The sequence below is a fragment of the Paenibacillus sp. PastF-3 genome, assembly GCF_029893135.1.
GTDB classification, from domain to species: domain Bacteria; phylum Bacillota; class Bacilli; order Paenibacillales; family Paenibacillaceae; genus Paenibacillus_AQ; species Paenibacillus_AQ nitricinens.
The window spans coordinates 1-57671 of record NZ_JARXWM010000030.1; the positions used below are offsets into that span (position 1 = coordinate 1).

Sequence of the window (57671 nt, forward strand, 5' to 3'; positions counted from 1 at the left end):
TCCACGCGTACCCATCCCGAACACGACCGTTAAGCCCTCCAGCGCCGATGGTACTTGGACCGAAGGGTCCTGGGAGAGTAGGACGTTGCCAAGCAGATTAAGCCATTGTTGATAATATCAGCAGTGGCTTTTTTTCTTTTTTTATTATGCAAGTATTTAAGGATAGTAATAACATTAGTATAGGTTACTGTGGAATGACATTTTTGTTACCGACGCTGCGGTGGATACAAGTATAATAGAAAAGTGCTAATAGTTAGCAGATCTTTAATACGAAGGAACTACTCATAAATTCTAACTTTGAATTTTCTTGTGTCTTTAGATGCATTGTAGAGGTAGGGAGGATTTAAGGCATGAAACAATTAAAAATATTTAAGTTAATAATGATTTCTTGTATTTTAACTTTAATACTGGCAAGCTGCGGGACTAAAGAACCTAAGTGGGATACTTTTGAGAGTGCACTCATTGAGAAAAGCTTTCCTGTCCCGCATGAAGCAAACTCACCAGACCAGACTACTACTAACGTTGCTATGGATTATGTACGTTATTCTTTACCTGGATTAAAGGAGAAGAATGGTATTCCGGATCCTTATTTGGAAGCTATTAAAGCCTGGGGATGGACAGAACAGGAAGATGATGATAGTGATTCTTCGGGTGTTTTTCTGAAGGATGGGTTAACGGTTCATTTAACAGTGCATGATGATTATTTTGTAGTGATGATTCCTAAAGAAAAGAAGACCTCCATTAAAGGCCTTAAGACAAAATAAAGAATCGCCATCCCTAAGGATGGCGGTTTATTTTTTAATAAGTGAAAATAATATGAGCTGTACTGATGCACTTTATTGAGAGTAATAGGATACATCGGTCGGATTGAATTTTAGCATACCTCCCTGATCCTGTCGATTCAGTCTGAACAGGGTGTAAAGACGAGGCAGTAGGAGCCATAAGTGGCAAGTGATCAGTGATACTGTAAATGCTGGCGGTGACCAGAAAATAAAGAGTGCTGCAATACAAAGGCCGATATAGAAATTATGTAGCTGTACTTTACGGAATATACGGTAGCTAATGTGTTGATCAGGCATAAACCCTAACCAAGGCAGTTTAAATGAGACAGACCATCTTTTTGAAATGGGGTGTCCTGAGATTAAAAGAACTGAGCGTGAAATGACATATTGAACCCAGAAGGCTACAGGCGCTGCTATGATTATGTAGAGAATGCTCCACCAGGAAAGAAATACGGTTTCGAGCACAAGGACTAATAAGGGAAGCATAATATAAATAGGCAGCAGGCGTACCGTTAGATTGACTTTTTTAATTAGTTTATATTGATAGAATGTAGCTGCACCTTTGGTAGTGGGTTCCATAGATTATAGTCTAACCTCCTCGTGAATTCGTATGTTCTTAATATCGGCGATTGGATGTATTTTATTAAACTGCGGCGGAAATTCACCGATATAACTGCAACGGAATATATATAATGCACGATACAAAGGATATGAAAAAACTATGAAAAGGTTTAAAATGATAGAAGGTGTATCATACTGTTCTTAAAAGAGTCAAGGTGGGATGGTTATGGAACAGCAAACCGGGCAAGCTTGTATCATTTGTGGACAGGTAAAAGAGGAAGGTATTGTGATTGTCTCGCATTTTATTTGCGAGGAATGTGAGGCAGAGATGATACGTACCGAGGCTGAAGATGCCAAGTATCGTTTTTTTATCGGCCGGATGAAGAAGATCGGATTGCAAAAGAATGCTTAAGTAGAGTAACTCTGTTAAATGATGCAATTAAGAGAGCGGTCTGGATGAAAGATACGAAGGCTGCATTAGTAATATTCAATACACGGCTTCCTCGTTCTTCAGGCGGGAGGAGCCGTTTTGTTGTCCAAAGGGCTGCTTTTACACTGAAGCGTAGGCGTTTTCGAATATTTACGTTAAAATAGAAGGAACCCTATGGGAAGGAATTTAATATGAATAAATTACAACGTTGTAGGGCGCCTATATACGAAATGCTGGAACAATATAGAATGATGGGTAATAGATCATATCATGTGCCAGGTCATAAGAATGGAGAGGCATATGATGGCGTTGAAGGCGCTGGCTTTTTAGATGAGGTAATGAAGTATGATGTTACGGAAATTTCCGGAACGGATGATCTTCATCATCCTGAGGGAGTTATCAAGGAAGCGCAAGAGTTAGCCGCAGATTGCTTTGGAGCAGAGGAAAGCTTTTTTCTGGTTGGAGGGAGTACAGCAGGCAATCTGGCTCTTATTCTAACCGCTTGTCCCGAGCCTGGAATGATTATGATTCTTCAACGCAATGTGCATAAGTCAGTCATTCATGGACTGATGTTGGCCGGAGTGCGTGCTGTTTTTCTGGAACCGCAGATAGACCCGTTTAGCGGTTTGGCAGTTGCGCCGGCGGCAGAAGCTGTTAAGGCTGCACTTGCAGCCTATCCTGAAGCCGCAGCTGTGCTTGTTACCATGCCGAATTATTATGGCATGGGTAGTGATCTTGCGTCCCTGGCGCGTATTTGTCACGACAGCGGTGTACCGCTGCTTGTGGATGAGGCGCACGGGGCGCATTATGGGCAGCACCCGGCGCTGCCAGCCGGGGCACTTGCTTGTGGCGCGGACGGCGTCGTGCAGTCCACGCACAAGATGCTCACAGCGATGACCATGGGCGCTATGCTGCATGTTCAGGGGCCGCGGCTCGACCGCGCCCTGCTCCGGCAGCGGCTCGCTATGGTGCAGAGCTCCAGCCCATCATATCCTATGATGGCGTCGCTGGATCTTGCCCGGCGGCTGTTGCACAGCCGGGGCAGTGATGCCTTCACGGCGGGGCTGGCCGCCGTGGACGTCCTGAGGCGCGGGCTCGCGGAGCTGCCGCGCTACGGACTAGTGCAGCCGGCAAAGCCGCTGCACCCGAATACGCCGCCTGATTCTTTGGCGGCGTACGTGACACAGGACCCCTTTAAAGTCGTCATTTATGACGCCACCGGGGTCCTGAGCGGCTTCGAGCTGCAGCACAAGCTCGAAGCAAAGGGCTGCGTGCCGGAGATGAGCGACGAACGGCACGTAGTGCTGTTGTTCAGCCTTGGATCAAAGGCTGGAGACGCAGATCAACTGCTGCAGACGCTGCGAGAAATAGATTCGGAGGAACCTTACGAATCACTGAACGCTCCCGACTTATCAGGTTCTCGCAATATTTCCACGTGGAACAATTTCCATTCTTTGCAAATTTCAAATCCTGTCCCCTTCTCATTGAAGCCGGTGTCAGCGAATGAGATTGAAAGCATTGATCTTAAACAATGTGTGGATAGAGTGGCGGCAGAGATGGTTATTCCCTATCCACCAGGCATCCCAATATTATATCCGGGTGAAGTGATCACAGATCTGATCCAAAGAAGGCTGGCAAGTTTAGCTAAAGGAGGCGCCAAATTTCAGGCTTGTGCTGATCCGGTCTTGCAGCGTATTGAGGTATATAACATTAAGAAGGGCGGAGAAGCATAAGTGGGAAAAGAAGGTTTCTTTATAACATTAGAAGGGGGCGAAGGCTCCGGAAAAACAACGGTACTAGGTAGAGTAGCAGCCTATTTACAGAACCGGTCCATGCCTTATCGAATTACACGTGAGCCGGGTGGCGTTGAGATTGCTGAGAAGATTCGCTCCATTATTCTTGATCCTTCCCATACAGCTATGGATGCGCGTACAGAGGCATTGCTATACGCTGCAGCAAGAAGCCAACATCTCGCTGAAGTCGTTGAACCGGCTCTTAGAGAAGGGCTTACTGTGCTCTGTGACCGCTTTGTAGACAGCAGCCTTGTTTATCAAGGGCATGCGAGAGGGCTCGGAGTGGATGAGGTATGGAGTATTAATCGTTTTGCGATTGGGAACCGGATGCCGGATCTAACCTTTTATCTGGATGTAGATCCAGAGATAGGGTTGTCACGAATTGCAGCGAATGAAGAACGGGAAATCAATCGCCTGGATCTGGAAAGTCTTTCTTTTCATCAAAAGGTTCGTGAAGGCTATCAATTATTAATCCAGGACAATCCGGACAGAATAGTAGTTCTGGATGCTAATCGCCCGATCCATATGGTAGAACAAGATATTGTGAGAACTCTTGAAGAGAGAGTATTAAAGGGTTTTTAGGGTGTTTTGTCTAATATACTAAGAGAAGTGACATATAATTAGGCATGTGCTTATGATGTAAGGGTTACTACGAGAGGGCTTTCAGTAGTAATACACCATAAAATTATTGGGAGGGAATGCGAAGATGAAGTTGATCATTGCAATTATCCAGGATAAAGACAGTAACCGGTTGTCCAGCGAGCTAGTCAAAGCCAATTTCCGTGCTACTAAACTTGCAAGTACAGGTGGATTTCTACGGGCAGGGAATACGACATTTATGATCGGGGTAGAAGACAGTCAGATTGAATCTGTATTAACCGTAATCCGAAACAGCTGTAAAGTCCGTGAGCAATTAGTTACTCCGGTAACACCGATGAGTGGAACAACGGATTCGTATTTGCCACTTCCTGTCGAAGTACAAGTCGGTGGAGCTACTGTATTCGTACTTCCTGTAGATCGTTTTGAACATTATTAAGTATAATATAGAGTAGCAAGTCATTTACAAAAAGGGCGGTAGATAACCTTTGAAGATCAATCCGGGGTATAGGCCCTTGAAGAGTGAAATGACAAATGCAGAAGGGGCTAATAAACCCGTTCAGCAAAAAACATTCTCTGATGTTTTTCAGCAGCAAAGTGAACAGAAAACCAAAGACGAACTAAATCGCCAGATCAAAGAGATACAGTCTCAAGGGGATCGTTTATCTAAGTCCATGACGATTCGTGAACTCACTATATACCGGATGATGATCAAAAGGTTTCTGGAAGAAACGGCTCGAAGAGGCGTTACTCTGAAAGAAACACGCGGATGGGATCGGCGTGGCCGTGGCAAGCGTTACAAGCTGCTTGAGGAAATTGATTCGGCTTTGCTATCTATGGCAGATGATTTGCTGAATAGCGAGCAGGGCCGGATAGATTTGTTGGGACGTGTTGGAGAAATCCGCGGGTTGTTAATCAACCTTTCTTTTTAAATTATAAGAAAGTATATGCTTTACACTATACTTTATCCTTATATTTCTTGATTAAACACTTACCGTCCTTATAAGGGCGCCGAAGGCGTTTATGTTTGAAAGTTTTGGGAGGAAATTATGCCTTTTCATGATATAGTAGGCCAGGAGAACGCCACGCGGCTACTCCAAAATGCCTTGCGCAAAGAAGCTGTGAGTCATGCTTATTTATTTACAGGGCCAGCAGGCAGTGGACAAATGAAAACGGCGCTGATGTTTGCCCAAGCTATATTTTGTACCCAGAGCAAGGACGATGCCTGTGGGGAATGCCTGGAGTGCCGCAAAGTAGAGCATGGAAACCACCCTGATTTGTCACTGCTGCAGCCAGATGGGGCAAGTATTAAAATAGATCAAATCCGTGAGCTGCAGCGCGTCTTTTCCTATCGGTCAGAGGGTGTGAATCCGAAAGTATATATTATAGATGGAGCAGACAAAATGACGGTACAAGCTGCCAATAGTCTGCTGAAATTTCTGGAGGAACCACCAGCTCCGGCTGTTGGAATCTTAATTTCTGATAATAGCCGTTCCTTATTGCCAACCATTCAGTCGCGGACCCAGCGGATTCCATTTATTCCGTTAAACCCGGATATTATGCTCCAAGCTCTGGCAAGTGAGGGCGTTCCCATACCCTTAGCTCGATGTGCAGTATCACTTAGTTCAGGATTTGATGGTTGCAGGAAACTTTTGGAACAGAATTGGTTTGCAGAAATGAGAAATGTAATGTTACAATTAGCTAAGGAGTCCTTAGGCAAGGGCAGCTCCGCTGTAGCAACTGCTGGGCAGAAGCTGTTCAAGACCGGACTCGCTGAACATTTGGATATCTTCTTCAGCATGTTCCATCTGTGGTTTAAAGATATGCTTTACTTCCTGTATCGTAAGCATGAGAGTATCGTTTTCATAGATCAGTTAGACTTTATTTCCAGGCATGCCCGTGAGCGGAGTGCGGAACAATGGGTGGCTTATATGGGATTTGCTGCAGAGAGTTCGAAGAAGCTGCGATCCAATGCCAATGCCCAGTTGTGTCTGGAGCAGTTTTTAATCCGACTGGAAAGTTAAAGGATTAGTTATGATATATCCTCCGGATGTCGCTTTACCTGGAAATATCGTTTTAACAGACGAGGAAGGACAAGCATGGATCATCAGGGAGCGGACATGCCCATAGGTTCCTTTTACCGGCAAACAAGGGGGTTAATTTTTGTACAGCGTAGTAGGTGTCCGTTTTAAAAAAGCGGGTAAAATATATTATTTTGATCCACTTGATTTTCCGATTGAACGGGATCAATATGTTATTGTGGAGACAGCACGTGGGGTTGAATACGGTAAAGTTGTCGTAGGTAAAAAAGAGGTGGAAGAATCCGACGTAGTTTTGCCCCTCAAAAAAGTGATGCGTATTGCCGGAGAAACCGACGCACGCGTAGTTGAAGAGAACAAAGGGGCCGCTAAAGAGGCTTTTACCACCTGTTTAAATAAAATACGCGACCATGGTCTCAAAATGAAGCTCGTCGATGTAGAGTTTACTTTTGACCGTAATAAGATTATATTTTACTTTACGGCCGAAGGACGGGTCGACTTTAGAGAATTGGTTAAAGATCTAGCAAGTATTTTCCGGACCCGCATTGAGCTACGGCAAATTGGGGTGCGTGATGAGGCTAAAATGCTAGGTGGACTTGGACCTTGTGGGCGAGTACTTTGTTGTTCATCTTGGTTAGGGGATTTTGAACCCGTATCCATTAAAATGGCGAAGGATCAGAACCTGTCACTTAATCCGACGAAGATTTCAGGACTTTGTGGACGTCTGATGTGTTGTTTGAAATTTGAGCATGACAATTATGAGAGTGTGAAGGAAGAAATGCCAGCGGTCGGCAAGATTGTCGTGACCTCATTGGGTGATGGCAAAGTAGTAGGACTTAATGCCGGAAGCCGTACGGTTCATGTACAGTTGTTTGAAGTGGGCAAAGTTAAGGAACTTCCAATGGATGATGTTGTCGTCAAGTAAACCATTATAAGGTTACTTTCGGGGTGGAAACTTGGAGAAGAAAAATATATTTGCACACATGCAGGATATGGAAGCACAGATGGAAACGATGCGCGCCAATCTTGGAGAATGGAAACAGACGGTAAAAGAACTGATGGAAGCGAATCAGAGGTTAACTCTGGAAAATGAACAGCTTCGCAAAATTTTAAAGCGGGATGCACCTTTGGATCCTACCGTAGATTCTGCGGAGGCGGAAGCTCTTTTAGCTGCCGGAGAGGGAACAGAAGAGGTTGTCGGGGAAGGTTATGACAACTTGGCCCGGCTTTACCATGAAGGCTTTCACATCTGTAATGTTTATTTTGGACATTTACGCACGGAAGGTGATTGTCTGTTCTGTCTTTCTTTTCTTAATAAATGAGGATATCCAGCCGTAGGAGATTGATCCTACGGTTTTTTTTGAATTTCAGCTGAATGAAGATAGTCTTGTTTCGATGATTATGCACAGAGATTTTAGCTCAACAAAAATTTTAGGAGATTACTACATGACAAATTCTTTTAACGATATATCTGTTCCTTTGCTGCCGACGGAGCGGGTGGATGATTTATTAACGCATGACTTGCGAATTATTCAAAGTGATGAAGTATTCAGCTTTTCTATGGATGCTGTACTGCTTGCCCGTTTCGCCAGCGTTCCGCCCCGTGGGAGAGTCCTGGATCTTTGTACTGGAAATGGTGTAATTCCTATTTTGATGACGACCCGAACTAAAGCTTCTATAGAAGGGATTGAAATTCAGCCCCGTTTAGCGGATATGGCTCGACGTAGCGTGGCTCTAAATGGGCTACAGGATCAGGTTGTGATCCATGAAGGCGATTTACGTGAGTTATATAAAGTAGCAGGACATGGCGTATATGATGCAATAACAGTCAATCCTCCTTATATGCCGCTTAACGGCAGTGACCTCAAGCTGAACACTCATCAGGCTATGGCTCGTCATGAAATCGGATGTACACTGGAGGAGGTTATTCAAGCCTGTGTGAGACTGGTTCGCACCGGAGGAAAGGTAAGTATGGTTCACAAGCCACAACGATTGGTCGATATTATTAGTTTGATGAGAAAATATAGGCTCGAGCCCAAAATTATCCGCTTTGTACATCCACGTGCGCATCTGGAGGCTAACATGGTATTAATCGAAGCAATACGTGATGGTAAGCCGGAGGTTCGTTTACATCCACCACTCATTGTATATAATGAGGACAATCAATACTGTCCAGAAATTATGGACATCTACTATGGTGCTAAAGAGGGTAAATCATGACGATATCATGCCAAAGCAGTTTTCAGAACAATAACAATACACATAAGCAGGAATCAACCGGTTCACTCTTTTTGGTGGCAACACCCATCGGTAATTTAGAGGATATGACTTATCGTGCTGTTCGTACTTTGCAGGAATGCGATATTATTGCAGCTGAGGATACAAGACAAACCCGGAAATTGTTGAGTCATTTTGAAATTACACCCTCTATGCTGTTCAGTTATCATGAGCATAATAAGGCTGCCAGTGGACCTGAACTTATCCGCTATATAATAGAAGGAAAAAATTTGGCACTCGTCAGCGATGCCGGTTTACCAGCCATTTCCGACCCTGGTGCAGACCTTGTAGGCCTTGCCATAAGTCACGGTATACCAGTAATTCCTATACCTGGAGCTAACGCAGCTTTGTCAGCATTAATTGCCTCTGGTCTGCCTACGACTACTTTCACCTTTATCGGCTTCTTACCTCGAGAACGTAAAGATATCCGTGCGGTTTTAAGCCCACTTCGTTCGGCGCAAGGGACTATACTGTTCTACGAATCTCCACATCGCGTGGTGAAGACACTGGCTCATCTCCATGAAGCATTTGGTAATCGGCGAATTGTGCTTGCTCGTGAACTGACGAAGAGATATGAGGAGTTTCTACGGGGGACGATCGAGGAATGTACGGATTGGCTCGCTGAACATCCACCGCTTGGTGAGTATGTTATCGTCGTTGAAGGCGAGAGCAAGGAAGATGCTGAAATGGCGGAATCGGCTTGGTGGCGCCAGTTAAGTATTGAAGAACATGTTGCTCATTACGAAGCAGCAGATATGCCGCGTAAAGAAGCTATGAAAAAAGCAGCCTCTGATCGTGGTGTGTCAAAGCGGGATATTTATAACGCACTTCTGGATAAAGCGGAGCAGCAGTAAGTGTTATTGACGGATTCTAATTCTAAGAGGTTAACAAGGTGCGGAGGGGTATTACGAAGCTGACGAGATTCTAGCCTGAGGGTGGTTCCCAAAAGGAAGCCCAATATAGACCAGATCATGGTAAAAACTCGTTTTACTTCATGCTCTCACCGTATTACCCATCGTTAATAGGTGTCATGGGGGGAGTAAATCCTTTAGACACCTTTTGGGGCGGGAAACACAGGTAATTGCAGAAAAAAAATACCTCCCGCGGTCACGGGAGGTCAAGGAGATATGAAAAGGTTAGAATTAACAATTTGATTAGTTCTATTATATACTATTTATTTTAGTTTGTCACAGGGGTAGGGATAGTAGAAATGCATTCATGACAAACTATTTTTCCTTTGAAGTAAGTTACGTTCTCAGCGTTGCCGCAGAAAATGCAGGCAGGCTCATATTTTTTAAGCATAATGCGTTCACCATCAACGTAAATTTCAAGTGCGTCTTTTTCACCAATGCCAAGAGTACGGCGCAATTCGATGGGAATAACTACCCGTCCAAGTTCGTCTACTTTTCTTACAATTCCTGTTGATTTCATCATACCAATCGTTACTCCTCTCAATGTTCCAAAAACGTCATTATTCGACATTGTTCACTGTTTTATGATATTCATAATACCAACGATTCCCAAAACAGTCAACCTTTTTTCATAGGTTGAATTAAGAACTTTTTCACTAAAACTTTGAATTGCCTATACCAATTGCGAATTCTAAAAAAAAAGTAAAAATAAACTTTGTCGATTTACCAAGACTAAAAACGTCATCATTCGACAAAGTACGACATAATTACTTATTATATACTTATATTGGTTAAAATCATATTAAATTTAATAAAGGAGTTGATCTCATGAAGCAGCCGCTCACAGAAGAAAAGGTTTTCAAAGATCCGGTTCACAATTATATCCACGTGCAGGATACTATTATTTGGCGACTAATAAATACAAAGGAATTTCAGCGTTTACGCCGAATTCGCCAGCTGGGTACCTCGTATCTCACCTTTCATGGCGCAGAGCATAGTCGGTTTTCTCATTCTCTAGGGGTATACGAAATTACACGTAGAATTATTTCGCAATTTGAACGAAGCGGTTATAAGGATTGGATTCCTGAAGAAAGTCTGCTCACCTTGTGTGCGGCTTTGCTGCACGATCTGGGGCATGGTCCATTTTCCCATTCTATAGAAGAAGCTTTTGAAATGAATCATGAGGATTGGACTTGTCGAATTATTCTGGAGGACACAGAGATTACTGAGATCTTGCGTGATGTGGAGGAGGATTTTCCTCGTAAAGTAGCCTCAGTAATCGCTAAAACTTATGAGCATGAAATTGTTGTAAATCTGGTTTCAAGTCCGCTAGATGCTGATCGCATGGATTATTTGCTGCGTGATGCGTACTATACAGGTGTAAACTATGGAACGATCGACATTGATCGGATTTTAAGAATGCTGCGTCCTTATAATGGTCGAGTTGTTGTAAAAGAATCGGGAATGCATGCCATTGAAGATTATTTAATGTCGCGTTATCAAATGTACTGGCAAGTGTATTTTCATCCGGTGACACGTAGCTCAGAGATTATTTTGCGACAAATTTTCCGTAGAGCCAAGGAGCTTTTCCAAGAGGGGTACAATTTTAGTTTCATGATTAATCCGCTGGAGGATTTATTCCGTGGTGAGGTGACAGTAAAGCAATATTTAATGCTGGATGAAGCACTGGTACAGACGGCTTTTATGCAGTGGACGCTTGAAAAAGATGAGCTACTAAGCGACTTGTGCACCCGTTTTATTCATCGTAAACTGTATAAATACGTTGAGATGGAGAATCTCGATACAGATATGATTACTGAAATTCGCAGCAGTTTTGCGGCAGCGGGTCTTCACCCAGAATATGATTTGGAGATTGATTTTCCGACAGATCTGCCCTATGATGTGTTCCGTCCGGGAGAAGCTTTTGACAATAAACAAATTCTGCTGCTTGATCGGCATGATCATCTGCGGGAAATTTCAGAGGTATCCGATATTGTACGTTCTATTAGCGGCATTCACCGTGGCAGATATCATCTTTATTTTCCTCAGGATAAGTTGAGAAAAGTGCTTACACGATTGCCTTCTTCTATTGCAGAGATTTTTGCAAAATAATACAAAAAAATATAGCATTTTTGACAAGGAGTGAAGGTTAAAATGTATCTGTTTGACACACATACGCATCTGGATGCGCCTCAATTCGACGAGGATCGCGAAGAAGTTATCGCTCGTGCTGTAGAAGCAGGAGTCAGCAAGATGATTAATATCGGATTTAATCGGGAGACGATTCCCTCAACGATGAAGCTGGCGGAATCTTACGATTATATTTATGCGGCAGTGGGTTGGCATCCTCAGGATGCGATTGATATGAAAGATGGAGATCTCGATTGGATCGCTTCTCTATGCAGTCATAAGAAAGTGGTGGCGATCGGTGAAATCGGACTGGATTATTACTGGGATACTTCTCCCAAGGATGTGCAGCATGAAGTTTTTCGCAAGCAAATTGGACTAGCCCGCGAACTGAATATGCCGATTTGTATTCATGATCGTGATGCCCATGAGGATGTTGTACGGATTTTACGGGAGGAAAAAGCAAATGAGGTTGGAGGCGTAATGCACTCGTTCTCTGGAAGCTGGGAAACAGCTAAGATGTGCTTGAATCTTGGTTTTCATTTATCCTTTGGAGGACCTATTACGTTCAAAAATGCAAGAGTGCCAAAAGAAGTACTTGCGCAGACCCCTCTAGACCGATTATTGATCGAAACCGATGCTCCATATTTGACTCCGCACCCCTTCCGCGGAAAGCGAAATGAGAGCGCTCATGTGAAGCTGGTAGCAGAGGCAGCAGCTGAAATTAAAGGGTTAACATGGGAAGAATTGGCTAAAATAACGTATGCGAACGCACTGGAACGATTTGGGATTGAGTGAAAACGGGAGAAAAACAGGCGAAAAATAGAGAATGGCCGATATATTAAACTTTTTTAATATAAAAACGGCTGAATATTACAATATTTTAACCATATTTTTGCTTAAACGTGGTTGAATCGTCCTTTACAACATGCATCAAAACAGGATATCATCTTTTCAGTGATGTGAGCTGTGTTACAGTGACAGCCATATATTCATGGATCGTCTCGCTGAGTCTCCGTATGGAGAACGGGGGAACCAATATTGACCTGCCGCATGCCTGTATTTAAAATACGGTTTAGACGTGCCGTAGGACAGTATTTGATTTCTTCACGTGGTCTTTGGGGTGAATTTAAGGGCAACCGCCATGAGCGGGTGACCTGAAATAGGGCGTCTCTCTTTCGTCCGAACCCGACAGCTAACCCCGTAAGCGCAAGTAAGAGAGGCAACCTCGTGCACAAGCATTCTCTATTCTGATATTGGAGAAGCCACGAAAGAGTCCTCAGTTGAACTCTTTTTAGGCTTTTTTATTTTTGAATAAATAGAATGTTACCCACATACTGTTATATAACAGGGGTGGGAGTAGCTGTGCCGAGCAGGCGATCCATGAGCAGGAGACGCTAAGTTATTACGTGCGTGTCCTGTGACAATCTCAAATAGTTTCGTCAAAGGAATTCAGTCCTCATGATATACAATTGACGACGGGGCTATGTAAGGAGGATGGAGAGAATGGGCGTATTCCAACCAGAAGTATCCCATGATTCGCAGTCATCCAGCAGGTCTTTCGCATTACGGTGGGAGCAAGTAAATACTCGCGTACTTTTACTTGCAGGCGTGATTTCAGTCGTTATCGCGTTACTTATTCTGCTGTACGTACACGGTCAAAGTAACAAACAATTATTTTTAGTAATAGACGGGCAAACACAGACGCTTGAAACGCGGGAAGCGCTTCTTGGTGATGTGTTGGAGAAAGAGCAAATTTCGCTACAGCCGCATGATGAACTATCTTTAGGTCTGAGTGATGAAATAAAAGACGGTGACCGTGTCGTTATCAATCGTGCGCAGAAAATTAGTCTTACTGCGGATGGAGCAACAAAAACGTTATATACGACCGAGGATACAATTGGTAAAGCAATTGAGAAAATGGGCATTACCCTAGAAGGTCATGATAAGATTTTCCCTTCGTTAGACACCACCATTTCTGCAAACATGGAGGTTAAGATTGTTCGCATCAACAAACAGACCGTACAGCGAACAACTAACTTACCCTTCAGAGTCATCAAGACAGCAGACCCCTCCCTTACTGTGGGAACAGTTAGAGTGGCACAGGCAGGCAAACCAGGCGTCATGATTCAGCATATTGAAAAGATCTACCAAGACGGAGAACTGGCCTCTATGCGCATGATTGGTAAGGAAGTACAAACGGTAACGAAAGATAAGATTATTGCCGTTGGTACCAAAGCACTTCCTAAGCCGGCTGTAGCTAAGACTACAACAACTTCCAAATCAAACACCACTTCAAAAACGGCTAAAGTTAGCGCCAAGACTAATAACGTCACAAGCAAGGCTGGCGTAGACTTTGAGTACAAGAAGATGATTAAGAATGTCTCCATGACAGCTTATTCGTCAGAAGAGGCAGGTATAGGTACCAAAACGGCTTCCGGAACACGCGTAACGGAAGGTCGCACAATTGCTGTAGACCCGAATGTAATTCCTATTGGCTGGTGGGTATATATCGAGGGACTTGGATTCCGCCGAGCAGAAGATACTGGCGGTGCCATTAAGGGCAATAAAGTAGATGTCTACTACGATTCACTGAGCCATGTTCGTAATTTCGGTCGTAAATCGCGAACCGTTTATGTGATTGGACCTGTGAAGCCGGAGTTAAACTAGGCTGAAGCTTTTGCAAATTATTCTTTGATAAGCTATAGTGATGATAACCGTTAAGGAACGCCAGATGATCATTTCGTTGATCGCAGAGCAACCGCTCATCACTTATACATTCTTTAACCAAAAGAAGAGGAGCGAAACCTCTTCTTTTTTGCTTTTTTTGGAAGGAGTCAGAGATATGATTAAGGAACTAATTGTCGTCGAAGGTAAGAGTGATACCGTCGCTGTTAAACGCGCTGTAGAAGCAGATACGATCGAAACAGGGGGCTCGGCTGTAGACCGGACCGTAATTGCGAAGATCGCGCTTGCTATGGAGCGTAGAGGGGTGATTATTCTTACGGACCCGGATCACGCCGGAGAACGAATCCGCAAGATTGTGTCTGCAAAGGTGCCGGGCTGCAAGCATGCCTTCATTCCGGAGAAGGACGCAACCCGCAAAGGAGATATCGGTGTGGAGAACGCTTCTCCAGAGGCGATTCGTCATGCGCTGCGGAATGTACATACCTCTTTTGAAGGAGCACCTGCTTTAATCGGACTTGATGATCTAATGGCCGCTGGAATGCTTGTACACCCTCGGGCAGCTGAAAGACGTATGGCACTTGGTAATTTGCTTGGAATCGGATATTGTAATGGCAAGCAGCTGTACAAGCGGCTGGCGATGTTTGGAATTACGCGGGAGGAATTTGCCGGAGCTCTCGCCCAAATTGATCAGGGGGGCATTACTTCATGAGTGGTAGAGAGGAAATTTCAACTCCAAAACGGACGAAAGAAATTATTCAACGTTATGGATTCAAGTTCAAGAAGAGCTTAGGACAGAATTTTTTGATTGATCAAAATATATTGGACAAGATTGTAGACGCTGCCGGGCTAGATAGCGGCTCTGGGGCATTGGAGATCGGTCCCGGCATTGGGGCGCTGACAGAACGTTTGGCGCTAACATCTGGAGCGGTAACCGCTGTGGAGATCGACCGTAGATTGATTCCTATTTTAAGAGACGTACTTTCCCCTTATCCGCATGTTAAGGTTCGTAATGATGATGTTCTGAATGTAAATCTGCAGGAGTTGTTCAAAGAAGATTTTGCATCCGTGAACAAGGTAAGCGTAGTTGCCAATCTGCCGTATTATGTGACTACTCCGATTCTGATGAAGCTGCTCGAAGAGAAGCTTCCACTTGATAACATCGTTGTAATGATTCAGAAAGAGGTTGCGGAGCGTATGGCTGCTTCTCCGGGAGGAAAGGAATATGGGAGCCTTAGCATTGCCGTGCAGTACTACAGCGAGCCTGAGCTCGTCTGCATTGTGCCGCGTACGGTGTTCATTCCTCAACCTAATGTGGAGTCCGCTGTAATCCGTCTAAAGGTAAGAGAGCGTCCACCGGTAGAAGTTGAGAGTGAGAAGCACTTCTTTGAGGTCGTCCAAGCTTCTTTCACACAGCGCCGTAAGACGATTGCTAACAATCTCAAGGCTCGTTACTTCCCTGGAGAGGGACGTGAGCGTCTGGAGGCTTTACTCGCAGAAGCTGGGATTGAACCAACCCGTCGTGGAGAAACGTTAAGTCTAGAAGAATACGCCCGATTGAGCGGTGTTCTGTTGGCTGCTGGAATTGAATAAGCTAAAAACATAGCTAGTTATGAACCAACTGAGACCTTTGCCCATACGATGGGGTAGAGGTGGTGGTTGTAATGAATTTAGGAGACTTGGTCGTTCGTAAATCTTATGGCGGAGATTTGACTTTTCGTGTAGATCATATTGTGCAGGACAGAGCGGTCATCAAAGGCACAGATTTCCGTCTGTTGGCGGATTCTCCTCTGAATGACTTGGTTCAAGTGCCTCCTACCCGGATTACGGAACGAGGACAGCAGGCACAGATTAAAGCGAATGAATCACTGACACAGCTGCGGAAAGACCGACAGGAGCAAAGTCAGCGGAGCGGGAGCGCTCTATCAGAAGGCGCATGGGCTCCATCGCCTAAGGAAGCTGCTTATTTTGAAGTACCGGGGAAAGTACTGCATCTGGATGGCGATCCAGCGTATTTGAATAAGAGCCTTAGCTTATACGAACAATTGCGGATCCCTGCTGAAGGTCATCATGTTCATGAGTCCGCAATGGCTGACACTTTATACCGGCTGCTGCCCCGCGTGCGTCCAGACATTGTGGTGATTACCGGTCATGACGGGGTGCTGAAGCAACAGCATACTTACGATCTTCACAGTTTGAGCAGCTATAAAAATTCGCAAAACTTCGTAGCTGCTATTAGGGTGGCTAGGGACTATGAGCGAAATTTTGATGCGTTGACGATTGTTGCAGGTGCTTGTCAGTCACATTTTGAAGCACTGCTGGGGGCAGGGGCCAATTTCGCCAGTTCTCCTGGACGGATATTGATCCATGCCTTAGACCCAGTTTATGTAGCGGCAAAATCGTCGTTCACGCCCATTAGGGATACGGTGAATCTGAGTGAGGTTTTGAACAACACCATTAGTGGTAATCAGGGAATCGGCGGTATTGAGACCCGTGGCAGCTTCCGTATTGGGATGCCGCGTCTGCAGAACCTGTCAGAACTAAAAGTGACACCTTCCGCAATTTAATCGACATGCACTGATCATATTTTTCAAAGCTAATAGGTAATTTGGAGTGGCCGAATAGAGTAACGCGAAGAAAGGGTGAGCGATGAGCTTAACCCTTTTTTTGCGTGAAATGGTAGTTATCTTTAAAAATCTACAATGTTATTTTTCTTGCTTTGTGCTGAACCTATTACAGATAACAAGGATATTAGTTCGCCTCTGATTCTCCGTAAAAAAATTCCGTTGACAACCAAATATTCATCATCTATAATTATTTATTTGCTTTGACAAACACCTGGGGAAGTTGTATAATGGACAAGAAAAGAGGTGGTCGTCAGGCAATGGCTAATAACGCGCTGTTGGAAATCAAACGCAGTCTCGAAGCTCACGTCGGTCATAAGATCACGTTGCGTGCAAACGGAGGTCGTCGTAAAACCGTAGAACGCACCGGTGTCCTGGAAGAAACGTACCCTTCTGTATTTATTGTCAAACTGGATCAGGAGCAGCAAACATTCAAGCGAGTCTCCTATAGCTATGCCGATATCCTTACTGAATCTGTGGAAATTACAGTATGTGAAGATGATGGGCAGATGCGGATTATGTATATTAAAGCTTAATGTTTCACGGGCAGCTTCCTTTGGGGGCTGTTTTTTATTTGCAGATAAACATTCAGTGAATGATCCTTGTTCTTAGCAAGCATACTAATTGAGCAATCGGTTTATCATTATCTTTCATAAGGGAGGAATTCCGTAATGAGCCGCAGAAAACGAGGCATGATGTCGGAAGAACTAAAGACAGAGTTAGCCAAGGAGCTTGGTTTTTACGAAACTGTGGAACGTGAAGGCTGGGGAGGAATACGGGCGAAGGATGCCGGCAATATGGTAAAAAGAGCGATTCAGCTCGCTGAAGAGGCCGCGCGGAAATCTTAATCTTTAGCGTGTGAACAATTATTTAACGAAAAAGGGTGCGTCCAACTGGCGACACCCTTTTATTATTGGACTTCATTAGAAGTTTTTCATATAATATGTTAAGTTGTTTTTACGGGAAAAGCTGAAGGTGGGTGAACGCCTTGAAAATGTATGAGAAGGCACCAGCTAAAATCAATTTGATGCTGGATGTGCTGCACAAGCGTGCTGACGGTTTTCATGAGGTGGAGATGATTATGACCATGGTAGATCTAGCAGACCGTTTAGAGCTGTCTGAGCTGCCAAGGGATACTATTATAATATCAAGTCAAGCGGGTTATATTCCTCTAGATGAGAAGAACCTGGCCTTTCAAGCGGCTAGGCTTATTAAAGAGCGTTATAACGTGAAGAGTGGTGTACATATCCATCTGGATAAAAGAATACCGGTTGCAGCTGGCCTGGCTGGCGGCAGCAGCGATGCAGCGGCTACGTTACGTGGCCTGAACCGACTGTGGCGCCTAGGAATACCTGCGCAGGAGCTGCAGGAGCTTGGCGCTGAGCTTGGCTCAGATGTGCCTTTCTGTGTTACAGGTGGTACTGCCTTGGCAACAGGTCGTGGCGAGAAGCTGACGCCGATTAAGAACCCTCCGCAATGCTGGGTAGTTTTGGCTAAGCCACCTATCAATGTATCGACAGCGGAAGTATACGGACGTGTTCGGAGCAATAATATAGCTGTGCATCCTTCGGCTAGAAGGATGCAGGATGCGATCGAAGCTGGAGATTTTGGGGGCGTATGTAATCATTTAGGCAATGTGCTTGAGGATGTTACCCTAAAGCTACATCCAGAGGTCCAGCAGCTCAAAGAGGCGATGGTTAAGCTCGGAGCAGACGGAGTGTTAATGTCCGGCAGCGGACCTACTGTATTCGGTTTAGTGTCCAAGCAGTCTAAAGTAGCAAGAATTTATAATGGACTGCGTGGGTTCTGCAAGGAAGTCTATGCAGTGAGATCACTCAATTAGTATGCTTCTCTTGTGTAAACCCGTACAAAAGTGATATATTTTTCATAAAATATTCGGTTTTGGCGAGGAGCATTCCGTGAAGAAATTAAAAAGAAGCCAACGTTTGGTAGACATGACTCAGTTTTTACTTGAGCGGCCACATGACCTACTGCCGCTGTCTATATTTGCCGATCGGTATGGAGCGGCTAAGTCCTCCATCAGTGAAGATTTGGCGATCATAAAAGAAGTATTTGAAGGTGAGGGCATTGGTGAGCTTCAGACCTTGGCCGGTGCAGCAGGTGGAGTACGTTATATTCCTGTGATGCCTAAAGAAATGGCGCTCTCTTTTGTTAAACGTTTATGTGTGCAGTTGGAACAGACAGATCGGATACTGCCTGGTGGTTACTTGTATATGTCGGACCTGCTTGGACTGCCATCTTTGATGGAGCAAGCGGGGAAGATCATCGCAACGGCCTTTTATGGATCGGAAATCGATGTGGTGATGACAGTAGAAACTAAAGGGATTCCGCTAGCCTATGCAACGGCAGCGCAGCTCGGCTTGCCAGTAGTGCTGGTACGACGTGACCATCAGGTTACAGAAGGTTCAGCAGTAAGCATTAATTATGTATCTGGATCACATAAGAGTATACACACCATGTCTCTTTCTAGACGAGCACTCAAGGAGAAATCGCGGGTACTCATTGTAGATGACTTCATGAAGGCAGGCGGAACCGTTCGAGGGATGGTTGATTTACTCGGTGAGTTCAATGCCGAAGTTGCTGGAGTGGGTGTATTGGTCGAATCTGGCGCAGTAGAGACGGAAGAGCGTCTGTTGCATGACTATGTTTCTTTAGTGAAGCTCAGCGAGGTAGACTCGAAAGAGCGGCGGATTTCCGCGCATCCGGGCAACTACTTTTCCTCTTGATAGATTGGTATTTCTTTGTTTTCAAAAAGCGTGGAAATTGTCGAAAACGTAAGAGATATTAAGAAAATGACCCGATGCGTGTCGAAAACAACGAATCCTAAAAAATATATTTCTTTTTTAGGTATTTTATGGAATCAAAAAGAAGGAATTCGCTTTGCTGTGTGGAATTATACACCAAGTCTCTGATGGAAAAAGGTGGTGAACACACACATGCAAATTACGGATGTCAGACTCCGCCGCGTTAACTCTGAGGGGAGAATGAAAGCAATCGCATCCATTACAATCGATAACGAGTTTGTTGTTCATGACATTCGCGTCATCGATGGTAATAACGGGATGTTTGTTGCAATGCCCAGCAAGCGTACACCGGATGGCGAATTCCGCGATATCGCTCACCCGATCTCTTCGGGAACACGCGAGAAGATTCAATCCGCGGTTCTAGCCGAGTACGATCGCGCCGCTACTGAAGAAGAAGAAGAAGTTATTGAAGAGGGAGCTTAGGCTACCTCGGAAGACGGCTACCTTTTGGGTGGCGTAGGATCCGCCGTTTTTGATAAGATCATACCGAATATACTTCATGACTTAAGCAGCTTGATCTTGCAAGAAAAGCTAGCGCTAGTGAAGGATTTGACGACATCTTCGAAAGGCAGCGATAAATGCTTTTCTAACATGGGGTTTATAGAAAAGAGAACCATGACTTCATGGTTCTCTTTTCTTTTTGCCCGGAATGAGATATATTCAGTAGTGAGTTCAAGAGTAGGAGGTTGGCATTCTTGAAAAGAATGGCTGTAGTTCTTGCCGCAGGTCAAGGCAAGCGAATGAAATCTAAATTATATAAGGTGCTGCACCCCGTTTGCGGTAAGCCAATGGTAGGGCACGTGCTTGATACAGTAGAAGCGACCGGATGCCAGCGCACCGTTGTTGTTGTTGGGCATGGCGCAGAGAAGGTTAAGGCCTATGTAGGGCAAAGTGCGGAATACGTGCTGCAGGAAACTCAGCTCGGTACGGGTCACGCTGTCAAACAAGCTAAGGATTTGCTCGGTGGCGAAGAAGGAACGACGATTGTTGCTTATGGTGACACTCCGCTTATTACATCGGAGACGCTGATAGGATTGATGGCTCTGCATGAGGAGCGTCAGGCAGCAGCGACTGTATTAACTGCAGTAATGGATGATCCATCTGGATTAGGACGAATTATACGTAGTGAAGATGGCGGCTTAATGAAGATCGTCGAACAGAAAGATTGTAATGCCGAACAGGCAGCTATTCATGAAATCAACACAGGAATTTATTGCTTTGATAACATCAAGTTATTTTCAGCTTTAGAGAAGGTTACTAACAGCAATAATCAACAGGAATATTATTTGACAGATGTTATCAGTATTCTGCGTGAGCAAGGTGATCTTGTTCTAGCATTCCAGACTGAGGATGCTAACGAGTCTATTGGTGTTAATGACCGTCTAGCTTTATCTGATGCGGAAGGTATTATGCGTCAACGTATTAACCGCAAACATATGCTGGGTGGCGTAACCATAATCGATCCTGCCTCGACATATATCGGAGCAGATGTAGTCATTGGGTCAGATACAACGATTTATCCAGGAACCATCTTGAAGGGTAAAACTGTAATCGGTGAGAACTGTGTGATCGGACCGGCAAGTGAAATCGAAGATTGTCAGATCATGGATGACGCAACGATTAAGCAGTCCGTATTGAATCAAGCACAAGTTGGCGCACGGACTACCGTTGGGCCTTTTGCCTATTTGCGTCCAGGTTCTATACTTGGAGAAGAAGTGAAGGTTGGCGATTTCGTCGAGATCAAGAATGCTACGATAGGTGACGGTTCTAAGGTGTCGCATCTTAGCTATATTGGCGACGCATCTGTGGGTAAGAATGTAAACGTCGGTTGCGGTGCGATTACTGTTAACTACGACGGGTATAATAAATTTACGACAACAATTGAAGACGATGCCTTTATTGGCAGTAACGTTAACCTTATCGCACCGGTTTCTGTGGGCAAGGGGGCTTTTGTTGTAGCTGGTTCGACAATTACACGTTCCGTTTCAGAGAACGATCTGGCTGTTGCCAGAGTACGGCAGGAGAATAAACCGGGATATGCAGAGAAGATCCGTTCCCGTGCAAAAGCGAAGAAAGACCACTCGAGTCCATCGTAAAGCGTTGCTAAGAAGCGCCGGACGGACTTATATTTCCGCGCCGGCGCCTTTGGAAAGCTAAATTCCGTCACGGAGGGTTTAAATTTTATGACTTATTGTGATTCCAAATTAAAGATTTTCACCTGTAACTCCAACCCAAAGCTTGCTAGTCAAATCGCTGATTACATCGGAATTCCGATGGGTGAATCGCATACTACAAGTTTTAGCGATGGAGAAATCCAGGTCAAGCTGTCAGAGAGCGTTCGGGGTTGTCATGTGTATATTGTTCAATCCACCTGCGGCCCAGTTAATGACAACCTAATGGAGCTTTTAGTTATGGTGGATGCACTCAAACGCGCCTCCGCAAAAAGCATCAATGTGGTTATCCCTTACTATGGTTACGCTCGTCAAGATCGGAAAGCTCGTTCCCGTGACCCTATTACGGCCAAGCTGGTAGCAAATTTGATTGAAAAAGCCGGCGCTCACCGTGTAATTACGATGGACCTCCATGCTATGCAGATTCAGGGATTCTTTGATATTCCAGTGGATCACTTGCTGGGTGTTCCCATCCTGGCTCAGTATTTCCGTTCCAAACAAATCGAGAACCCAGTTGTCGTATCGCCAGATCACGGCGGTGTAGTACGTGCAAGAAAGCTTGCTGACTTCCTGAACGCTCCGCTTGCAATTATAGACAAGCGTCGTCCAGAGCCGAATGTCAGCGAAGTCATGAACATTATCGGTAATATTGAAGGTAAAACAGCCATTCTGATCGATGATATTATCGATACTGCCGGAACTATTGTACTTGGTGCTAATGCTTTGATGGAAGGCGGCGTGAAAGAAGTATACGCTTGCTGTACACACCCGGTATTGTCTGGTCCTGCACATGAACGTCTGGAGAATTCTCCAATTAAAGAGATTATCGTGACAGATACGATTCCAATTCGCAGCGCGAACCCAACTTCTAAACTCAAAGTGTTGTCCGTGGCTCCACTTATGGGTGAGGCAATTATCCGCGTTCATGAAGAGTTGTCGATTAGTAAATTGTTTGAAATTGAATAAATATAATCAATAAATACAAGCATAAATGCTCTACCGTCCTTATAAGGTCGGTAAGCGTTTAAGCGAGAAATATAAGACATATAGTATAATGTGAAGCTTATACTTTCTTATATTTGTAAAAAAGGGTTACACCTCCGTTCTCGGAGATGTAACCCTTATCGGCGTGATGCAGGTAGAAGCGCTGGCTTCAATACCCGGCGCGGGAGACGAAGGTGAATATGCTGCGGTTATAGAGTGTCCCTTGCAGCTCCACGAATCCTTCGTCCACTGCTGTCAATACACCAATGTCAATGTGCACGTCGCCTCTGTATATTTCCACAGGCACAGCATATTGGATATGGTACTGAAAATCGCGCTGATGTGTTAAGATTCCACCTTGATGTTGCATAGGTTATCACCTGTCTTCGGAGTATAATTTCGCTCTGGTTGCTTAAGAGTATGCAGATAAGATCTATTGTACCAAAAACGGACTTCTCTTGCCGGAGAGCCCGCATGGAAAGGAAAGGTTCGATAATGAAATGGATTGTCGGATTGGGAAATCCGGGAACACAATACGCGAAAACCAGGCATAATGTTGGTTTTATGGCATTGGATGAGCTTGCGGCTCAGAACGGGATTTCTTTCAACCAAAGCAAATGTAAATCTGTGATCGGTGAAGGCGTTATCGGGGGAGTCAAAACCGTATTGATTAAACCGATGACCTTTATGAATTTGTCCGGTGAGGCTGTTCGAGCTTATATGGATTATTACAAAGTTAAACTAGAAGATATGATCGTCGTCTACGATGATCTGGATACCGAAATTGGGGAAATTCGCTTGCGTTATCAAGGTAGTGCTGGTGGACATAACGGAATTAAATCGATCATTCAGCATGTAGGTACACAAAGCTTTAATCGGGTACGAATGGGTATTTCTCGTCCTGAACCGGGTTTTGCAATAGTGGATTATGTTCTCTCTTCTTTTCCTAAAAAAGAAGGGGATCCTCTGAAGCAGATGATCCTTAATACTTGTGATGCACTGGAGTTTAGCTTAAAGAATTCATTCGAACAGACGATGGCAAAATTCAATGGTTGATCTGTAAACTCTGTTGTTATGAGGCTAAAGATGAAGCTCCCCGGACATACTGAAGGTATATAGTACCTTCAGGAGGCATATAGATGGCAATAAACTATGTATGTAGGCACTGCAAGACATCTCTAGGCAGCATTAATAGAAGTGATGTTACAGAAATGCAGTTGGGCCTTCATTCCTTGACCCCTGCGGAGCGCAGAGATATAATAGCGTATAATTCAGAAGGTGAGATCACGATAAAGGTGACTTGCGACTATTGCAAGGAGGCTTTAGAGCATAATCCGGAGCTTAGCCTGCTGACGAGTCCGCTTCAGTAGGTGATAGCGCCTGTCTCTATCGTCATCCGCAAGCCTTGGCGTTACAGCTGAGGCTTCTTTTCGATTCCAATCATAATAGGTGACGGTCGCTTTGACTTCCGTTAGCCTGTTTAGTAAGAGAGGTGCGCCTGTTGTTACAAGGTATTATAGAAGCTTTTTCCAAGGATCCCGATTTCCAGTCTATCACCCAGGGTGTAGCTGCAGGTATGAAAGAGCAGCTCATATCGGGGCTTACAGGTTCAGCTAGACAGATCATGCTTGCAGCACTGCATGAAGAGACAGCTCGTCCCTTGCTTGTGGTGACTCATAATATGTTTTCGGCTCAGAAAATGGCCGATGATTTACAGGAAGCGCTTTCCCCGGAACGAGTTCTGCTCTATCCTGCTAATGAACTTGTGGCTGCGGAAGCTGCTGTCTCAAGTCCAGAGACATTAGCCCAGCGTATTGATGTACTGACCAAATGTGCTCAGGGCTTTCGAGGTATTGTTGTAGTTCCCTACTCGGGAGTGCGCAGACTGCTCCCTGCACCAGAGGTTATGGCAGAGGCGCAGGTTACGGTTTCTCAGGATGGAACGCTTGCTCTGGACGAATTCTTGATGTCCATGATCGAAATGGGTTATGAAAGAGTAGAGCGGGTTGAGAATCGCGGTGAACTGAGCGTTAGAGGTGGAATTATTGATTTTTATCCAATGACTTCTCCTTTGGCATATCGTGTTGAGTTGTTTGATGATGAAGTTGATTCCATCAGAACTTTTGATCCAGTGGATCAGCGTTCTATTGATAAAGTACGAAGTGTGAAGATTACACCGGCTAAAGAGATCATTGCGAGCAGGTTTCGCCAGGAATCCGCTTCTGCTGAAGCATCTGTTATGCTGGAACGACAGCTTGAGAAAATGGCGGATCGGCAGGCTAAGTTGCGTCTAAAAGAAGAAATTGGACGCGAGCTAGAAATGCTGCGCGAAGGAACCTATTTTCCTGAAATCTATAAATATATCAGTCTTTTATACCCTGAACGCTCTCATTTATTTGATTACATGGCCCAGGATACGATCCTTATTCTCGATGAGCCGACAAGACTGCTTGAAACGGCAAAACAGCTCGAAAGAGATGAATCGGAGTGGAACCTCCATCTGATGCAAAACGGCAAAACATTGCCGGATCTGGATCTCTCTGTCGAGACAGATGTTGTGATGTACAAACGTCCGTTCCAAAGCCTGTTTATGTCGATCTTTTTGCGCCAGGTGCCACACATTCAACCACAGAATATTCTTGGGTTTATTAGTCGTGGGATGCAGGATTTCCATGGTCAGATGAATGTGCTTAAATCGGAAATGGAGCGTTGGCAGAAGTCTGGTGTAAAGGTAATGATGCTTGCGAGCAGTGAAGAACGGATTGAACGTGTACGCAGAGTCCTTTATGACTATGGTATTGATGAGCCAACGATCGTACAAGGAAACCTGGGTTCAGGCTTTGAGCTGCCTTCTATTCATCTAGCCGTTATCACTGAAGGAGAGATGTTCTCTCAGAAGCAGCGGAAGGCACGGAAGATCTCTAAAGGGATAGATAATGCTGAACGGATCAAGAGTTATACTGAGCTGAAAATTGGTGATTATGTTGTTCACCAGAACCATGGTATCGGTAAGTATATGGGGATCGGTACGCTGGAGGTCAGCGGTATTCATCGCGACTACATGCATATTTTATATGCGGGTGGCGATAAGCTCTCGGTTCCGATTGAGCAAATTGACTTGATTCAGAAATATGTCGGTTCAGAAGATAAAGAGCCGAAAGTATATAAATTAGGCGGTAATGAATGGACGCGGGTAACGAATAAGGTTCGTTCTTCCGTTCAGGATATTGCTGATGATCTAATTAAACTGTATGCCGAACGCCAAAGTGCAGCAGGGTATGGTTTTGAGAAGGATACACAGGAACAGCGTGAATTTGAAGAGATGTTCCCTTATGAGGAGACTCGGGATCAGCTTCGAGCGATTGAAGAGATTAAGAAGGATATGGAACAGAACCGTCCAATGGACCGACTCCTTTGTGGAGACGTTGGTTATGGGAAGACGGAGGTAGCTATACGAGCAGCCTTTAAATCAGCGATTGAAGGTAAACAGGTGGCTGTGCTGGTACCGACAACGATCTTGGCTCAGCAGCATTATGAGACCTTCCGGGAACGCTTCGCTAATCATCCTCTTAATATTCAAGTCTTAAGTCGTTTCCGCAGCCGTAAGGAGCAGAATGAGACGATTAAAGGCGTTCGGGCAGGAACGGTCGATGTGGTTATTGGAACCCACCGTTTGTTGTCTCAGGATCTTGTATTTAAGGATCTCGGTTTATTGATTGTGGATGAGGAACAACGATTTGGCGTGACTCATAAAGAGAAATTGAAAAAGTTAAAAACGAATGTAGATGTTCTCACCCTGACAGCAACGCCAATTCCTCGTACACTGCATATGTCGATGCTGGGAGTGCGTGATCTGTCTGTCATTGAGACACCGCCGGAGAACCGTTTTCCCGTGCAGACTTATGTTGTTGAGCATAGTCAGACACTTACTCGGGAAGCTGTAGAGCGCGAATTAGCCCGTGGGGGGCAAGTCTACTATCTGTATAATCGTGTGCAGGGCATTCAAGAAATGGCCGCTCAAATTTCCATGCTTGTTCCTGAGGCTAGAGTAGGTATCGGACATGGCCAAATGTCGGAAGCTGAGCTGGAGAAGACGATCCTTGATTTTCTTGATGGAGAATACGATGTACTGGTCAGCACAAGCATTATTGAGACGGGGGTAGATATTCCTAACGTAAATACACTTATTGTGCATGATGCGGATAAGATGGGCTTATCTCAGCTCTATCAATTACGTGGACGTGTAGGCCGGTCCAACCGGATTGCGTACGCCTATTTTACCTATCAGCGGGACAAGGTTCTGACTGAAGTTGCAGAGAAGCGGCTGCAGTCTATTAAGGAATTTACGGAACTCGGTTCGGGTTTCAAAATAGCGATGCGGGATTTGTCTATTCGTGGTGCCGGTAACTTACTTGGTGCAGAACAGCATGGTTTTATTGCATCGGTAGGATTTGATTTATACTCACAAATGCTGGCGGAGGAGATCCGCAAGCGTAAGGTTACTGTGCTTGGAGAGGAAGATACCTCGCTCAAAGAAGGCAATACAGTCATTGATTTGTCGATTGACGCGTATCTGCCGTTCGAGTATATTTACGACAGTATCCAGAAAATTGAAATTTATAAAAAAGTTGCGGCAGTTACCTCTTTCGATGATGCTTCTGAGCTTGAGGATGAGCTCTTGGATCGGTTCGGAGAATTGCCTGAAGCAGTCGTTAATCTATTAACTGTGGCTCGTCTGAAAGTGTATGGAAAAATGTATGGCATTGATTCCATGATCAGACGTGGTGATGAGGTTACCCTGAATTTCTATGAGGGGAGTCTTGGCGCTCTGGATACGGCGAAACTCGCCAAAGTTGGAAATAGCTTCGAAAGACGTGTACAATTCGATAGAGATGCTAAAGCCAGTATCCGAGTGAAGTCGAAAGACTTAAGTGATAAACAGCTGCTTGACTTGCTTGAACAGTTTCTTAAGGAAGCTAAACAGTCTTTTAAATCGAAGGGAGAACTACACAATGTCGTTAAATAAAAAAAAATCATGGAAAGTACTGCTCGTTTCATTGGTAGCAGCGGTTTCCTTTTCTATGCTAGCAGCATGCGGTAGTAGTGCTGATGATAGCAAGGCAGTTGCGACTTATAAAGGTGGAACAATTACAGAGAAGGAATTTTCTATGGATCAAAAAATCATGAAATTCCTCTCCCCACAGCAAGCGCAATATTTAGAGATTGAGGCGTTTAAGGAGTCTATTTTGAAGCAGGAAGTGGGCTTTGAATATTTGGCTTCCAAAGCAACGGATGAAGCGAAGAAGCAGGCGAAGAAAGAGGCAGATAGCCAAATTGCTGACTTGAAGAAAGCCCTGGGCGACAATTATAAGAAAACACTTAAAGACGCTGACGTTACAGAAGGCGATATCCATAGTTATATGGAGCGTGTGCTGACGGTTTATCAGGATATGCTGCTTAAAGTGACAGACGATCAGGTTGTCAAAGAATTTGAAGCTACAAAAGGTGACTTTACGGTAGCGACTTTGCGTCATGTGTTAATCGGTCTGACCGATGCTAACAACAAAGAGCGCACTAGCGAAGAAGCACTGAAAATCGCGAAGGAAGTTAAGGCAAAGCTGGACGGCGGAGCTGATTTTGCAGCCATCGCTAAAGAATACACTGACGATACAAGCTCTAAGGAAACGGGCGGAGAATATAAAGATAAAGCTGTAGGAACATATGTAGATGAGTTTAAGAAGGCTGCTCAAACCCTGCCTTTGAATACCATTAGTGATCCTGTAGAGACTTCTTATGGTTACCACATTATCAAGGTGGAGTCCCGCACCGACAAAACCTTTGACCAGTTAACGGATGAACAAAAAGAAGGCATTAAGAGCTCCATTGTGTCCAAGAACCTGGAAGCGTTCATGGAGAAAGATCTGGAAGGCATTATTGAGAGCATCAATCTGCCGAAGAGCTCTGCTGCTGCAGACGAATCCGGAACAAAAAATAGCGGAACAGAAGCCACTACAGCGCCAAGCGCATCCCCAAGTGCTACAAAAGCTGCTGAATAAACATCGGTAAAAATGGACAAGCTTACCTTAGAAAAGCCATCCTCACTTAATGTGAAGATGGCTTTTTTATAAATATAAGGAGTATAAGTTTCACGCTATACTTTTTCCTTATATTTCTCGCTTAAGCGCGTACCGTCTTTATTGAGGACGCCGAAGGCGCTTATGCTTGTTCGAAGAAACATCTTCAGAACGGCCTTTATCTTGATGCAGATATTAATACATGTCAGCTTATGTATAAGGATCTGGGAAGAGATGAATACTATGGTCAGATATTACGATAAATCACTGGGATTATCCTTTCCCATAATGGACAGTAGTAAGACCATACTTCTTAAGAAAGCGGGGCACATGTGAAATGAAAGCTACTGGAATTGTTCGGCGTATTGATGATCTCGGACGAGTGGTTATTCCCAAAGAAATTAGACGTACTCTACGGATTAGAGAAGGCGACCCACTGGAAATTTTCGTCGATCGGGACGGTGAAGTCATACTCAAGAAATATTCCCCGATTGGCGAGCTTGGTGACTTTGCAAAAGAGTATGCGGAGTCCTTGTTCGAAGGTACTGGACATATTACGATGATTGCTGATCGTGATACCTTTATTGCACTTGCTGGGGGCTCCAAGAAAGACTATTTGGAGAAACAAGTAGGAATTCTTTTGGAGAAGGTCATGGATAGTCGTAAGACTGTACTGGAAACCAACGAAGGCAGTTATGAAATCGCTAAAGATCATCCGGATTTGGTGTCCTCATATGTAGCCTCACCGATCATTTCCGGTGGAGATCCTATAGGTTGTGTAGTGATGGTAAGCAAGGATGATTCGGCGAAAATGTCGACAATGGAAGTGAAAATGGCCGAAACCGCCGCCGCATTCCTTGGCAAGCAAATGGAGCAGTAACCGTAATGTAGACCCCGCTTTCCTTTTGGTAAGATATACAAAGGGTAAACGGGGTTTTGTCGTTCTTACAAAACCGTTTCTACTTGTGGGTATACATACGTTATAATATAGAAATTCATCCCATTAAAGTTGTAGAAGCAGGTATTTTATGAAATCTAACACACAAACATCACGGCTCTTACAAGGGGCATTTATTCTAAGTGCAGCAGCCATTATTTCAAAGCTTATAGGTACACTCCAAAAAATCCCGCTGCAAAATCTAGGCGGAGATGCGGTATTTGGTATATACAACACAGTTTATCCTTTATACACGATGTTGTTGACGGTAGCAATGCTAGGTCTGCCAGCGGCCATATCCAAATTTGTCGCTGAAGCCTCTGCAGGAAGGCGGGATGACGAGGGTCGAAGGATTCTGCGGTTAACTGCAATTATAACAGCCATAAGCGGTTTGGTTATCGGAGTAATCACCTATGCAGGTGCGCCCATTATAGCTGGGTGGGTCGGTAACTCGCATGTGATGCCCGCTTTGCGGACAAGTGCTTGGGGACTTGCGGTTGTTCCAATCATGTCAGCTCTTCGCGGTTATTTTCAGGGTCTTCATAATATGGTTCCGACGGCTGTGTCACAAATTGTAGAGCAGTCCGTACGTGTTACGGTAATGATTGTACTGCTCTTATACCTGGCCTCACTGGGTGCAGGCGCTGAGAGCATTGCTGCTGGCGCATTGCTCGGATCAGCCGGGGGAGGGGCAGCAGGTCTTGTGGTTATGCTGCTGTTCCTGCGACGTCATCGGCGGAGGTTAAGACAGGGCACCTCTGTAGATGCTGCTGCTTCTGTCGAAAGCCAGGATTTAAAGCCGCCTAACGCGGAAATTAAGGGGCGAGCCAATCAACGGTTTATGGGCGTTAAAGCAGGTGCCTTGCTGGCTTATGGCATTCCTGTGATGCTTGGCGCGTTGGCAATGCCCCTTATCGGGCTTGTAGATGTATTCACCGTACCTCGTTTGCTATCCTCTGTAGGAAGCGAAGTGGAGGCGATGATACAGTTTGGAGTGTACAATCGTGGTTTACCGCTAGTGCAAATTGTAACGATGATTGCCACTTCATTGTCCGTCGTGTTCATTCCAGCCTTGGCAGAGGCGAAGTACAAGGGAGATACGAAGCTGATTGAGAACCATTGCAGCTTATCGCTGCGTTGGTTCTGGCTTCTAGGGCTAGCAGCCTCGGCGGGCCTAGCGGTGCTTGCTGAGCCGATTAATATGGCTCTTTACGGCGATACGGCCGGCAGCAGCACTATGACTTGGCTGGCCTTAACCGCTGTTGGCGGTACGGTCAGCATCATCTCAGCTGCGCTTTTGCAGGGCCTCGGCTACGTGCGCGCCCCGGCCCTACACCTTTTGGCCGCCGCGCTGCTCAAGGCGGCCCTGAACCTGCTGCTGGTTCCGCAGCAGGGCATTACCGGCGCAGCCATCGCTGGCGTGGCCGCGCATTCGTTCGCAGCAGCGCTTAACGTGCTGCTGCTGTACCGCCAGGGCCATCTGCGGGTTCGCCTCGCAGATGCCCTGGCACGGCCCGCGCTGCTTACAGCGGGCCTGGCTCTTGCCGCCGCAGCCGCCAGCTGGGGCGTGGGCGCTGTGGCTACGGCCGCTGGCATCGGCGGCGGGCGCACTGCCAGCTTGGCGCAGAGCCTGCTCGGAGTGCTCGCAGGCTGCGCTGTCTTTGCCGTAGGGGCTATAGTCCTGCGGCTCCTTAGCGAGAGCCAGCTGCGCCAGCTTCCGGGCTTCGGCCCGTCCCTGGCAGACAAGCTGAAGAAGCTGCGCTTATTCCCTTAATCAACTTCTATATCACAATATAAAAATGCGGTCTGCTGAGACAGCCGCTTAAGAGGAGGAACAGACATGAGTGCAACATTAACGGTCGTCGGTCTGGGTTCAGGTAACCCTGATCGATTGACGCTAGGAATTATAAAGAAGCTGAAGGCAGCATCCGTTGTCTATGTCCGCACAAAAGAGCATCCAGTCATGGCTGCCCTCTCCGAGCTTGAAATAACTTCACAGTCCTTTGATGGATTGTATGAATCATTATCCTCGTTTCCAGAGGTGTATGCAGCGATTACTTCAAAACTGATTGAAGAGGCTCAGGCAGCAGCAGACGGTACAGATATTGTTTACGCGGTTCCGGGTCATCCTATGGTTGCGGAATCAGCGGTTTCCCAGCTGCGCGAGCGGTGTCCTGAGGAAGGCATTGAACTGCAAATATTGGGTGGAGAGAGCTTTCTCGACGAGGCGTTTGTTCGACTGGGGTTTGACCCCATTGAAGGGTTTCAGTTACTAGATGCTTCAGGCATTCGCAGTGCTCAGCTTCAGCCTGAACTTCACACCCTGATTGGTCAGGTGTACGATAGCTTTACAGCCTCGGAAACAAAATTATGTCTGATGGAGCTGTACCCGCCTGAATATGAAGTTGTTGTGGGGCATGCACTCGGTGTTGAGAACGAAGAAAGTATTGTAAGAGTGCCACTGTACGAACTGGATCGACTCGACGGTTATGGTAACCTGTCATTAGTTTATGTACCTGCGAATCGTGATGAGAAGCTAAGAAATCGTACCTTTGCCCGTCTGCATGAAATTGTTGATATTCTTCGAAGCCCGGAAGGTTGTCCATGGGACCGGGAGCAGACACATGAATCCCTGCGCAAAAATTTAATCGAAGAAACCTATGAAGTCCTTGAAACGATAGATGAGGATGACCCCGATCATATGAGAGAGGAGCTGGGCGACCTTTTGCTGCAAATTATGCTTCACTCTCAAATGGAGGAGGAGCTAGGCACATTTAACGTGTATGACGTCATTGAAGGGCTGAATGATAAGCTTATCTTCCGTCACCCCCACGTATTTGGGGATACCCATGCGAATGATGCCGAAGAAGCGCTGAAGAACTGGGAAGGCATGAAGGCAGAAGAGAAGCGGCGTAAAGGTGTGAAGCCAGAGGAATTATCCGTTCTTAGTGGTGTTCCGCGTGACCTGCCTGCCCTTATGAAGGCATATAAGCTTCAGAAAAAAGCATCCAAGGTGGGCTTTGACTGGGACAATGCTACGGATTGCATAGCCAAGATTCGTGAGGAGATCGATGAGCTGCAGGAGGCGATTGACACAGATGCGGCGACAGATGAGCAAATTCTGGAACTTGGGGATTTGTTGTTTGCAGTTACGAATGTAGCTCGTTTTATCGGTGCAGATCCGGAAGAGGCATTAACCCGGACTAACCGCAAATTTGTGCGCCGGTTTCAATATATTGAGCAAAGCTTGCAGCGCAAGGGAACGAGCGTAAAGGATAGTAGTTTGGAAGAGATGGAAGAACTGTGGCAAGAGGCTAAGGCTGAGGAGCGTAAAGTCTAGTATTTCACAACCCCTTTGCGGTATATGGACTCCACAATGAGGCAATGCTGTGGATGTAGCTTTTATTTTCTGATTTAGAATGTGGCCAGTAGTTTAATAGTGCTATAGAATAGATTCTGCGACGATTTCTGAGAAATAACTGCTTCTTTTTTAAAAAAACGACGAATCGTGGCAGGATTTTAAGGTGACATCAAGAATAACATAAAGACGAAATGCGATTCGCCCCATATTATGGCGGCGATTCTCGTTTCATTTATTTTTTCGTATCCTAGGAGGAACTTTAAATTATGAACAAGACAGATTTGGTAAACAACATTTCCGAGAAAAACGGATTGGCAAAAAAAGATGTAGAAGCAGTATTGAACGGATTCTTGGGTGAGATTACAGAAGCTTTGGCAAAAGGTGATAAAGTCCAACTGATCGGTTTCGGAACTTTTGAAACTCGCAAACGTGCAGGACGTACTGGTCGCAACCCGCAAACGGGCACAACGATTGAAATTCCAGAATCGACTGTACCGGCTTTCAAAGCTGGTAACAAGCTTAAAGAAGCCGTTAACTAATGCGTCTTGACAAATTCCTGAAAGTGTCCCGTTTAATTAAGCGCCGTACAGTGGCCAAGGATGTGTCCGAACAAGGCCGGGTACTGATTAACGGGCGGGAATCTAAACCTAGTAGTGCAGTTAAGATCGGTGACGAGATTACTGTACAATTTGGACAAAAGCTTGTAACGGTCAAAGTAGAAAAGCTGGTCGAAACGACTCGCAAGGACGAGGCCGCGGGTATGTATACTCTAGTTCGGGAAGAGCCTGTTGCCAAAAGCAGCGGACTGGACTGGTAAGAGTAATAGAAGAAGGCATAACTTTACATTTTGTAGAGTTGTGCCTTCTTTTTTTCTCTCTTATTTTAGAGGGACGGGATGTTCTATAACTTCTACTTCTGCCATAGATTAGAGGTAAGAAGGAGGGGTACATGCTATGATCGAGCCAGGAAAGGTAAACAAACAGCATGATCTGCACATGCGCAGTCGGAAGCAGTTAGAGTTGACGGGCGTGCAAAATGTGGAGAGCTTCGACAGCGAGGAATTTTTGCTTCGTACAGAACTCGGCCATCTCACCATTCGCGGGAATCATTTACATATCAAAAATTTAAGTCTGGAGAACGGAATGTTGTCCTTAGAGGGCAATGTACATTCCCTGATTTATCTCGATCCCGGATCGCAGGGCAAAAACAAAGGTCTGCTCGGTAAGCTATTTAAATGAATCCTGCAGTCCAGTGGGTGACGCTGTTCTACATGATCATGGCCGGGTTGGCAATGGGACTGGCCTATGACAGCTACCGGGTGCTGTCGCTGAAGTTCAATTTTCCCAAATGGCTGAATGCCATGCTAGATCTACTGTATTGGCTTTGGGCTGCCTTGCTCGTTTTTCGTATGCTTTATGCCGGAAATCAAGGACAATTGCGGTTTTATGTCTTTCTAGGTTTGTTTCTAGGAGTATGGATCTATTTTTTAATCTTCAGTGTTACGGTGCGGCGTTTTGTGTTAAGGTTAATTCAATCGGTTCAGTATATGTGCAGGCTGCTTTGGAGACTTGTGGAGATCCTGATAGGTACACCTCTTCGCTGGCTTTGGCGATTTGTTTTAGGACTGCTAAAGCTACTAGGTCGTATTCTGCGGTTCATCTTTAAGCTTCTGCTGCGTCTGACCAAACCAATTTGGGTATTACCTGTTAGGTGGATCTCTCCACAGTTATCTCGGCTGACACATAGCGCCTGGATTGTGAAGATCACTGGATGGATTACCAAATGGCGGAAACGCTGACCTTGAATTAGGGGGTACGTTACATGAACAGATTTACTGCGGAAGAGAAGAGTAATCATAGCAAAAATTCGGCCGCAGGCGCGAAGAGAAGAAGATTTATGTGGATTGTCTTTGTGGCAATATTTTTTGGTTGGGCGGGTTATACTTACTTCGATCAAAGCGCGGTCATTGCGGACAAGGGCAAGGAGCTTGCAAAGAAACAGGAGACTAGTGAGGATGTCATGGCATCTTTAACTCAATTAAAATATGAATTATCCAGACTTAATGATGACGAGTATATTGGCCAATTAGCACGTAAATGGTACAATATCTATCCTCAAGGGGAAACTCCTATTCGAACAGAGCAATCAGAGCAATAATAGCGGCTAAAAGAGGCTTTTACTCTGTTGCCTTGCTTTGCTCTTTACTGTATAATCAAATCACCGCAGACAGGATGACCTTAATATTCGTCTGTATATTTTTAAGGGAGGATCATTTTATTCTATGGCAATTGAAGTGGGCACCAAGTTAGAAGGCAAAGTGACAGGCATCACGCATTTCGGAGCATTTGTGGATCTGTCAGGAGGTGTCACAGGTCTCGTTCACATCTCGGAAATCGCCGATAATTATGTCAAGGATGTTAACGATCATCTGAAGATTAGTGATGTAGTAACAGTCAAGGTGATCAACGTCGATAAGGACGGCAAGATCGGACTTTCCATTAAGCAGGCTGTTGACAAGCCAGCATCGGAAGTACGTCCGCCTAGAGCTCCAAGACCAGAACGTCCTAGCGGCGGAGACCGTTTCGGCGGCGGTGGCGGCAGTGGTGGTGGAGGCGGCGGTGGATTCAATCGTGAACGGGGTGGGCGTCCATTTAAGCCTGCAGCCGGTAAACCTTCATTCGAGGATAAAATGTCGCGATTCCTGAAAGACAGCGAAGAACGGATATCTTCGATTAAGAAGAACACAGAAGGAAAGCGCGGAGGCCGTGGAGCTAAACGCGTATAATCCAATACCTGTACATCATAAATAACCGCAGGGGCATTTCGCCCTTGCGGTTTTTTTGTCATGTCATATAAAATTGCCGACAGCATCCATGTCATTCTCACATAACTCTAGGGCAATCGCTGACGAATGACCGCCGCGTTAGCGCGTGAAATTACGTTGCAAACAATCTTGAAACCAATCAACCTACCGTCCCGCAAGGGATAGAACCACTTTTTTACAGATCATGAATGAAGGCTTTTTTGTCGGAAATTTCTTATGTGTGTCCCTCCATTTTTGACAAACTTTCTCAAATCTCCGGTTATATAATGAGTAGCATAAATTCTTAAACGGGTGGTGTAGGGGAATGAGTAAAAGCAATGTGGTAAATTTGCCAGAGTGGACAAGAGTGGGAAGTGAAGATAAGAAACAAAGACAAGCCTTACGTACGCGCATTACAGCTTGGGTTCAGAAACAGCGGTATATGCAGCTTATAGCCGCGAAGAAATGGATGGTTTTGCTCAGTTTCATGGGATTTTTGCTGGGTAGAGCCATGATCTTGGACGAGCTATCCCCTTTTGCTGTCGCATATTTCGCCGTCATTGTGTTTATGCGTCGTGACTCCATTTTACCTGTGGCTGCAGCGATTATAGCTGGAAGTCTCTTCACTCCATTCCCCGGAGCTTTAGTTACTACTGCTGAACTGATTATTTTCTATCTAGTCTACAAAGGGCTGGAAAGTTATGAACGAATAGATTTGTCCTATGCACCATTGATGGTGTTCGTGTCTTCGTTTATGGTTGGTCTGTTCCAGATCGTTATTGGACCGTCTCTTTCCTGGTATCCGCTTATGATGATAACACTAGATGCTTTATTAGGCTTTGTACTTACACTGGTCTTCATTCAAGCGCTTCCTCTACTAACCTATAAGCAAAAGAGTAGAGCGCTCAGGAACGAAGAGGTCCTATGCCTTATTATCTTGCTTGCCTCTGTAATGACTGGTCTTGTGGGTTGGACCCTTAATGGTTTGTCTTTAGAACATATATTGTCACGATATTTGATTCTACTGTTCGCTATGGCAGGGGGGGCTCCACTTGGTGCGGCTGTCGGGGTTGTGACTGGGTTGATTCTCAGTTTGGCGGATATCAGTGCTATTTATCAGATGAGCCTGCTTGCTTTTTCTGGAATGCTAGCGGGAATGATGCAGGGGGGTAGAAAAGGTGCAGTATCCATCGGGATGTTGCTAGGATCCACGATCCTTTCCGTCTATTTTACGGGTCCGGGTGATATGATGGCCTCGACATGGGAAACCTGCGTAGCTGTAGTGCTATTTCTTATAACGCCTAAGGCGATGATATCTGCCATTGCTAAATATGTTCCGGGCACGTCAGATCATAGCCGAACTCAACACGAATATGCGCGAAGGGTCAGAGATTTAACAGCAGAACGGGTGACGCAATTCTCACAGGTATTCCAGCAGCTGTCGAGCAGCTTTGGGCAGATTCCACGTGCCGGAGAAGTAGGGAAGTCAGACCGTGAGATGGAGGATTTCATGAGTACGGTGACAGAGGGCGCCTGTGCAGGATGCATTCGGCGTTCCCACTGCTGGGATGCAAAATTCTATCAGACGTATAGATACATGACAGATATGATGACTACTGTTGAGGAATGCCCTGATATTACGGCAGCTCAGCTACCTCCGGAATGGAGCCGGATTTGCGGTAAAACTGGCGAAGTGCTTGAAGTCATGAAAGGACAATATGATCTTTACCAACATGATATGCGATGGAAAAGACAAATATACGATAGTCGTCAATTTGTTGCCGAGCAGTTATCGGGCGTGTCACAGGTTATGGAGGACCTAGCGCGTGAAATAAAACGTGAGGGACAGGCTATGTATCGTCAGGAAGCTCAAATCCGTGAGACATTGGAGAAGTTAGGGTTGTCTATTCATAGCATCGAAATCCTAAGTTTAGATCCTGGGCGTGTAGAAATAGAGGTGGTACATGCCTATACTCGTGGTTTTGATGAATGCCGTAAAATGATCGCTCCGCTCCTTTCTGACATACTAGATGAGAATATTGCTGTCATGAGCGAGACGGCAGTCCATCCCCGGGAAGGATTGTCGATGGTTACCTTCGGTTCAGCCAAAGCCTTTGAGATAAACACAGGAGTGGCCGTTGTTTCTAAAGGCGGAGATATGCTATCTGGCGATAGCTTCAGTACCGTAGAGCTTGGAAACGGCACCTTTGCAGTATCCATTAGTGATGGAATGGGAAATGGTGAGCGGGCGAGAATGGAGAGTAGTGCCGCCCTCGGCATGTTAGAAAAGCTACTGCAATCCGGTATGGATGAGAAGCTGGCTGTAAAGTCGGTAAACTCTATTCTCTTATTACGTTCTCCTGACGAGTTCTATGCTACCGTTGACATGGCTTTAATCGATCAGTATTCCGCGCAGACAACTTTTATGAAGATTGCTTCCGCACCGAGCTTTATCCGCAGGGGTAGTGAGGTTATTCCAATAACCTCTAGCAATCTGCCTATAGGAATCATTAAAGATATCGATGTGGATCTGATCAGCATGCAGCTTCGGGCGGGTGATATTTTAATTATGATGACGGATGGTATTTATGATGCGCCTGGATATGCCGTTAATAAGGAGATATGGATGAAACGGTTGATCCAAGAGCTTGAGGGGGATGATCCTCAAGATTTGGCGGATAATCTGTTAGATAAGGTAATCCGTTATCAGGGCAATGAGATCCATGATGACATGACCATTGTCGTAAGTCGTGTAGATCATTTCCACCCAGAGTGGTCCAGCCTGCATATGCCTGGTGTCGGGCGAATGGAGCGTCCGCGTACGGTGAGCTAGTTATTTTAGGTTTAGGTTTAGTAGGTTTTAATGTTGGGTACGCGCGAAGCGCCGTATTGCTTGTATGTTTAAGCACGCACGAAGTGTCGTGTTGCCTATATATTTGCATTGAGCGCAATGCGCCGTGCTGCTATAGGAGGTTTAAGTACGCGCGAAGCGTCGTGCGTGCTTGGAAGTCGAGGCGAGTCTGTGATGTGTAACTCGCCGGCCTCTACTATTTACGTTTCAAAGGTTCGCTGACTTTGGAGCGTAATTTTTTAGATCTAAACTGTTTACTAGTGAAGGTACGGAACGGAGAGAAAGTTTGGAGCTGTAGAAGCGGAGCGTTCGCCTTTATTATTTGATTTCAACCGCAGAGGGCGGTTTTAATAGAGAAATCAAATAATAACAGCGATCGAAAGCCCAAACATTTCTCGCAGTTCCCCTATTCACTAACTCCTCTATTTTGATCTAAATTTCCCCACTTAATAGCGACCGTTTGAAATCTCTCATTTCTGGATATGCTAGAAACAGAGGTTCAAACAAAGGGGGAGTTGAGGGTTATGAAGCAAATTATGCTCATTACTGACGGTTGTTCGAATGTAGGAGAAAGTCCGGTGTTGGCAGCGGCGCATGCCCTGCAGGAGGGAATCACCGTAAATGTGGTTGGTGTAGTTGATTATGGTACGATCGGCGAACTCGGAAGCCGGGAGATTGCCGACATTGCCAAGGCCGGGGGAGGCCTTAGCCGGATAGTCGGAACGCCACAACTGGCGCAGACGATTCAAATGATGACACGCAAGACCGTGGTTCAGACGATCCAGCAGGCGGTTAATAAAGAGGTAAAAAAGATACTAGGCGATGGCTCACTGGATCAGTTACCTCCTGTTCAACGTTCACAGGTTGTTACAGTTGTAGATGAACTGACAGAAACAACACCGCTGCGCATTGCACTTCTTATCGATGCCAGTGCTAGTATGAAACCTAAATTGGGTGCCGTGGAAGATGCTATCCGTGATTTGGCGCTAAGTTTGGAAGCACGGGAAGGTAAAAGTGAGATCGCTGTGTTCCATTATCCTGGAAATAACAGCAGTGAAGATGCCAAGCTTGATCTAGATTGGACCCATGACATGTCAGGTATTCGTACGTTATTCTCTAAATTACACATGAGAGGCGCGACACCGACGGGTCCAGCTATTTTCAAGGTGCTTGAACATTATCGTTATGATACACTGGATGAACATCGTGGACGCCGACTAAGTGATGACCACGACGAAAGAGAAGGGATGATTGGTGGGTATGTCGTCTAATCCGTCCTATCCTACTGGTACCTTAATTAACGGCAAATGGCGGGGTAACCGTTATGTCGTTGAACGGATGCTGGGAAGGGGCGCGAACGGAACCGTATATCTTGTGCAAAGAGAAGGCAGACGGGAAAGGTACGCGCTAAAAATCGGATACGATACACTTGAACTTCAATCGGAGATCAATGTATTAACCTCGCTGCAATCACGGCGAAAGCGGAATGAACATCGTGCTCGTCGTGAGAATCCATTGTCTTCTTATTTTTTGGAAGCGGATGATTTTGCGAACGGGGATAATGTCCCCTTCTATGTAATGAGGTATGTTGAAGGCAAACCTCTGCATCATTTTTTATCGAAAAACGGTCCCGACTGGTTAGGCCTGGTTGGGCTTGGTCTGCTTGATAAGCTGCGCACACTGCATGAATGCGGTTTTGTGTTCGGGGATTTGAAGCCGGAGAACGTCATGGTATCAAAGTATGGCGAAGTGGAGCTGATCGACTTTGGGGGTACAAGTCCTATGGGTCGCAGTGTGAAGCAGTTTACTGAATGGCATGACCGTGGCTTTTGGAACGCAGGCAGCCGTACGAGTGATGAGGGTTATGATCTATTCGCTTTTGCAGTACTGTGCCTCCGTCTTTTGAATGAAGAGGGGCTCAAGAAAGCTGCGCTACAGCTGCCGCAGACAAGAAGTGTAGATGAGCTGTTTAAGCTGGCTAGAAATCTACCCGACAAGAAACTATCCTCTTGGATTTGTTTGGCGTTAAAAGGAGGTTTCTCCGGTTCCGCAGATGCTACAGAGCTCTGGCGAAACCATATTTACAATTCGCGTAGAAAGCGTCCTGATAGTATGGACACACCTCGCTGGCTCAAAAATGCTTTTGGGTTATCCTTGTTCGTACTTGCCTTTACAATTTATTGGGTATTTCGGTTTTGAACTTATACATATAGTAGAGAGAAGGGGGGCCGCATATGGAGCAAATGAATGGACTGGTGGAGTCAGTATTGGAGTCGGCAGCCGAGCACGAGCTGTGGGCGCCCCATGACACCATTGTAGTCGCAGTTTCCGGCGGCCCGGATTCTGTGGCTCTTTTGCATGTTTTGCATGAAATAGCTTTAAACGTTATGCCACTTACCCTAATATGCGCTCATGTGAATCACGGATTTAGACCGGAGTCTAAGGAAGAGGCAGAGCTAGTACGTGGTATGGCTCAAAAATTGGGACTGCCCTTTGAGTTGGCCGAATTTGATATTCCTTCTTTGGTCAAAGAGAGTGGACTCGGTCCTGAGGGGACAGCACGCGAGAAGCGATACGAATTTCTGATTGATACCGCACACCGTTATGGGGCACGCTCCGTTGCTCTGGCTCATCATGCGGATGATCAGGCAGAAACAGTGATTATGCGTCTATTGCGAGGAAGCGGTTTATCGGGGCTGTCGGGTATCAAGTGGAAAAGAACAGAAAAAAAGGTGGAACTCATTCGTCCATTCCTACGTATTAACAAAACGGCTCTTCTTGGGTTATGTCAGAATGAAGGTTTCACCTATGCCGAGGATGCGACTAATCTGCTGACCAAATACAAGCGGAATGCTGTTCGATTGGAGGTTCTTCCTTTTCTGGAAAGGTATAGCAGCAGAGTGAGGCAGTCACTTGTGCAGCTTGCGGAAATTGCAGGAGCTGAGGATGAATATATGGAGGCATCTGCGGTAAAATGCTTTGAGGAGCTGGTTTCGGAAGGGGAAGGGAAATATACCTTTAACAGAGCTTCATTTGCGGCCACACCCTCCGCTTTACAACGGCGTTTGATTAAACTAATATTAAATTATCTGTCGGCGGATCTATCTGCCCTTGATTTCTCCAAGATTGAATCTGTACGTCGGGGAACGCTGCAGAGCTATCCCACCACCTGGAGTTTGGATTTAGGTGGAGGCCTGACTTGTGTGCGGCAATACGATATCATCTTGTTCTCGTCCAAGCCCGCGCAGCAACAGGCAAGCTATACATATCGTCTGTTTTTACCGGACTCCGAGCTTAAGCTGGAGGAAATAGGTAAGGTGATGTCGATGGCGGTGCTGGAGAGAGAAAACTTTTTTGTACAGGGGGAGGATTATGGGAAGATGTCGGCTTGGTTTGACCGTGATGAACTGGTCTTTCCACTAACGATTCGTTCCCGATTGCCTGGAGATACCATAAGAGTCATGGGATTAAACGGAAGCAAAAAGGTAAAAGATATTTATATTGATGATAAAATACCTGCTGCTGAACGCTCAATGATCCCACTCGTTTGTGATGGTTTGGGCAATATCGTCTGGATTCCGGGCGTAAGACGCTCGATGCATGCCGCAGTAGGGCGGCAAACGACCTCGGTACTTCTATTGTCTCTAGCAGAGCTGGATGACCGTGAAGAAACGTAATGGTCGATGTAAGTCTTTCATAGTATAACTTAGGAGGTTTCGCAAGTTGCAAAATGATATTCAAGAAGTCTTGATCACCGAAGAGGAACTTCAGCAGAAAATTAAGGAGCTCGGCCAAAAACTGAGCGAAGAATACGCAGGACGTACCCCTTTAGTCATTTGTGTACTAAAAGGCGCGTTTATATTTATGGCAGATCTGGTTAAAGCCATTACAGTACCTGTTGAGATGGATTTCATGGCAGTTTCTAGCTATGGAGCTTCCACCAAGTCCTCTGGTGTTGTCAAAATTATTAAGGATTTAGATGTATCGGTAGAAGGCCGTGATATCTTGATCGTTGAAGATATTATTGACAGTGGCCTTACGCTCAGCTATTTGATTGAGCTGCTCCGCAACCGCAATGCTGCTTCTATCAATGTGGTTACCTTGTTTGATAAGCCCTCAGGTCGTACGGTTAATCTGGAAGCCAGCTATACAGGCTTCGTGTTGCCAGACGAATTTGTAGTAGGCTACGGATTGGATTATGCCGAGCGGTATCGGAACCTCCCATATGTTGGAGTACTGAAGCCTGAGATTTATTCCAATTGAACTATTGATTGCCTTGATCTACGGATCGGGCACCCTTGGCTTCCTTTATTTGAGGTGTCCCAAGAGGCTATGGTACAATAACTTGAGTGTTGCGAGAGGAGGTAGGGGATGAATCGGTTCATCCGGAATTCTGGTTTTTATTTGATTTTATTTTTAGTCGTGGTGGGTATTGTCCAGTTTGTGAGCAATGGAAATGAAGCCGCCGATTTCCCTAGATACGACGAGTTACGGCAGGAGATCAAGAACAACAATGTGAAGGATTTGACGGTTCAGTTTGAGGGTAATGCCTTTTTAGTTACAGGCGAATATAGAGAGTTGCCTGCCGATACTAAATCGAAGAGCTTCTCCACATATATTCCTCCTACAGATGCTGCTATTGATGAACTGATTCAAGCCAGTGATGTTAATGGGATTGAATTAACTCAGAAGAAAATGGAAGGTACCAGCATTTGGCTGACATTCCTTTCTTCTATTATCCCGCTAGTCATTATGTTCATCTTGTTCTTCTTCCTGTTTAACCAGGCGCAAGGTGGCGGCGGTAAAGTCATGAATTTCGGCAAGAGCAAGGCTCGGTTATATAATGAAGAGAAGAAGAAAATTAGCTTTGAGGATGTTGCAGGGGCGGACGAAGAGAAGCAAGAGCTTGTCGAAGTTGTTGAGTTCCTGAAAGATCCACGCAAATTTGCAGCTGTCGGTGCACGTATTCCTAAGGGTGTATTGCTTGTGGGTCCTCCGGGAACAGGTAAAACATTGCTTGCACGTGCAGTAGCAGGTGAAGCTGGCGTTCCTTTCTTCAGTATTTCCGGTTCTGACTTCGTGGAAATGTTCGTGGGTGTCGGTGCTTCTCGGGTACGTGATTTGTTCGAGAATGCCAAGAAGAATGCTCCATGTATTATCTTCATTGATGAAATTGATGCTGTGGGTCGTCAACGTGGCGCCGGACTTGGTGGCGGACATGACGAACGCGAACAGACACTTAACCAATTGCTGGTTGAGATGGATGGATTCGGTGGTAACGAAGGCATTATTATTGTTGCGGCAACTAACCGCGCTGATATACTTGATCCTGCATTGCTACGTCCAGGACGTTTTGACCGTCAAATTACGGTTGACCGCCCTGACGTAAAAGGCCGTGAAGCTGTACTTAAGGTTCACGCTCGTAACAAGCCTCTTACGAAAGATGTAAGACTGGATGTTGTTGCAAAACGTACAACTGGATTCACTGGTGCGGATCTGGAGAACCTGCTAAATGAGGCGGCGTTGCTAGCTGCGCGTCGTAACCGTAAGGATATTTCCATGATTGAAGTCGATGAAGCCATCGACCGTGTTATCGTAGGTACTGAGAAACGCAGTCGTGTTATCAGTGACCGCGAGAAACGTATTGTGGCTTATCATGAAGCAGGTCATACTATAGCTGGTTACTTCCTAGAGCATGCCGATATGGTGCATAAAGTTACTATTATCCCACGCGGACGTGCAGGCGGATATGTTATCATGCTTCCGAAGGAAGATCGGATGATCGTTACGAAGCAGGAGCTTTTGGATAAGGTTACTGGATTACTTGGTGGACGTGTTGCCGAAGAATTGTTTATTGGCGAGATCGGTACGGGTGCATACAGTGACTTCCAACAGGCTACGCGCATCGTGCGTGCTATGATTATGGAGTACGGTATGAGCGATAAGCTTGGACCTATGCAGTTCGGATCTTCTCAAGGTCAAGTATTCTTGGGTCGTGATATTGGGCATGAGCAGAATTATAGTGATTCCATTGCTTATGAGATTGATCAAGAAATGCAGAACTTTATTACTTCGAGCTACGAGCGTTGTAAAGAGCTGTTGCTCAAACACTCTAAAGAAATGCACTTGATTGCCAATACCTTACTTGAGAAGGAAACACTTGAGCTTGATCAGATCAAAGAACTGATTGAACAAGGCTTCCTTTCCGAAGATGGTAAAGCTAAGGATGGTGAAGGTGTTGCACTTGAAGTTGGTGAACCAGTCATTGATAATATCGGTGATGTGAAAGTTCGCATTCAAGGCAAACCTGAGGATGCACAGTCCACAATCCCTGATCTATCGAAGGATATCCCGAATAACCCTGATTCTGAGGGTAATGATGATTCCGACGATAACAACAAAGGTGGCGGCACTAGCCTTACCTAAATGGTCTCACGATTCATATGATGTAAATTTATCCGGAGAACGTAACTGTTCTCCGGATTTTTTATTTTAATTTTTAAGGGATTTTGAGCCTTAAAGCCTGTCCAGTTACATTGACAGAGACTGGAACGTTGTGTACATTAGTGATTAATATTACTTACTATTCATATCAGTATGTTCATTTTTTCACCATGATGGCTCATGCCATTTGATAACATCGCGCCGGCTTAAAGCCGCGAAGATTTAAGGGGGAGAACAATCGGTGGAAGCTCTGGCACTTGAGCGCAAGCAGGAACAGAATCGAGAACTTCGGATACGTCTTGAACAGCTTAAAAAGGAAAGAAACGCAATTATTTTAGCTCATTATTATCAACGTGATGAAATTCAGGAGGTTGCCGATTTCCGGGGCGACTCTTTCTTACTCGCTCAGAAGGCTGCGGAGACAGATGCAGAGGTTATTGTATTCTGCGGTGTTCATTTCATGGGGGAGAGTGCTAAAATTCTGGCCCCAAATAAAACCGTCCTTATTCCTGATGAACGTGCAGGTTGTCCAATGGCTGATATGGTCAATGTAGACGGTTTGCGTAAGCTGAAAGCACAGCATCCAAATGCTAAAGTGGTTACTTATATCAACTCGTCTGCAGAGATTAAAGCGGAGACTGATATCTGTTGTACCTCTGCAAATGCCGTGAAAGTAATCGAATCCCTCGATGCTGAAGAAATTATCTGGGTACCCGATAAGAATCTTGGCCAATATGTACAAGATCAGACCGGTAAAAAACTGATTATCTGGGAAGGCTACTGCAACACTCACGACATGTTGACCGTTAAAGATGTAGTAGAAATGAGAGCGAAATACCCAGAAGCAGAATTTGTAGTTCATCCAGAATGTCGTCCGGAAGTAGTAGCCATGGGTGATTATGTGGGTAGTACTACATCCATTCTCGAATATTGCCGGAAATCAGACCGCAAGCAGTTTATTGTTGGGACTGAAGACGGTACAGGATATCAGCTTCGTAAAGATAGTCCGGATAAAGAATTCCATTTTGCTACAAAATTTCTTGTTTGTCCTAATATGAAAGTTAACAATCTAAAAAAACTGGTGAAATGCCTGGAGACGATGAAGCCACAAATCTATGTACCGCCTGCTGTCGCCGACAAAGCCAGAACTTCCCTAGAGCGCATGCTACAAGTCCGGTAGTATGCGCTACTCTTTCGTTGAAACAGGTGAAACGCGGTCATGATTCCACAATATTTGGTTGATTTTGATCTTCGGGATATTCCTAAAGTAAAAACAGATTGTATTGTTATCGGTTCAGGGATTGCCGGATTGTTCACGGCTATTAAAGCTAGTGAAGATCGGCGTGTCATTATGATCACAAAGAAATCAGTAATGGAGAGTAATACTCGCTATGCACAGGGGGGGATCGCAGCTGTAATAGCTGAGGACGATTCCCCTGCTTATCACCGGCAGGATACATTAATGGCTGGAGCAGGTCTTTGCTCATCCACAGCTGTCGATGCACTTGTTAATGAAGGACCAGATAGAGTTCATGAGCTAATTCGTTTAGGTACTCTTTTTGATAAGGAAGATGGGGTACTGGCTTTGACGCAGGAAGGAGCGCATAGCCACCGTCGTATTTTGCATGCTAATGGAGATGCTACAGGTTACGAGATTGTTCGTGCTTTGGCTGAACAGGTAGCTGAACATGAGAACATTGAGGTGTGGGATGATCACTATGTCATTGATCTCATCACTGAAGGTGGAGAATGTGTAGGCGCATTGTTGCAGCGTCCCGGCGGCGGACGGTTATTCCTGCAAGGGGATGCGACTATTTTGTGCTCTGGTGGTGCAGGACAATTATTTAGATACACTACTAACCCTGAAGTAGCTACAGGCGACGGGGTAGCCATTGCTTACCGTGCCGGCGCTCATATACGAGATATGGAATTTATTCAATTTCATCCTACAGCATTAAGTTATCCTGGAGCTCCTAGATTCTTAATCTCCGAAGCAGTTCGAGGGGAAGGAGCAGTGTTGCGCAATATTAATGGAGAGCGGTTCATGGAGCGTTATCATGAGCTGCTTGAGCTAGCTCCACGAGATATTGTAGCTCGGGCTATTGTAAGTGAAATGGAGCTTACAAAATCAACGTTTGTCTATTTGGATATTACGCATGAATCCCCGGAAATGGTGAAGCATCGTTTCCCTACAATACATGAGACATGTATGGGCTATGGACTGGATATTACAAGTGATTGGATTCCAGTAGCTCCAGCTGCGCATTATATGATGGGGGGCATTAAGACCGATCTGAATGGGGAAAGTACGATACCTCGCTTGTTTGCTTGCGGGGAGGTTTCTTCCACAGGCGTACATGGTGCTAATCGGTTAGCAAGCAATTCATTATCGGAAGCAGTTGTTTTTGGGCATCGTATTATTGAGCGGATTCGCAAATTATCCCCGCTTGGACGTGATGTTTTATCAGTTAGTAGTAACGAAGGGCGTGTTGATTTGCCAACGCAAGCTATTGTGGAACGCCGTTTGAAGCTACAAAAGGTAATGGTTCGATATGCTGGATTACGACGTAATGAAGAGACCTTGTCTAAGGGAATAGAAGAATTGAAACGGCAGCTACCCATCTTTGGATCGGTATTGACTAAACGCGAGGAATACGAGTTCGCTAATATGCTGACCTGCTGTTTGCTCGTGACAGAGTCTGCTCTAGCACGGGAAGAGAGTCGCGGGGCACATTACCGTGAGGATTACCCGCAGCGAAGTGATGATCAGTGGCGCAAGCACCTGCTTCAAATTCGCGATCTGGGAATAGTGGAGGAATTAAGCGATGATGTTTAATGGTTACAATGAAGAACTAGTACAATCCATCAAGGCTTGGCTGCGGGAAGATGTTGGCTCCGGGGATGTAACAACACAGATGACGATACCTGTTGGCCATGAATCTAAAGGGATTATTCATGCTAAAGAAGATGGCGTCATTTGTGGTATCCCGATTACAGAGCTGGTTTTTGAAATTGTTGATCCTACGCTTAGCTTTACAGCCCTTGTAGAAGAAGGTCAAGCAGTGACAAAAGGGACTGTAATTATCGAGGTGGAGGGTAGCACACATGCAATTCTTACAGGTGAACGGCTTGCACTGAACTTGATGCAGCGCCTTTCGGGTGTTGCATCACGTACCGCATCTTTCGTACAGGTGCTCGCTGGATTACCGACTCGTCTAGTCGATACACGTAAGACTACACCAGGACATCGTATGCTGGAAAAATATGCAGTTCGTGTTGGTGGAGGCTTTAACCATCGCTTTGGTCTATATGATGCGGTTATGATCAAGGACAATCATATCAAAGGTGCAGGTGGGATTAGGCAGGCGGTAGGCCGTGCTCGGAAGAACATTCCACATACGATGAGTATTGAAGTGGAGACTGAGAATTTAGAGCAAGTAGAAGAGGCACTGGCAGCAGGTGCTGATATTATTATGCTTGATAATATGTCTAACGAGATGATGAAGCAAGCGGTGGCCAGGATTAAAGCTAAAGCTCCACATGTCAAGACAGAGGCTTCCGGCAATGTATCGTTAGAAACGGTTCGCGGGATCGCAGAAACAGGTGTGGATGTGATTTCTGTAGGACGCCTTACGTACTCCTTCTCCAGTCTGGATATTAGTCTAGACCTTAATGCCAAGAAGGAAGGGTCCTCATCATGATGCTTGCTGTAGATATCGGTAATACCAATATTGTTCTCGGTGTATACAGAAAGCGCGAATTGTTGCATCATTTTCGGCTAAGTACTGCGCGCCAATCCACCGTGGATGAATATGGAGTGCTGATACACAATCTTTTTCAGATGTCAGGGATCTCTGTCAAAGATGTGGAAGGCGTAATTATATCCTCGGTAGTTCCACCTCTGGTTAAGACTATCGTAGATATGTGTATAAAATATATAGGTAAAGAACCGTTACTCGTGGGGCCAGGGATAAAAACGGGACTTAATCTTCGTTATGAGAATCCGCGTGAGATTGGCGCAGACCGGATTGTTAATGCAGTTGCTGCGATTGAGCAATATAAATGTCCGCTTGTTGTTGTTGATTTTGGTACGGCTACGACCTTCGACTGTATCGATGCAGGAGCTAATTATCTCGGAGGAGCGATTGTTCCGGGTCTTGTTATTTCTACAGAGGCCTTATATCAGCGAGCATCGAAGCTGCCGCGAATTGAGTTAGAGAAGCCTAAAAAGGTTATCGGACGTAATACAGTTCACGCTATGCAGGCTGGTATTATTTTTGGGTATGCAGGCCAAGTGGAGGGGATTGTAAAGCGTATCAAAATCGAGATGAATGCTCCGGAACTGAAGGTTATTTCTACTGGAGGGCTTGCTTCGCTAATTGCGGGGGAGACGGATTGTATCGACGAAGTAAACCCTATGTTAACACTAGAAGGATTACGAATTATTTATGACCGTAACCAATAAAGATAAAGAAGCCTAAAGGGCGATGAGATAGGAGGGCTATGCACCCAATGGAAAAAAAGAAGGATCGACTTATCCGTGGAACGGCTATGAATGGTAAAGTGAGAGCGTTTGCTGTCCGCACAACAGAATTGGTCGAGGAATTGCGGCGCAGACATGATACGTATCCAACGGCTACAGCCGCACTTGGACGTACAGTTACCGCTGCAGCCATGATGGGCGCTATGCTCAAAGGAAGAGAGAAGCTATGCATTATGGTTAAAGGGGATGGACCGATCGGGCAAATCGTTGCGGAGTCCAATGCGTTGGGAGAAGTGTGCGGTTATGTACATCATCCTCACATTCACTTACCTAGCAATAGTATGGGGAAATTGGATGTTGCTGGAGCCGTAGGCACTGAAGGGTTCATTGATATTATAAAGGATTTAGGCTTGAAAGAACCTTATCGAGGTAGTATTCCTATCATCTCCGGAGAACTTGCGGAAGATTTTACTTATTATTTCGCTGTTTCTGAACAAACCCCAGCTGCAGTTGGCTTAGGTGTATTAGTGGATACCGATGAGTCAGTGATTGTAGCCGGAGGGTTTATCGTGCAGCTTCTTCCAGGACTGACGGATGCGGAGATTACGGAGATCGAAAAAGCTCTAGGGGCTATGCCTTCCGTGACAACACTTCTTGATCAGGGTCTAGAGCCAGAAGAAATGCTGCGTATTCTTTTGCCGGATGCGATAGTTATGGATGAACTGGATATTAACTTTGCTTGTCAATGTTCGCGTGAGCGGGTAGAGCAGACATTGGTTAGCTTAGGGCAAGATGAACTGGAGAGATTAATTGCAGAAGATGAGCAGGCTGAAGTTGTATGTCATTTTTGCAACGAGGCTTATGTTTTTAATAAGGACGAATTACAGGTCATTTTAGAACAAGCGAAATCGTAGGGCATGGGATGATGACGAGACAGGAACGTGCACTTCGCAATACGGTTGTTATTCTGGCTGTTGCAACTTTAATGCTCGGGGGTCTATTGTTCTGGAGCTTACGTGCAATGGCTCTTCTAAAAGGAGATGCAACAGAAAACGAAACACCGGATGCAGCGACTGCAGGCGGACAACCGATAACAGATAAGCAGTGGATGGATGAGCTCAAAAAAAAGCATGGGCACGAAGTGCTGGTTGGAATGATTAATCATATTGTTGTGGAGATGGAAGCAAAGGCTCTGGGGATTACCGTGACCGACGATGAGGTTGAACAAGAACTTGCACGAACTATGATTGGATACGGATCGGAAGAACAGTATTATGCTCAAATGCAGTCTCAGCTGGGGTTATCTCGTCAGGAAGTGTTCGCGGAAACGGCTTATCGTCTAACCTTACAAGCAATAGCTACTGATGGTATTACGATTAAGGAAGCTGATATCGATACTTATTTAGACCAAAATACGGAGCGTTTCACGCCCAAAAGGGAATTGGAACTCTCCATGATTAAGGTTGCATCTTATGATGAAGGCGAGCAAGTAATGGATCGCTTGGAGCAGGGCGAGAATTTTGCTGATTTAGCCAGGGAAGTTTCCATTGATGCAGAGAGTCGGCAGCAAGGAGGACGTTTGGGCAAAGTAGAGGAAGATGACCCTTTTTGGCCGGAGGGACTGCTTAAGACCGCTGCTAGTTTGGATGAAGGTGATATAGCGGGGCCGATTCAGGCAGAGGACGACTTCGCTATCATTCGACTAGAGAGTATTCATACACAAAATATACCGGACCAAAAGGAAATTCGGGCGCTGGTACGTCAAGAGCTGGCTTTGGAGCAAGCCCCCTCTTTACAACAAGTGGAGAGTGATTTGCGCACGAAATATGATGTGGCAATAAATATTGACAACAGCCTGCAAGATTGATAATATGATATTAATGTAAAACCTACCGTTTTAGTCGGAAATAACTAACGGTAGTCTAATATCTACACCCCTTTATAGCAGTTATTATTGCATAATAGGGACACACATACAGAAGAGTAAAGTCACAATTTACGTTCTTATATCGCATTTATCATTCTAAGGAGGTTTTTGCTCATGGCTAAAGTCGTTAACAACGTAACAGAATTGATCGGAGGTACTCCGCTCGTTCGTTTGAATCGTCTGGCACAGGAAGGCTCCGCAGATATTTATTTGAAATTAGAATATCAGAATCCAGGATCAAGCGTAAAAGACCGTATCGCAATCAGCATCGTTGAAGAAGCTGAACGTGAAGGTCTGCTGAAACCTGGAGGTACAATTGTAGAAGCAACTAGTGGTAACACTGGGATTGGCTTGGCACTTGTGGCTGCGGCTAAGGGTTATAAGGCAGTTATCGTAATGCCGGAAACCATGAGCTTGGAACGCCGTAATCTACTTCGTGCATACGGAGCAGAATTAGTTCTGACTCCAGGATCGGAAGGCATGAATGGTGCGGTTAAGAAAGCGGAAGAAATTCTGAAAGAAAATCCAAGCTATTTCCCATCAGAGCAGTTCAAGAATAAAGCGAATGTGAAGATCCACCGTGAGACTACTGGACCTGAGATCGTTGAAGCTATTGAGTCCATCGGTGGCCCACTGGATGCTTTTATTGCAGGTATCGGAACAGGTGGAACGATCACGGGTGCAGGTGAAGTGCTGAAGAGTAAATATCCTGACGTGAAGATCTATGCTGTGGAACCTGCTGCTTCTCCAATCTTGGCAGGAGGCAAACCAGGCCCTCACAAAATTCAGGGTATCGGAGCAAACTTCATTCCTGAAATCCTGAACCAGGACATTTATGATGAGATCATTCATGTTGAGAACGATGAAGCATTTGAAACTGCACGCCGTGTAGCTAAAGAAGAAGGCGTCTTGTCTGGGATTTCTTCCGGTGCAGCAGTATTTGCGGCACTTAAGGTTGCTAAAGACCTCGGTCCTGGCAAGAAGGTAGTTGTCATCATCCCAAGTAATGGTGAACGTTACCTGAGCACACCACTTTATAATTTCGAAGCGTAATTGTTTGCAATAACGTAATTTATAAGAGTCTTCATACCACTTTTCTGGTGGTGATGGAGACTCTTTTCGTTGATTATATGGGCAAAAGGTTCTGTCGATATATGACGATCTAGACGTGGTATTACTGAAGAGTTAAAGCCATAATAATTTCCTATAGCTGGGGGCTTTTCAATAATGCCTTAAGTACAGTATACTGACAGGCAATATACTACTGATGATTAATAATAAGTAGTTGCTAGACAAAACTAAGCGAATGCTTACGAAGTGAGTTTTATTGCGTAGTGATGTCTATGATGTAATTGCTCCATAAAACTTTTAGGAGGATGGCTTTGGAAATCATAACGACATGGCATGAGTGGGAACAATGGGCAGCTGAAGACTGGAGCATGTTCCCCTTGATTATAAAATCACCCAAGTGCTCGGGGGAATTGCCCGCATCCTGGAAGAAGGCCTGGGAACTAGCTTCTGAATACTCCGTAGTGTTGGAGAGTGGCAAGGGTGGCCGCTATACGTACTTAGGGTTAAATCCTGTATCAATATTAGAGGGCAAGGGAGAAGGTGCTGAGGTGTTTAGCCTTTTTCCCGAATCATTGGGTCATACAGCCGATGAGGGTTCACATGAGACTACAACGCTGCTAGGTCAGCCGCTAGAACTGCTACAGCAATGGATGTCAGGCTTCACCTCGCCAAGTCTAAACGTTCAGGGTATTCCCCCTTTTACCGGTGGATGTATTGGATTTCTAGGGTACGATGTGGTTCGTTCATTGGAGCGGTTACCGTCTCTTGCACAAGATGATCCCGGTTTTCCTGATTATCTCTTTATGAGGATGGATGAGGTATGGATTTATGATCACGAAGAGCATGTGCTTTATTGTGCTGTTCACGTCCCGGTTCCAGCAGAATGTGGGATGGAGGATTTGCAGAACCTTTATCTCGGTGCTATAGAACAGGCTGGGCGAATGGTAGAGCAGTGGCAGTTGATATCCACTGCTTCGGGATTGAACGAAGAGATCAAAAGTAGCATGGAGGCCCTCACAGATTCCTCAGGAGAGTGGCCCGGTATGACCTCGGCCTTCTCGCCTGAGAAGTTCCAGCAGGCCGTGCTGGACGTTCAGGAATACATCCGTCAAGGCGATGTATTTCAGGTGAATCTCTCGCTGCGCCAGGAGGCGCAGCTAAAGTCCTCGCCGGAGGATGTTTACGAATGGCTGCGAGGGCTCAATCCGTCCCCGTACATGGGGCTCTTACGGTCGCCCGGCTTCGCGCTGTCCAGCGCTTCACCGGAGTTGCTCGTCAAGCTGCACGGGGACAAAGTGAGCGCCCGGCCAATCGCCGGCACCCGGCGCCGGGGCCTGACTCCCGCGGAGGATGCCGCCATGGAGGCGGAGCTTCGCGGGAGCGAAAAGGAGATCGCCGAGCATATCATGCTTGTCGATCTGGAGCGCAACGACATCGGGCGTGTCGCTGCATATGGATCCGTCAGCGTGCCTGAGCTGATGACGGTGGAACGCTACTCTCATGTGATGCATCTCGTTTCACAGGTAGAGGGCCAGGTCGCACCGGATAAGGATGCTTATGCTGTAATCGCAGCATTGTTCCCAGGGGGAACGATTACAGGTGCGCCCAAAGTAAGAACAATGGAAATCATTGAAGAGCTGGAGCCGGTTCGGCGTGGGCCGTATACAGGATCTATGGGCTTTATTGACTATAACGGAAATATGGAATTAAATATTATTATTAGAACACTGGCTGTAAAGGATGGAGTCGGATATATTCAGACAGGTGCGGGCATCGTGATCGACTCTGATCCATACCGTGAATACCGTGAATGCCATAATAAAGCCAAAGCGGTAGTGAAGGCAGTACGCTGTAGTGAACAACAGCAGGAATCGCTAACTGCCATTGGCGCCGAAGGGGGAGAAACACTGTGATCTTGGTCATCGATAATTATGATTCCTTTACGTATAACCTCGTACAGTATTTAGGTGAACTTGGGGAAGAGGTTAAAGTACACCGCAACGATGAAATTACCATTGAAGAAATTGAAAAAATGGCTCCCGATCATATTTTAATTTCACCAGGACCATGTACACCTAATGAAGCGGGGATCAGTTTGGAATTGTTACATCATTTCAAAGGTATTATTCCGATCTTCGGTGTATGCCTAGGGCATCAGGCGATAGGGCAAGCATTTGGTGGGAATGTTATTCGTGCAGAGCGTTTGATGCATGGAAAGACATCCCCGATTCATCATAAGGGCACGTCGGTATTTGAAGGTCTGGAGTCTCCTTTCACAGCAACAAGATATCATTCTTTGATTGTAGAGCGCGAGAGTCTGCCGGATTGTCTGGAGATTACAGCGGAGACCGAAGAAGGGGAGATTATGGCACTGCGCCATAAAGAATACCCTATCGAGGGTGTGCAATTCCATCCGGAATCGATTATTACGGATCATGGTCATACGATGCTGCGTAATTTCTTGAAACGGAGAGCCGGAGAAACGGCATGAAATATATAGGATTTAACAATGGTGTCATTGATGCAAGACAAGCCGTGGTTTCCGCACTGGATCACGGTTTTTTATACGGCATAGGATTGTTCGAGACCTTTCGCACGTATAGGGGAGTGCCTTTTCTGCTGGAGCGTCATTTGAAGCGTATGGCAGAGGGGTGCAAAGAGCTTGGCATTCCATTTGCGCAGGATGTCGATCAGCTGCAGGAGTGGATTCAGCGTGTAATGGATAAAAATGAATTAAAAGAAGCTTATATACGCTATACAGTGACCGCTGGTGAAGATATTCTCGGATTACCCTCAGGCGATTATTGCGAACCTAATTATTTGCTGTACATCAAAGCGCTGCCGAATGTATCCGAAAAGATATATAGCGAAGGCAAAGATCTGCAACTGTTGTCTTTACGGCGTAACACTCCGGAGGGAGCCGTTCGATTCAAGTCTCTGCATTATATGAATAATATTTTGGCCAAGCGTGAGCTTAGAGGTTATGTCTCTGCGGCCAATGGTGCTGAAGGACTGATGTTGACTGCACAAGAGGTCATAGCAGAGGGCATTGTCAGCAACATCTTTTTTATAAAAAATAATATTCTCCACACTCCAGATATCTCAACTGGGATTCTTCCGGGAATTACCCGGGAAATGGTAATGGAGCTCGCTCGTAGTGCTGGAATCAGGGTAGAAGAAGGCGCATATCATTGGGAACAGTTGAAAACAGCCGATGAAGTATTTCTTACCAATTCCGTACAAGAAATTGTCCCGGTCGCAACGCTTTGGGAAAAAGATAAAAAATTCACCGTAGGCGATGGCCTTTGCGGCAGAATGACTTCGGATTTGATTTTATTCTATAGAGAAAGGACGGGAATATCGAAATGAGACCAGCCATATTCAAGCGGACATACCGCTGTGGAAATACTGATTTGGAATTGGGAAATCGAACGCTGATTATGGGTATCCTGAATGTAACCCCGGATTCTTTTTCAGATGGAGGACTTTGGGATGATCCGGACAAAGCAGTAGAACATGCGCTACAAATGGCCGCAGACGGTGCTGATATTATAGATATTGGTGGAGAATCTACCCGTCCTGGTCATAAACCAGTGGGGCTTGAAGAGGAATTAGCTCGTGTATTGCCTGTCATCGAGAGTATTCATCGAGCGGCACCGCATATCCCGTTATCTATAGATACCTACAAAGCTGAAGTGGCACGCCAAGCTATTGCTGCTGGTGCGCAAATCATTAATGATATATGGGGCTGTAAGGCTGATCCGGAAATGGCGGCAGTGGCAGCTGCTGCAGACTGTCCCATTATTTTGATGCATAACCGGCAGGACCGTGATTATACGAATCTAAGTGCGGATATGTCGGCAGACCTTAAGGAAAGTATTGATCTTGCTTTAGCCGCAGGAGTGAAGCCAGCCAATATCATCTTGGATCCAGGGATCGGCTTTGCGAAGGATTGTAATGAAAATTTGCAGGCGATGATGCTTTTGGATGGATTGACTGAGTTTGGCTATCCACTGTTACTGGCGACTTCACGCAAAAAATTCATCCGTACCGTACTTGATTTACCCGCTGATGATGTTGTGGAAGGTACCGCAGCTACAGTAGCCTTTGGTATTGCTCAGGGCTGCCAAATTGTACGAGTGCATGATGTTTCTCTGATAAAACGAACAGTCAAGATGTGTGATGCGATGTTGTATGCTGCACCTCCATTGGTGCGTGAATAAAGATATTTTATAAAAAGGGCGGGTTTAAAGATGGATAAAATGACACTGCATCGAATGGAATATTACGGATATCATGGTGTGTTTGAAGAAGAGCGTAAGCTGGGCCAACGTTTTTACATTGATTTGGAGCTGGAACTCGATCTACAGGGAGCGGGCCAGAACGATGATTTGAACCAAACCGTAAACTATGCTGAAGTGCATGAACTGGTCAAAAACATTGTCGAAATAAAGTCCTTTAAGTTAATTGAAGCTCTGGCAGAATATATTGCATCCTCCGTACTGGACACTTATACTGTTATCAATGCAGTAACGGTAAAGGTAACTAAACCGCATCCGCCATTCGACATTCATTTTCAGGGAGTGACTGTGGAGCTGCGCAGAACTAGAAAGTGAGAACAAAGTCCATGAATATACATTCCACCTCTGAAGAATCAGAGGCTTATATTGCTTTAGGGGCTAATTTGGGCGACCGTGAAGGCACGCTGTCAGAGGCTTTGAACAGACTGAATAATCATGATGAAATATCGGTAGTTCGCTGCTCCAAAGTCTACGAGACAGAGCCGGTAGGTTATTTAGATCAGCCGCAGTTTCTTAATATGGCAGCAGCTTTGCGCACGACGCTTGCGCCAGAGACCTTGCTGGAAGTAATGCTGGGGATCGAAACGAAGCTGGGTCGTATCCGGGATATTCG

At 45.5% G+C, this 57671-nt stretch carries 59 protein-coding genes, 1 rRNA gene and 1 riboswitch (1 of these 61 running past the window's edge); of the genes, 57 read left to right on the forward strand and 3 right to left on the reverse strand.

Going from position 1 to position 57671, the window contains the following annotated elements; genetic code table 11:
- A 5S ribosomal RNA gene (gene rrf, locus M2444_RS32030) occupies positions 1-94 on the forward strand; the annotation flags it as partial.
- A gap of 256 nt (positions 95-350) precedes the next feature.
- Entirely contained in the window at positions 351-764 is a 414-nt protein-coding gene (locus M2444_RS32035) for a hypothetical protein (protein WP_094877212.1), read from the forward strand.
- A 72-nt stretch (positions 765-836) separates the two neighbouring features.
- Here M2444_RS32035 and M2444_RS32040 read toward each other — a convergent pair whose 3' ends face one another.
- Entirely contained in the window at positions 837-1361 is a 525-nt protein-coding gene (locus tag M2444_RS32040; RefSeq protein ID WP_094872040.1) for a hypothetical protein, read from the reverse strand.
- A gap of 208 nt (positions 1362-1569) precedes the next feature.
- Here M2444_RS32040 and M2444_RS32045 point away from each other — a divergent pair, with 208 nt between their 5' ends.
- The 10 genes from M2444_RS32045 (at position 1570) to rsmI (ending at position 9333) form a co-directional block, all read left to right on the forward strand.
- Positions 1570-1755: a sigma factor G inhibitor Gin gene (locus M2444_RS32045; protein WP_042123074.1), complete on the forward strand. Its 186-nt coding sequence runs from the start codon at positions 1570-1572 to the stop codon at positions 1753-1755.
- Between the two features lie 209 nt (positions 1756-1964).
- Positions 1965-3506 carry an aminotransferase class I/II-fold pyridoxal phosphate-dependent enzyme gene (locus tag M2444_RS32050; protein WP_280789008.1) on the forward strand — a complete coding sequence of 514 codons (1542 nt, stop codon included), beginning with the start codon at positions 1965-1967 and terminating at the stop codon, positions 3504-3506.
- Positions 3507-4148, forward strand: a complete 642-nt coding sequence (gene tmk / locus M2444_RS32055; RefSeq protein WP_094872036.1) for a dTMP kinase — start codon at positions 3507-3509, stop codon at positions 4146-4148.
- A gap of 124 nt (positions 4149-4272) precedes the next feature.
- Complete coding sequence (locus M2444_RS32060; protein WP_042183817.1) at positions 4273-4602, forward strand: cyclic-di-AMP receptor; 330 nt, start codon at positions 4273-4275, stop codon at positions 4600-4602.
- Positions 4603-4651: 49 nt separating this feature from the next.
- Entirely contained in the window at positions 4652-5095 is a 444-nt protein-coding gene (locus M2444_RS32065) for a YaaR family protein (protein ID WP_094872035.1), read from the forward strand.
- A gap of 117 nt (positions 5096-5212) precedes the next feature.
- Entirely contained in the window at positions 5213-6187 is a 975-nt protein-coding gene (gene holB / locus M2444_RS32070; protein WP_280789009.1) for a DNA polymerase III subunit delta', read from the forward strand.
- Between the two features lie 139 nt (positions 6188-6326).
- Positions 6327-7127 (forward strand): PSP1 domain-containing protein, encoded by an 801-nt coding sequence (locus tag M2444_RS32075; protein WP_042123087.1) that lies wholly within the window; start codon positions 6327-6329, stop codon positions 7125-7127.
- A 31-nt stretch (positions 7128-7158) separates the two neighbouring features.
- Positions 7159-7524, forward strand: a complete 366-nt coding sequence (yabA, locus tag M2444_RS32080; protein ID WP_042123089.1) for a DNA replication initiation control protein YabA — start codon at positions 7159-7161, stop codon at positions 7522-7524.
- Between the two features lie 124 nt (positions 7525-7648).
- Positions 7649-8422: a tRNA1(Val) (adenine(37)-N6)-methyltransferase gene (locus tag M2444_RS32085; RefSeq protein WP_042183822.1), complete on the forward strand. Its 774-nt coding sequence runs from the start codon at positions 7649-7651 to the stop codon at positions 8420-8422.
- Positions 8419-9333 carry a 16S rRNA (cytidine(1402)-2'-O)-methyltransferase gene (rsmI, locus tag M2444_RS32090; protein WP_094877215.1) on the forward strand — a complete coding sequence of 305 codons (915 nt, stop codon included), beginning with the start codon at positions 8419-8421 and terminating at the stop codon, positions 9331-9333. Before M2444_RS32085 ends, rsmI begins: the two co-directional genes overlap by 4 nt.
- A gap of 325 nt (positions 9334-9658) precedes the next feature.
- Here rsmI and M2444_RS32095 read toward each other — a convergent pair whose 3' ends face one another.
- Positions 9659-9913, reverse strand: coding sequence for an AbrB/MazE/SpoVT family DNA-binding domain-containing protein (locus M2444_RS32095; RefSeq protein ID WP_042123095.1), 255 nt, complete (start codon positions 9911-9913; stop codon positions 9659-9661).
- A 305-nt stretch (positions 9914-10218) separates the two neighbouring features.
- On the opposite strand from M2444_RS32095, the gene M2444_RS32100 reads away from it, so the two are divergent.
- The 13 genes from M2444_RS32100 (at position 10219) to M2444_RS32160 (ending at position 22788) form a co-directional block, all read left to right on the forward strand.
- Positions 10219-11502, forward strand: a complete 1284-nt coding sequence (locus tag M2444_RS32100) for an HD domain-containing protein (RefSeq protein WP_094872030.1) — start codon at positions 10219-10221, stop codon at positions 11500-11502.
- Positions 11503-11544: 42 nt separating this feature from the next.
- On the forward strand, positions 11545-12315 hold the full coding sequence (locus M2444_RS32105) for a TatD family hydrolase (RefSeq protein WP_094872028.1): 771 nt from the start codon (positions 11545-11547) through the stop codon (positions 12313-12315).
- A gap of 197 nt (positions 12316-12512) precedes the next feature.
- Positions 12513-12742: riboswitch (cyclic di-AMP (ydaO/yuaA leader) on the forward strand.
- Between the two features lie 281 nt (positions 12743-13023).
- On the forward strand, positions 13024-14187 hold the full coding sequence (locus tag M2444_RS32110) for a 3D domain-containing protein (protein WP_280789010.1): 1164 nt from the start codon (positions 13024-13026) through the stop codon (positions 14185-14187).
- 175 nt (positions 14188-14362) lie between these two features.
- Positions 14363-14914: a ribonuclease M5 gene (gene rnmV / locus M2444_RS32115; RefSeq protein WP_042183831.1), complete on the forward strand. Its 552-nt coding sequence runs from the start codon at positions 14363-14365 to the stop codon at positions 14912-14914.
- Entirely contained in the window at positions 14911-15795 is an 885-nt protein-coding gene (gene rsmA, locus M2444_RS32120) for a 16S rRNA (adenine(1518)-N(6)/adenine(1519)-N(6))-dimethyltransferase RsmA (RefSeq protein ID WP_094872025.1), read from the forward strand. Before rnmV ends, rsmA begins: the two co-directional genes overlap by 4 nt.
- A gap of 71 nt (positions 15796-15866) precedes the next feature.
- Positions 15867-16769, forward strand: a complete 903-nt coding sequence (yabG, locus tag M2444_RS32125) for a sporulation peptidase YabG (RefSeq protein WP_094872024.1) — start codon at positions 15867-15869, stop codon at positions 16767-16769.
- A 317-nt stretch (positions 16770-17086) separates the two neighbouring features.
- The gene (gene veg / locus M2444_RS32130) at positions 17087-17362 is read left to right on the forward strand and encodes a biofilm formation stimulator Veg (RefSeq protein WP_019914493.1); all 276 of its coding nucleotides are present in this window, start codon (positions 17087-17089) and stop codon (positions 17360-17362) included.
- A gap of 135 nt (positions 17363-17497) precedes the next feature.
- A complete protein-coding gene (locus M2444_RS32135) occupies positions 17498-17674 on the forward strand; it encodes a small, acid-soluble spore protein, alpha/beta type (RefSeq protein WP_042183837.1) in 177 nt (58 codons plus the stop codon).
- A gap of 140 nt (positions 17675-17814) precedes the next feature.
- On the forward strand, positions 17815-18669 hold the full coding sequence (ispE, locus tag M2444_RS32140; protein ID WP_094872022.1) for a 4-(cytidine 5'-diphospho)-2-C-methyl-D-erythritol kinase: 855 nt from the start codon (positions 17815-17817) through the stop codon (positions 18667-18669).
- Between the two features lie 76 nt (positions 18670-18745).
- A complete protein-coding gene (gene purR, locus M2444_RS32145; RefSeq protein WP_042183840.1) occupies positions 18746-19573 on the forward strand; it encodes a pur operon repressor in 828 nt (275 codons plus the stop codon).
- A gap of 210 nt (positions 19574-19783) precedes the next feature.
- Positions 19784-20074 (forward strand): septation regulator SpoVG, encoded by a 291-nt coding sequence (gene spoVG, locus M2444_RS32150; RefSeq protein WP_042123119.1) that lies wholly within the window; start codon positions 19784-19786, stop codon positions 20072-20074.
- 272 nt (positions 20075-20346) lie between these two features.
- Positions 20347-21747, forward strand: coding sequence for a bifunctional UDP-N-acetylglucosamine diphosphorylase/glucosamine-1-phosphate N-acetyltransferase GlmU (glmU, locus tag M2444_RS32155; RefSeq protein ID WP_042183845.1), 1401 nt, complete (start codon positions 20347-20349; stop codon positions 21745-21747).
- 87 nt (positions 21748-21834) lie between these two features.
- A complete protein-coding gene (locus M2444_RS32160) occupies positions 21835-22788 on the forward strand; it encodes a ribose-phosphate diphosphokinase (protein WP_036678796.1) in 954 nt (317 codons plus the stop codon).
- Between the two features lie 187 nt (positions 22789-22975).
- Here M2444_RS32160 and M2444_RS32165 read toward each other — a convergent pair whose 3' ends face one another.
- Positions 22976-23176 (reverse strand): hypothetical protein, encoded by a 201-nt coding sequence (locus M2444_RS32165; protein ID WP_094872014.1) that lies wholly within the window; start codon positions 23174-23176, stop codon positions 22976-22978.
- A 125-nt stretch (positions 23177-23301) separates the two neighbouring features.
- On the opposite strand from M2444_RS32165, the gene pth reads away from it, so the two are divergent.
- From pth to folK, 32 genes are all read left to right on the forward strand, one after another.
- Complete coding sequence (gene pth / locus M2444_RS32170) at positions 23302-23862, forward strand: aminoacyl-tRNA hydrolase (RefSeq protein WP_280789021.1); 561 nt, start codon at positions 23302-23304, stop codon at positions 23860-23862.
- An 83-nt stretch (positions 23863-23945) separates the two neighbouring features.
- A complete protein-coding gene (gene fin / locus M2444_RS32175; RefSeq protein ID WP_094872013.1) occupies positions 23946-24176 on the forward strand; it encodes an anti-sigma-F factor Fin in 231 nt (76 codons plus the stop codon).
- Positions 24177-24307: 131 nt separating this feature from the next.
- Positions 24308-27832, forward strand: coding sequence for a transcription-repair coupling factor (gene mfd / locus M2444_RS32180; RefSeq protein WP_280789011.1), 3525 nt, complete (start codon positions 24308-24310; stop codon positions 27830-27832).
- Positions 27819-28862, forward strand: a complete 1044-nt coding sequence (locus M2444_RS32185; RefSeq protein WP_280789012.1) for a peptidylprolyl isomerase — start codon at positions 27819-27821, stop codon at positions 28860-28862. Before mfd ends, M2444_RS32185 begins: the two co-directional genes overlap by 14 nt.
- Before the next feature lie 355 nt (positions 28863-29217).
- Positions 29218-29760 (forward strand): stage V sporulation protein T, encoded by a 543-nt coding sequence (spoVT, locus tag M2444_RS32190; protein ID WP_094877222.1) that lies wholly within the window; start codon positions 29218-29220, stop codon positions 29758-29760.
- Between the two features lie 148 nt (positions 29761-29908).
- Positions 29909-31591, forward strand: a complete 1683-nt coding sequence (locus M2444_RS32195; RefSeq protein WP_280789013.1) for a putative polysaccharide biosynthesis protein — start codon at positions 29909-29911, stop codon at positions 31589-31591.
- Between the two features lie 66 nt (positions 31592-31657).
- The gene (gene yabN / locus M2444_RS32200) at positions 31658-33157 is read left to right on the forward strand and encodes a bifunctional methyltransferase/pyrophosphohydrolase YabN (RefSeq protein ID WP_094877224.1); all 1500 of its coding nucleotides are present in this window, start codon (positions 31658-31660) and stop codon (positions 33155-33157) included.
- A 287-nt stretch (positions 33158-33444) separates the two neighbouring features.
- Entirely contained in the window at positions 33445-33717 is a 273-nt protein-coding gene (locus tag M2444_RS32205) for an HU family DNA-binding protein (protein WP_036678778.1), read from the forward strand.
- The gene (locus M2444_RS32210) at positions 33717-33995 is read left to right on the forward strand and encodes an RNA-binding S4 domain-containing protein (protein WP_042183857.1); all 279 of its coding nucleotides are present in this window, start codon (positions 33717-33719) and stop codon (positions 33993-33995) included. The genes M2444_RS32205 and M2444_RS32210 overlap by 1 nt, the downstream gene beginning before the upstream one ends.
- A gap of 136 nt (positions 33996-34131) precedes the next feature.
- Complete coding sequence (yabP, locus tag M2444_RS32215; protein WP_042123140.1) at positions 34132-34416, forward strand: sporulation protein YabP; 285 nt, start codon at positions 34132-34134, stop codon at positions 34414-34416.
- A complete protein-coding gene (yabQ, locus tag M2444_RS32220) occupies positions 34413-34976 on the forward strand; it encodes a spore cortex biosynthesis protein YabQ (protein WP_094877225.1) in 564 nt (187 codons plus the stop codon). Before yabP ends, yabQ begins: the two co-directional genes overlap by 4 nt.
- 23 nt (positions 34977-34999) lie before the next feature.
- Positions 35000-35335 carry an FtsB family cell division protein gene (locus tag M2444_RS32225; protein ID WP_094872000.1) on the forward strand — a complete coding sequence of 112 codons (336 nt, stop codon included), beginning with the start codon at positions 35000-35002 and terminating at the stop codon, positions 35333-35335.
- A gap of 124 nt (positions 35336-35459) precedes the next feature.
- Positions 35460-35963 carry a S1 domain-containing RNA-binding protein gene (locus M2444_RS32230; protein ID WP_094871998.1) on the forward strand — a complete coding sequence of 168 codons (504 nt, stop codon included), beginning with the start codon at positions 35460-35462 and terminating at the stop codon, positions 35961-35963.
- A gap of 343 nt (positions 35964-36306) precedes the next feature.
- The gene (spoIIE, locus tag M2444_RS32235) at positions 36307-38814 is read left to right on the forward strand and encodes a stage II sporulation protein E (protein WP_094871997.1); all 2508 of its coding nucleotides are present in this window, start codon (positions 36307-36309) and stop codon (positions 38812-38814) included.
- A 542-nt stretch (positions 38815-39356) separates the two neighbouring features.
- Positions 39357-40103 carry a vWA domain-containing protein gene (locus tag M2444_RS32240; protein ID WP_042183866.1) on the forward strand — a complete coding sequence of 249 codons (747 nt, stop codon included), beginning with the start codon at positions 39357-39359 and terminating at the stop codon, positions 40101-40103.
- Positions 40093-41031 carry a serine/threonine protein kinase gene (locus tag M2444_RS32245; protein WP_179283689.1) on the forward strand — a complete coding sequence of 313 codons (939 nt, stop codon included), beginning with the start codon at positions 40093-40095 and terminating at the stop codon, positions 41029-41031. The genes M2444_RS32240 and M2444_RS32245 overlap by 11 nt, the downstream gene beginning before the upstream one ends.
- A 35-nt stretch (positions 41032-41066) precedes the next feature.
- Positions 41067-42509, forward strand: a complete 1443-nt coding sequence (tilS, locus tag M2444_RS32250; RefSeq protein ID WP_280789014.1) for a tRNA lysidine(34) synthetase TilS — start codon at positions 41067-41069, stop codon at positions 42507-42509.
- A gap of 46 nt (positions 42510-42555) precedes the next feature.
- Positions 42556-43095 (forward strand): hypoxanthine phosphoribosyltransferase, encoded by a 540-nt coding sequence (gene hpt / locus M2444_RS32255; protein WP_094871993.1) that lies wholly within the window; start codon positions 42556-42558, stop codon positions 43093-43095.
- Between the two features lie 108 nt (positions 43096-43203).
- Positions 43204-45258, forward strand: coding sequence for an ATP-dependent zinc metalloprotease FtsH (gene ftsH / locus M2444_RS32260; RefSeq protein WP_280789015.1), 2055 nt, complete (start codon positions 43204-43206; stop codon positions 45256-45258).
- A gap of 259 nt (positions 45259-45517) precedes the next feature.
- Entirely contained in the window at positions 45518-46456 is a 939-nt protein-coding gene (nadA, locus tag M2444_RS32265; RefSeq protein WP_042183878.1) for a quinolinate synthase NadA, read from the forward strand.
- Positions 46457-46495: 39 nt separating this feature from the next.
- Complete coding sequence (gene nadB / locus M2444_RS32270) at positions 46496-48112, forward strand: L-aspartate oxidase (protein ID WP_094871989.1); 1617 nt, start codon at positions 46496-46498, stop codon at positions 48110-48112.
- A complete protein-coding gene (gene nadC, locus M2444_RS32275) occupies positions 48102-48977 on the forward strand; it encodes a carboxylating nicotinate-nucleotide diphosphorylase (RefSeq protein ID WP_280789016.1) in 876 nt (291 codons plus the stop codon). Before nadB ends, nadC begins: the two co-directional genes overlap by 11 nt.
- Positions 48974-49741, forward strand: a complete 768-nt coding sequence (locus M2444_RS32280) for a type III pantothenate kinase (RefSeq protein WP_094871986.1) — start codon at positions 48974-48976, stop codon at positions 49739-49741. The genes nadC and M2444_RS32280 overlap by 4 nt, the downstream gene beginning before the upstream one ends.
- 47 nt (positions 49742-49788) lie before the next feature.
- On the forward strand, positions 49789-50673 hold the full coding sequence (hslO, locus tag M2444_RS32285) for an Hsp33 family molecular chaperone HslO (protein ID WP_094871984.1): 885 nt from the start codon (positions 49789-49791) through the stop codon (positions 50671-50673).
- 8 nt (positions 50674-50681) lie between these two features.
- A complete protein-coding gene (locus M2444_RS32290) occupies positions 50682-51626 on the forward strand; it encodes a peptidylprolyl isomerase (RefSeq protein WP_280789017.1) in 945 nt (314 codons plus the stop codon).
- Between the two features lie 174 nt (positions 51627-51800).
- Entirely contained in the window at positions 51801-52739 is a 939-nt protein-coding gene (gene cysK, locus M2444_RS32295; RefSeq protein ID WP_042123166.1) for a cysteine synthase A, read from the forward strand.
- Between the two features lie 386 nt (positions 52740-53125).
- Positions 53126-54670, forward strand: coding sequence for an anthranilate synthase component I family protein (locus M2444_RS32300; protein WP_280789022.1), 1545 nt, complete (start codon positions 53126-53128; stop codon positions 54668-54670).
- A complete protein-coding gene (pabA, locus tag M2444_RS32305; RefSeq protein ID WP_042123170.1) occupies positions 54667-55248 on the forward strand; it encodes an aminodeoxychorismate/anthranilate synthase component II in 582 nt (193 codons plus the stop codon). The genes M2444_RS32300 and pabA overlap by 4 nt, the downstream gene beginning before the upstream one ends.
- Positions 55245-56126, forward strand: coding sequence for an aminotransferase class IV (locus M2444_RS32310; protein WP_280789018.1), 882 nt, complete (start codon positions 55245-55247; stop codon positions 56124-56126). The genes pabA and M2444_RS32310 overlap by 4 nt, the downstream gene beginning before the upstream one ends.
- Positions 56123-56980, forward strand: a complete 858-nt coding sequence (gene folP, locus M2444_RS32315; RefSeq protein WP_280789019.1) for a dihydropteroate synthase — start codon at positions 56123-56125, stop codon at positions 56978-56980. The genes M2444_RS32310 and folP overlap by 4 nt, the downstream gene beginning before the upstream one ends.
- Before the next feature lie 30 nt (positions 56981-57010).
- Positions 57011-57373: a dihydroneopterin aldolase gene (folB, locus tag M2444_RS32320; RefSeq protein WP_042183904.1), complete on the forward strand. Its 363-nt coding sequence runs from the start codon at positions 57011-57013 to the stop codon at positions 57371-57373.
- 11 nt (positions 57374-57384) lie between these two features.
- A protein-coding gene (gene folK, locus M2444_RS32325; protein ID WP_094871974.1) for a 2-amino-4-hydroxy-6-hydroxymethyldihydropteridine diphosphokinase crosses the window boundary here: on the forward strand, positions 57385-57671 show its 5' portion. Its footprint extends 265 nt past the window's final position; the window shows 287 of its 552 coding nt (coding positions 1-287); the start codon lies at positions 57385-57387; its stop codon lies beyond the right edge, outside the window.

Bases quoted from the DNA above. Each gene is read 5' to 3' on its own strand.
- M2444_RS32035 (WP_094877212.1), top strand. From the start codon at position 351: ATGAAACAATTAAAAATATTTAAGTTAATAATGATTTCTTGTATTTTA.
- M2444_RS32040 (WP_094872040.1), bottom strand. From the start codon at position 1,361: ATGGAACCCACTACCAAAGGTGCAGCTACATTCTATCAATATAAACTA.
- M2444_RS32045 (WP_042123074.1), top strand. From the start codon at position 1,570: ATGGAACAGCAAACCGGGCAAGCTTGTATCATTTGTGGACAGGTAAAA.
- M2444_RS32050 (WP_280789008.1), top strand. From the start codon at position 1,965: ATGAATAAATTACAACGTTGTAGGGCGCCTATATACGAAATGCTGGAA.
- M2444_RS32060 (WP_042183817.1), top strand. From the start codon at position 4,273: ATGAAGTTGATCATTGCAATTATCCAGGATAAAGACAGTAACCGGTTG.
- holB (WP_280789009.1), top strand. From the start codon at position 5,213: ATGCCTTTTCATGATATAGTAGGCCAGGAGAACGCCACGCGGCTACTC.
- M2444_RS32085 (WP_042183822.1), top strand. From the start codon at position 7,649: ATGACAAATTCTTTTAACGATATATCTGTTCCTTTGCTGCCGACGGAG.
- rsmI (WP_094877215.1), top strand. From the start codon at position 8,419: ATGACGATATCATGCCAAAGCAGTTTTCAGAACAATAACAATACACAT.
- M2444_RS32095 (WP_042123095.1), bottom strand. From the start codon at position 9,913: ATGATGAAATCAACAGGAATTGTAAGAAAAGTAGACGAACTTGGACGG.
- M2444_RS32100 (WP_094872030.1), top strand. From the start codon at position 10,219: ATGAAGCAGCCGCTCACAGAAGAAAAGGTTTTCAAAGATCCGGTTCAC.
- M2444_RS32105 (WP_094872028.1), top strand. From the start codon at position 11,545: ATGTATCTGTTTGACACACATACGCATCTGGATGCGCCTCAATTCGAC.
- M2444_RS32110 (WP_280789010.1), top strand. From the start codon at position 13,024: ATGGGCGTATTCCAACCAGAAGTATCCCATGATTCGCAGTCATCCAGC.
- rnmV (WP_042183831.1), top strand. From the start codon at position 14,363: ATGATTAAGGAACTAATTGTCGTCGAAGGTAAGAGTGATACCGTCGCT.
- rsmA (WP_094872025.1), top strand. From the start codon at position 14,911: ATGAGTGGTAGAGAGGAAATTTCAACTCCAAAACGGACGAAAGAAATT.
- yabG (WP_094872024.1), top strand. From the start codon at position 15,867: ATGAATTTAGGAGACTTGGTCGTTCGTAAATCTTATGGCGGAGATTTG.
- veg (WP_019914493.1), top strand. From the start codon at position 17,087: ATGGCTAATAACGCGCTGTTGGAAATCAAACGCAGTCTCGAAGCTCAC.
- M2444_RS32135 (WP_042183837.1), top strand. From the start codon at position 17,498: ATGAGCCGCAGAAAACGAGGCATGATGTCGGAAGAACTAAAGACAGAG.
- spoVG (WP_042123119.1), top strand. From the start codon at position 19,784: ATGCAAATTACGGATGTCAGACTCCGCCGCGTTAACTCTGAGGGGAGA.
- M2444_RS32160 (WP_036678796.1), top strand. From the start codon at position 21,835: ATGACTTATTGTGATTCCAAATTAAAGATTTTCACCTGTAACTCCAAC.
- M2444_RS32165 (WP_094872014.1), bottom strand. From the start codon at position 23,176: ATGCAACATCAAGGTGGAATCTTAACACATCAGCGCGATTTTCAGTAC.
- pth (WP_280789021.1), top strand. From the start codon at position 23,302: ATGAAATGGATTGTCGGATTGGGAAATCCGGGAACACAATACGCGAAA.
- fin (WP_094872013.1), top strand. From the start codon at position 23,946: ATGGCAATAAACTATGTATGTAGGCACTGCAAGACATCTCTAGGCAGC.
- M2444_RS32185 (WP_280789012.1), top strand. From the start codon at position 27,819: ATGTCGTTAAATAAAAAAAAATCATGGAAAGTACTGCTCGTTTCATTG.
- spoVT (WP_094877222.1), top strand. From the start codon at position 29,218: ATGAAAGCTACTGGAATTGTTCGGCGTATTGATGATCTCGGACGAGTG.
- M2444_RS32195 (WP_280789013.1), top strand. From the start codon at position 29,909: ATGAAATCTAACACACAAACATCACGGCTCTTACAAGGGGCATTTATT.
- yabN (WP_094877224.1), top strand. From the start codon at position 31,658: ATGAGTGCAACATTAACGGTCGTCGGTCTGGGTTCAGGTAACCCTGAT.
- M2444_RS32205 (WP_036678778.1), top strand. From the start codon at position 33,445: ATGAACAAGACAGATTTGGTAAACAACATTTCCGAGAAAAACGGATTG.
- M2444_RS32210 (WP_042183857.1), top strand. From the start codon at position 33,717: ATGCGTCTTGACAAATTCCTGAAAGTGTCCCGTTTAATTAAGCGCCGT.
- yabP (WP_042123140.1), top strand. From the start codon at position 34,132: ATGATCGAGCCAGGAAAGGTAAACAAACAGCATGATCTGCACATGCGC.
- yabQ (WP_094877225.1), top strand. From the start codon at position 34,413: ATGAATCCTGCAGTCCAGTGGGTGACGCTGTTCTACATGATCATGGCC.
- M2444_RS32225 (WP_094872000.1), top strand. From the start codon at position 35,000: ATGAACAGATTTACTGCGGAAGAGAAGAGTAATCATAGCAAAAATTCG.
- M2444_RS32230 (WP_094871998.1), top strand. From the start codon at position 35,460: ATGGCAATTGAAGTGGGCACCAAGTTAGAAGGCAAAGTGACAGGCATC.
- spoIIE (WP_094871997.1), top strand. From the start codon at position 36,307: ATGAGTAAAAGCAATGTGGTAAATTTGCCAGAGTGGACAAGAGTGGGA.
- M2444_RS32240 (WP_042183866.1), top strand. From the start codon at position 39,357: ATGAAGCAAATTATGCTCATTACTGACGGTTGTTCGAATGTAGGAGAA.
- M2444_RS32245 (WP_179283689.1), top strand. From the start codon at position 40,093: ATGTCGTCTAATCCGTCCTATCCTACTGGTACCTTAATTAACGGCAAA.
- tilS (WP_280789014.1), top strand. From the start codon at position 41,067: ATGGAGCAAATGAATGGACTGGTGGAGTCAGTATTGGAGTCGGCAGCC.
- ftsH (WP_280789015.1), top strand. From the start codon at position 43,204: ATGAATCGGTTCATCCGGAATTCTGGTTTTTATTTGATTTTATTTTTA.
- nadB (WP_094871989.1), top strand. From the start codon at position 46,496: ATGATTCCACAATATTTGGTTGATTTTGATCTTCGGGATATTCCTAAA.
- nadC (WP_280789016.1), top strand. From the start codon at position 48,102: ATGATGTTTAATGGTTACAATGAAGAACTAGTACAATCCATCAAGGCT.
- M2444_RS32280 (WP_094871986.1), top strand. From the start codon at position 48,974: ATGATGCTTGCTGTAGATATCGGTAATACCAATATTGTTCTCGGTGTA.
- hslO (WP_094871984.1), top strand. From the start codon at position 49,789: ATGGAAAAAAAGAAGGATCGACTTATCCGTGGAACGGCTATGAATGGT.
- M2444_RS32290 (WP_280789017.1), top strand. From the start codon at position 50,682: ATGATGACGAGACAGGAACGTGCACTTCGCAATACGGTTGTTATTCTG.
- cysK (WP_042123166.1), top strand. From the start codon at position 51,801: ATGGCTAAAGTCGTTAACAACGTAACAGAATTGATCGGAGGTACTCCG.
- M2444_RS32300 (WP_280789022.1), top strand. From the start codon at position 53,126: ATGTTCCCCTTGATTATAAAATCACCCAAGTGCTCGGGGGAATTGCCC.
- M2444_RS32310 (WP_280789018.1), top strand. From the start codon at position 55,245: ATGAAATATATAGGATTTAACAATGGTGTCATTGATGCAAGACAAGCC.
- folP (WP_280789019.1), top strand. From the start codon at position 56,123: ATGAGACCAGCCATATTCAAGCGGACATACCGCTGTGGAAATACTGAT.
- folB (WP_042183904.1), top strand. From the start codon at position 57,011: ATGGATAAAATGACACTGCATCGAATGGAATATTACGGATATCATGGT.